The sequence below is a fragment of the Frankia sp. CcI49 genome, from assembly GCF_001983215.1.
Classification (GTDB): domain Bacteria; phylum Actinomycetota; class Actinomycetes; order Frankiales; family Frankiaceae; genus Parafrankia; species Parafrankia irregularis.
On the sequence record NZ_MOWP01000001.1, the window covers coordinates 57,672 to 115,342 of the forward strand.

Sequence of the window (57,671 nt, forward strand, 5' to 3'; positions counted from 1 at the left end):
GCCGTGGCCGCGGCTGCGGCTGCGGCTGCGGCCTCGGCTCGCCGTGCGCGGCTGGCCGCGAACCTCTGGTCGAGGACGGCCAGGCCGCCGGCGAGCAGCACCGACAGTCCCAGCACCACCATGGGGACCGCGCGGGGCAGCGAACGCAGCGCCAGCCCGGCGGTGGACCCCTCGGCGAAGTCGCGGAACAGCCGGCCCAGCGGCGACGGGTCGTCGTACGGGTACACGCCGACCGAGATCGTCGTGCCGAGCGTGATCAGGGCGACGAAGTAGGCGCGATGGCCCCAGCGCACGCAGGCGGCGGCGGCCAGCGCCAGGATGGGCACCGCGAAGCTGATCGCGATGATCACCAGGTTGCCGGTGTACTCGGTCGCCGGGCTGATCCAGGGCCCGAGGGCGTCCTCGCCGTAGAAGAACCAGTTGCCGAGGCCCCGCAGCACCTCGGACGCCTGCGAGCTGCTCGCGACGGTCTTCACCGTCTCGGTGAACGCGAGCACGTTCAGGCCGTAGCCGGCCTGCGTGTACAGACCGGCCATCCACCACGCGGACGTGACGATGATCAGCGCCACCGCCCGCGTGCACAGGCCGAGCGCGGTCGCGAACCGGACCTCGCGGGTGCCCCACACCGCGAACGGCACCCACAGCAGCGGCGCGAACAGAATGAAGATCAGGCTGGACGCGTTGATGCTGCCGATCAGGGTCACCATCAGCGCGAACGCCGCTGGCCACCGCCAGCCGGAGCGCAGGCGGTCCCACCGGGCGCGGCCCGTGGCAGCAGCGGCACCGGAGGCACCGGAGGCATCGGTGACGCCCGCTCGGGCGAGCTCGTCCACGCCTGCCTCGCGCAGGCCGCGCACGGTGATGCCGATCAGCCAGCCCAGGCCCGCGTACGGCAGCAGGATCGCCGAGATCCGGGCCTCGTACTCCAGGGTGTAGGGCGTGAGCATGTAGCCCAGCGCGGCGATGAACGCGTACCGGTCGGGCCAGCGGAACGACCGCATCAGGAACAGCACGCCCGCGCCCGCGCCGAACAGGATCGAGCCGGTCCACAGCCGCTGCGCCACCCAGTCGGGCAGCCCGACGAGCTGGAGGAGCCAGTAGAACAGGCCCTGCGGGAACAGGTAGCCGATGTTCTGGTGGGTGACCGTGCCCATCCCGACGTCGGGATCCCACATCGACACCGCGCGGGAGAGCATCCGGCCCGGGTCGAGGTAGAGGTAGGCCTTCGTGTCCGCGCCGATCCGCCCGGGCGCCGTCGCCAGCAGCGGGATGTAGGCCAGTGCCGCCAGCACCAACGTGGGCCACGAGGGGATCACACGCTGGAAGCGGCGGGGGATGCGCGGTCGGCGGGTCGAGCCTGGGCCGTCGGAGCCCAGCGTGGCATCCGGCCCCGGCTCCGGCCCGTCGGGCGCCGCGGAGCCGGATGCCTGAGCGGTCAACGTCACTGGGGCGTGCCCGGGTGGCTGCTCGGGGCGGGGCGGCGCAGCAGCTTGCGACGAGCGGCCTCGTTCACCAGCGCGAGATAGGTCGCGCGGGCGGTCTGCTCCCAGGTGAACGTCGCCGCGTGGGCCAGTGCGCCGGCGGTCAGCCGGGTCCGCAGCTCGGTGTCGGTCAGCACGCTCGCGAGCGTCTTGCCCAGGTCATGCGGATCCTCCACGAGCAGACCGGACGCGCCGTCCACGACCGCATCGGTGTGGCCGGCGATCCTGGTCGCGACGGCGGGTGTCCCGCAGGCGGCGGCCTCGGTGATCGTCATGCCCCAACCTTCCCTGGCGGAGGCGGAGGTCAGCACCCAGGCGCGCCGATAGAGGTCGAGAAGCTCCGCGTCGTCCACCCTGCCGACCAGCCGCAGCCAGCGGCCGGCGCCGGCGGCCGCGATGCGTGCCTCCAGCGCCGGGCGCTCGTACCCCTCGCCGACGATCACGGCCTCCATCGCCGGATGCTCGTCATGCGCACGGATGAGCGCGTCGATCAGCACGTCGAACCGCTTGACCGGGACCAGCCGGCCGACCGCCAGCACCAGCGGATGCGGCGAACGCTCCCCGGCCGGTCTGAAGGACGGGTCGATGCCCGGCGGGATCACCGAGATGTTGCCGGCCGGCAGGCCGAGCAGCTCGATGATCTCGTCACGGGAGGACTGGGACAGCGTGAGGATGCGGGTCCGCCGGTACATCGGCGGCGCCATCCTGAACTCGATGGTCTCGCCGACCTGGGCCAGCTTGGGGGAGAGCACCATCCGCCACATCTCGGCGTGCACATGGTGCAGGAACACCACCCGCGGGCAGCGGGCCCAGAGCGGGGAGAAGAACGGCATGCCGTTCCAGATCTCGACCAGCCCGTCCCACGGGCCGCCCCGCCCGAACGCGCCGGACATCGCCGTGCGCGGGAAGACGGAGTAGCGCCCGGCCTTGCGCACGACCTGGTAGCCGTGCCGCCGTGCGGTCTCCGGATGGCCGGGCGCGAGCGCGGTGCGCAGGCTGACGTCGACACCGGCCGCGGCCCACCGCTCGGCGACCTTGTCCGCGTGCAGCTCCGAACCGCCCGACTCGGGGTCGTCGAGATCACGCCAGGCCAACATGTGGATGCGGCGCAGGCCCGACAGCTCGACCAGCTCGGCCAGGGTCGGGGTGGGGGCGGACAGCGCGGTCAGGTCGATTCCGGAGAGCGCGGCCAGCGCGGCTTCCTCCTGCGGGAGCGCGCTCATGCGCGGGCCGTCCGGCGCGCGGCGGCGAGAACCATCAGCCCGGTCACGACCGCGAGGACCGCCTGGCAGCCGAGATTCGCGCGCGCGGTCGACACGGGGGAGCCCTGGGCCCAGACCATCAGGGACACGGCGGCACCGGTCGCGACGGCGAGCACGGCGAGCACGGCTCGCTCGCCGAGGGCGAGCAGGTAGTGGGAGAACAACACGGTCGCTCCGAGACAGGTCATTGCTCCGGCGAGTGGAAGGAGGGCACCGGAGGCATTGGTGAAACGCGGCCCGAAAGCCAGAGACAGCAGTGTGTCGGGTGCGATGGCGGCCACGGTGAGCAGCCCCACGGCAGGCACGGCGAGTATCGCCAGGGTTGCGCCGAGCTGATGCAGTGCGTGCTGCCCCAGATGATTGCGGTCCGCGGCCTCAGGCAGGAGAAAGCCGGCGAGGACGACCGCTGCCAGCACAATCACCTTCGCCGCGACCGACACAGCCGCGTAGGGGCCGGACTCGTCCGGAGAGAGCCTGCCCTGCAGCAGAACATCGATGTTCTGCAGGACGCCCAGGAACGCCAGTGTCACCAGGGCCGAACCGACCTCGACGGCGAGGCGCCGAGGCTCCGCGGTGGCCGCCGGGCCGGCGACGGGCAACGGCAGCGTCGTCGCCGCCGTGTCCGTGCCTGCCGGGGGGCCTGCCGGGGTTGCCGGAGGCGGCTGCCAGCCTACCGGCTCCAGGTTGCTGAGCGCGGACGGATGGCGCCGCAGGCACAGACGAGTGTGCGCCAGCGCGGCGAGCACCCCGAACAGGACGGCGATCGCCGCGCCGGCCTCGTCCAGGCCGGCGAGCACCAGCGCGATCGTGGAGCCGCTCTTCACCGCGGCGTCGACGAGCAGGTTCGCGGACAACGCGGGGTACAGCCGTCCGCACTGCATCAGCCCGCGGTCGACACACAGCAGGCACCAGGCGGCACCGGCGATGATGATCTCCGCGACGCCGCCGGCACCGGGCAGCGAGAGCTCGTCGGCGATGAAGCCACGGGCCAGGGCCGCGACCACGGCGACGGAGAGGACCACCACGACGCCGACCCGACGAACCCGGCTGATCCAGGCGTCGATCAACTCGGCCTGGCCGGTGTGCTGCCAGTTGCTGATCCGCCGGACGACTCCGACAAGCAGGGCGCTGCCGGGCATGGAGACGACGAAGAAGATCGCGAAGAGCTGGGCGACGGCGCCGTAGGACCGGGTGCTCATCTCCCGCGCGATCACCAGGGTCACCCCCAGGTTCGCCGCGTTCGCGACCAGGCCGGCGAGTGCGAGCGGGATGGCGCCGCGCATCGCGGCCCGAATGCGGTCGCTCTGGCCGCGCAGGCGCGCGGGCGCCAGCCCGGCGAGCCCGGGAAACGCCGCCAGGCTCGGATGCGTCCGCCGTGCCGCGCCCGCCCCGCCCGCGTCACGCGGGTCCGGCAGGCCGGTCGCCCGGCCTGAGATCGGCGTCCCGGCCGTGGTGCCGGCGGTGGCGCCGACCGGCCCCGTGCCGCCGTCGTAGGCGGTGCCTCCGGGCGCCGTGCCCGTGGGTGACGCCGTGCCCGTGGGTGACGCCGTGCCCGTGGGTGACGCCGTGCCCGTGGGTGAGGAGGAGGCCGGCGTCCGACCCGCCGCCGGGTCGGACGCGCGGAACGACATGGGTGCCCGTCGGCCCGAACGGTGTCGTCCGCGGGACTGAGGGGGGAGGGAACCGGCGGCCGGACCAGTGTTCATCGGCTGTCCCCCGGAGTCACGCACGCGCGTACCCTCCCCGTCACAGGGCGTGACATGCATCCGGACGTGAACTCACCCGCGCCGAGTCGTGGCGCGGGCCGCAGGGCGTGGGATGCGGGCCTTTCGCACGCGTCCCGACATGAGTGTCCGGGCAGCATCAGTCACCTGTTCGTCAGCGTCTGTCCCGCGGCTGCGGCCTCGGCGGCGAGGTCGGCGTCGACCATCATCTCAACCAGCTCGTGGAAGCCCACCCGCGGCTTCCACCCCAGGACCTCACGCGCCTTGGACGCGTCACCGACCAGCACGTCGACCTCCGCCGGCCGGAAGAACCGCGGATCGACCCGCACGTACTCCGACCAGTCCTCGATCCCCACCCGCGCGAACGCCACATCCAACAGCTCCCGGATGCTGTGCGTCTCACCCGTCGCGACCACGAAGTCGTCCGGGACGTCCTGCTGCAGCATCCGCCACATCGCGTCCACATAATCCCCGGCGAAACCCCAGTCCCGCCGCGACTCGAGATTTCCCAGTGACACCGAGTCCTGCAACCCCAGCGAAATCCGCGCCACCGCCCGCGAGATCTTCCGCGTCACGAACTCGATCCCGCGCCGCGGCGACTCGTGGTTGAACAGCAACCCCGAACACGCGAACAACCCGTATGACTCGCGATAGTTCACCGTCAGATAGTGCCCGAATGTCTTGGCCACCCCGTACGGCGATCTCGGGTGAAATGGTGTCGTCTCCCGCTGCGGGGTCTCCCGCACCTTCCCGAACATCTCCGACGAGGACGCCTGGTAGAAGCGCACGCGCGACAGATCGTTACCCGCCGCGATCCGCAATGCCTCCAGAACCCGCAAAACTCCCATTCCGGTGGTCTCGCCGGTCAGCTCCGCCTGCTTCCAGGAGAGACCCACAAAGGAGATCGCACCCAGGTTGTACACCTCGTCCGGCTGCGAGATCTCCACGGCACCGATCAACGACGGCAGATCGGTGAGATCCCCCTCCAGGAGCACCACCCCGGGCACCACCCGCTCCACCGTCGCGACCTTCGGGTTCGACTGCCCGCGCACCAGGCCGAACACCTCATAACCGCGCCCGACCAGCAGCTCACCCAGGTACAAGCCGTCCTGGCCGGTGATTCCCGTAATCAGTGCGCGAGGCACGATCATCCTCCTGTGGACCGTGGAGTACTGCTGCGGAAGGTTAGCGCCAGGTAAAGCGACGAGGTCACTCGGGTACCGGGCTCGGCGTGCCCGCGCCGCCAGTCGTTGCCGGGCGGAGCATCCGTACAAGCTGAGGCACAATGACATCACCTGCCCGTGCGCCACCACCGTTGCTGATGTGCACGCCGTCGTCGTCGCGTACCTGTACGCCGTCGATCTCGTCGCGGTACTGGTTGTCCGGGCTGAGGATCGCCGCGAGATCGATCACGGTTGTCACCGCGGAGTGCCGGGCGGCTGCCTGGCGTAGCAGGGCATTGAACGCGATCACCCGGTCCGGCCTGGTCTCCGGGTAGATACTGCCGTCAGCCGCCTCGTCCTTCCTGAACATGGGGGTGGTGAGAAGGACCACCCTCGCCCCGCCGGCCGAGAGCGTGGTGATCGCCAGATCGAGCTCCCGCCCCAGGTAGGCGTCGAAGGCGGGATCGCCGATGTGCGTCCGGCGACCGTTGTACACCTGGTCGGTGACCTCCCACCGGCCGACCAGCAGCAGTGCGACGTCGGGGTGGACCTCGTCGACCTTCTGCCGCAACCGGTTGGGCCAGTTGACGCAGCTCGCCTGCGGATAGTCCCGCTCGCCCATGAGGTACCTCGGCTGTGCCCGGGAGACGCCGCAGCCGAGCTCGGAGGCGTCGCGGACCTCCATCCCCTGGTCCGCCGCGGTGACGGTGAACTGGCTGAAACCCAGCGTGAGCGCGAGCGAGTCGCCGGCCATGATCGCGCGCAGGGTCCGGCCACCGGAGGCGGGCTCGGCGCGCGGCGTCGGTGGCGCCGCGACCGCGGCCTGCTGTGCCAGGCGTTCCAGATCGGCCGCGCCACGTCCGGCGGCGGGATCCGCGATCGTCGCCACCATGACGACGGCGACGACGGCGCCGATCGAGGCGGGAACGGTGAGCCGCGGCCGGGGGAAGCGGATCTTCCCACGCCGGATCGGGTTCTCGACCAGGTGGAACGACGCGATGGTGATCGCCGCCGTGACAGCGACCCGGGCGGCGAGCAGCGCCGGGCCGCTCAGCCCGGTGCGGCCGGCGGTGACGGTCAGAAAGACTGGCCAGTGCCACAGGTAGAGCCCGTAGGAGACCCGACCGATGGCAGGCAGCGGGGCGCAGGAGAGCACTTTCGCGGCCGGCCCGGTCGGCACCTCGATGATCGAGGCGATCAGCAGCATCACGACGACCGCCACGCCGAGGAAGCCGCCGGTGTACAGCACCCGGCTCTCCCCGTCGACGGTCGCCCAGATCGCGAGCATCGCCAGGCCCGCCAGGCACCCGACGACCGCCAGGCCCTTCTTCGTCCGCGCGGTGAGCGGAGTCCGCCGCTGGATCCGCCAGACGGCGAGGGCCGCGCCGGCGAGCAGTGCCTGGGCACGGGTGTCCGTGCCGTAGTAGATCCGGGACTCGTCGCTGTCGAGCAGGACCAGCAACAGCCCGAGCAGCGCCGAGGCCTCCGCCCCGAGAACCGCCACGGTGAGGATCAGGGTCTGGGCCCGGCGGCGCTGGTTGCGCCAGCGGGTCACCGTCCGTCCGGTCTGCCACATCAGCAGGTAGACGCACAGCGGCCACAGCACGTAGAACTGCTCCTCCACCGCCAGCGACCAGGTGTGCAGCAGCGGCGACGGGGTGGAGAGATGATCGAAGTAGCTCTGGTCCGACAGCGCGAAGCGCCAGTTGGCGACGTAGCCGAGGGTCGCCAGCGCGTCCATGCGCAACGTCGCGACCTCGCTGGGAGCCGCTACCCAGCGGGCATAGGCCGCCACCCCGAGCATCATGGTCAGCAGCGCCGGCATCAGCCGGCGGGTGCGCCGGATCCAGAACGACCTGAGGTCGATGCGCCTGGTCGCGCGGTACTCGGTGACCAGCAGGCCGGTGATCAGGAATCCGGAGAGCACGAAGAAGGCGTCGACGCCGAGCAGCCCGCCCGGCATCCAGCTCAGACCGGCGTGGTAAGCCATGACGCTCATGACCGCCAGTGCCCGCAGGCCGTCCAGCGCGGGGGAGTGGCCGAGCGGCGCGAGGACCGGAGCCGTGAGTGGGCCCGTCTCCATCGGGCCGGTGTCGGTCGGGCCGGTCTCTGGAGAGCTGCTGGGCCGCGGCACGCCGGTCTCCCGCGGGCCGGAGTCCGTCGGAGCGGCCTTCCGTGGGCCGCTCTTGCGCAGGCTGGGACGCACCGGGCCGGTCTCCATCGGGCCGGTCTCGGGCGGGCCCGGCTGCGTCGGTGGCCGGGTGCGTGCCGATGGCCGGGGGGGTCCCGGTATCCGGGTCCGGGCGGAGGTGCGCTCGATCCGCTCGGTGTCCTCGCCCCGGTAGCCGGTCGCCGTGCGCAGCCGACCATCAGGGTCGGGGACGGCGTCCCGCTGGTACGCGGCGTCGAGGCGACCGCGGTCGAGGCGGTTCTGGTCGGGTGAAAGGCCGGTGGTCAGCTGGTCGGAGCCCACGGCGCGGTCACGCTCCCGGCGCGAGCCAGTCCTGGTGGTGGCCCGGCCTTCCCGCGAACTGCCGCGTCGGGGGCGGGCCAGCGGGTGGGTGTCGATCTCTCGGCGGCTCAGCCCAGTCCCCTTTCCGAGTCGTTGTTACCTGGCCCGTCGATCCGGTGACCCGCGGATCCCGGGCTCGGCACGCGGCTGACCAGGAACGATCTCCCGGCCTGGGTGCAATGTCCGTTACGACCACGATGCCCGATGTGAGGCAGGCGCCTGCTCGCGGGTCCGCCTTTGACGCGGATCGAGGGCTGGCCGGGTCGACCGACGTCGGCCCGGCCCGACTGCCCGGTCCGCCGGATTTCGCCGTGTCGTCGCGGGAAACGAGTTTGTCGCCCGGCCGCGTGGTCACGGTTGCGCCGGCGATGTGCCCCGGCCGGCATCCACATTGCCATTGCCTGTCCTGGATGGGCTCGACGTCACCTCGCTGTGGTCGGGGGAGAAAACTCGGAATCATCCTTGCCCGTCGGATTCACCCAGTTGTCGTCCCGGCGGTACCACGGCGTCGAGGCTACGACGAAGGGATCGTCCGACGACACTGATGGGTGGCAAGGCTCGAGCTGTCCAGTGTGTTGATCGGCACGACGGAAGCCCATTGCGCATGGGCGGATGGGCTGCCTGGCCGGGCTGACCGGAGGGCCTGTGGCGGGACTGCTGGCACCGTCGGCGCAGTTCAGCGTAGTGGCCCGTTCGGCTGGCGAGGCTGGGGTCAGGCGCGCCGCTCGTCGTCCGCCAGCCGGACGGCGCGGCATCCACGTTAGCCGGTCGGCTGGTCGCACAGCTCAACCCGTTGATTAATTGACCACCACTTCCGATGTATACGTCCTCCGTTGAGCATTCGCGATCGTTGGTGCTGGTCGTTGTATGTCGGTATATGGGTGTTAGTGCGTGCCGGGTGTAGCCGCTCCGCGTCGCTGGCGCCACCGCGGTGGCGCTTCGTGCGATCCGCACTAAACGCACTGCGATCAGTTGCGGCGCAATCTTGCCAAGTCACTACTGTCCGTGCTGGTCCTCTGTATGGTCGCGTGCCGCCCCGGAGAAAGGCGCAGGCCGCGCCGGCTGGCCGTGGCGGGCTTCACCAGGCGCCGTCCGGTCAGGATTTTCGCTGGATGCCGGGGGAAACGGGCGCTCGCGGCGAGGTCGGTAGCGGTCCCCGTCACGCTTGCGCGGGGCCCGCGCGTGGTACCTCCTGGTACCTTGCGTGCGTGCCTGACATCACCGACAGTGGCGGTCGGGATAGATGACCGCCGGCTTCCGAGGCAAGCTCGGCGTTGCCACGAAAAGCGTGGCCTTCGCCGGTGCTGGCGCTGGTGCCGGTGCTGTCACCGATGGTGCGGGGCCCGCCGTGGAGTCCCGGCGTGGGCCGGCCGGCGCCGAACCGACTGAAACATCTGGATCATCCGGATCGGCGGAGGTGACGGGGCGGTCGGAGGCCCGGTCAGGCCCGCCCGTGGTGTTCCCCGGCTTCGACGGGCTGCGTGGGATCGCCGCGCTGCTGGTGCTGGTCGTCCACGTGGCCTTCTACAGCGGGCTGACCACGGGCGACAACGCGATCGGGACCTACGTGGCCCGGGGCGAGATCGGCGTGGAGATCTTCTTCCTGATCTCGGGTTTCCTGCTCTACCGGCCGTTCGCCGCCGCGCACCTCAGTGGTCGCCGGGCTCCCGACGCCCCGGCCTTCTTCGTCCGTCGCCTGCTGCGGATCATCCCGCTCTACTGGCTGGCGCTCGCGGTCGCGCTGAACGTCGTGCCGGACGAGCGGATGGGCGTCCACGGTCTCAAGGGGCTGGTGCAGACCGCCCTGTTCGCGCAGGGCTACCGCAAGGAGACCGCGATCCAGGGCCTGACCCAGGCCTGGACCCTCAACATCGAGTTCGCGTTCTACCTCTCGATCCCGCTCTACGCCTGGCTGCTCGTCCGCCGGCGGCGCTCCCCCCGCGCCCAGCTGAGGGTCGAGCTCGCCGCGCTCGCGGTGATTTTCGTCATCAGCCGGGTGCTGCACTACAAGTTGATCGGGTCCGACATCTGGTGGGCGGACGGCTGGACGGTTTGGCTGCCGGTCTGGTGGGACCTGTTCGCCATGGGCATGCTGCTCGCGGTCCTGTCCGCCTGGTACACGCAGAACGGGCGCTCGCCGCGTTGGGCGCAGTGGCGTTGGTTCGGGGCCGCCTGCGTACTGGCAGCGGCGTTCTTCTACTGGTTCTCGAGCACGCAGCTCGGGCTGCCCCGCAGCCCGCTGTTCATCCCGGACCGCGGCCAGGACATGGGGCGCCACCTCTTCTACGGCCTGACCGGATTCTTCCTGCTCCTGCCCGCGGTGTTCGGGCCGAGCGACCGCGGCCTGGTGCGCAGGTTCCTCGCCTGCCGCCCGATGGCCTGGCTCGGGATGATCTCGTACGGCATCTACCTGTGGCACACCACCGTCATCGACGTCGTCGTCGAGCACATCAGCCCGGCCGACGGCGCGCGCCCCTTCTGGCCGTTCTTCCTCATGGTCCTGGGGTTGACCTGCGCCGTCTCCGCGGTGACCTACCTGCTGGTCGAGCGCCCGTTCATCGCGCTGGGGCGGTGGCTGGTGGGCCGGCTGCGGGCCCGTTCGAGGCCGGGCGGGCGGGTCGGCCAGGCAGCCGGGCCAGGCACCACGGCGCCATTGGCGACCGGCCTGACGCGCGGCGTCGCGGTGTCGGATGGCGGACACCTCGGTGTGGGCGGCGTCGCCGCCGGTGCGGTGGACGGTGACCCGGCACGGACGATGCCGCTGCGGATCGGCGGGGCGGGACAGGTTCGATCCGGCGACGTGCCCGCCACCCGGGTGCCTCCCGAGGACACCCCGGGCGCACCTGCTCCCCGGGCCGCCCACCGGGGATTCGGCCGCCGGGATCGGCGTGACGCGCGGTCGCGCCAGCCGTCCCCGGGCGGAACGCCCGAGGGTCGACGTGGACACTTTCACAGTCAACTCGAGGACGAGACCAGGTGACTTTTCGTACTATGTGAGCGTCAAAGGGTGAGCGGGATGGCCGCTGGGTGGCCACGAGATGGCCGGCTGAGCCGGCGATCCGGCCGATCGACTTCGAGTCGGTGGCTGCTCCCGTTGACCTCCAGGGACACCGCTCCCTAGACTTGGGAGTTGCACGAGGGTTCGTGGGTCTCAGACCGAGCGGATCCACTCGAGCAGTCGCTTTCGGTTCTGACAGTGTCGTTCTTGCGGTGCCTGTCCCTCCGTCCCGGCGGTTCGATCCGGCCCTCGCGCGAAGAGACGATTCCCAGTCGGAGCCGACCCCTTGACGAGCACCACCGACGTACGACCCGTGGAGACCGTGACCACCTCGCACAGCCCGACCACACCACAGGTTGCGGTCAACGACATCGGCTCGGCCGAGGACTTCCTCGCCGCGGTCGACAAGACGATCAAGTTTTTCAACGACGGCGACATCGTCGACGGCGTCATCGTCAAGGTGGACCGCGACGAGGTGCTCCTCGACATCGGCTACAAGACCGAGGGCGTCATCCCGTCGCGGGAGCTCTCGATCAAGCACGACGTCGATCCGCACGAGGTCGTCTCGGTCGGCGACCACGTCGAGGCCCTTGTTCTCCAGAAGGAGGACAAGGAAGGTCGTCTGATCCTGTCCAAGAAGCGCGCCCAGTACGAGCGCGCCTGGGGCACGATCGAGAAACTCAAGGAGGAGGACGGCGTCGTCACCGGCACCGTCATCGAGGTCGTCAAGGGTGGTCTCATCCTCGACATCGGCCTGCGTGGCTTCCTCCCCGCCTCGCTCGTGGAGATGCGTCGCGTCCGCGACCTTCAGCCCTACGTGGGCCGTGAGCTCGAAGCCAAGATCATCGAGCTGGACAAGAACCGCAACAACGTGGTTCTCTCCCGCCGCGCCTGGCTGGAGCAGACCCAGAGCGAGGTGCGCTCGGAGTTCCTGGCGCAGCTTGCCAAGGGCCAGATCCGCAAGGGCGTGGTCAGCTCCATCGTCAACTTCGGTGCCTTCGTGGACCTGGGTGGCGTGGATGGTCTCGTGCACGTCTCCGAGCTGTCCTGGAAGCACATCGATCACCCGTCCGAGGTGGTCGAGGTCGGCCAGGAGGTCACGGTCGAGGTCCTCGACGTCGACCTGGACCGCGAGCGGGTCTCCCTGTCGCTGAAGGCGACGCAGGAGGACCCGTGGCGTCAGTTCGCCCGGACCCACGCGATCGGCCAGGTCGTGCCCGGCCGCGTTACCAAGCTCGTGCCGTTCGGTGCGTTCGTCCGGGTGGACGAGGGCATCGAGGGCCTGGTGCACATCTCGGAGCTGGCCGAGYGCCACGTCGAGATCCCCGAGCAGGTTGTGAACGTCGGCGACGAGATCCTCGTCAAGGTCATCGACATCGACCTCGACCGCCGTCGGATCAGCCTTTCGCTCAAGCAGGCCAACGAGGCCTCCGCGCTGGCCGGTGAGGGCGACACGTTCGACCCGAGCCAGTACGGCATGGAAGCCAAGTACGACGAGCAGGGCAACTACGTCTACCCCGAGGGCTTCGACCCCGAGACCGGCGAATGGCTGCCGGGCTTCGAGGAGCAGCAGGCCGAGTGGGAGCGGCAGTACGCCGAGGCCCAGACCCGGTACGAGGCCCACCAGGCCCAGATCCGGGCGGCGCAGGAGGCGGACGCGGCAGCTGCGGCGCCGTCCTCCTACACCTCGCAGTCGGAGCAGCCCGCTTCGGCGATCGACGAGGAGGCGCTGCGGCGGCTTCGGGAGCAGTTCGGCAGGGAGTAGTCCGGCGAGGGAGCACCTGGTGCTCCCGGCGCTGGTGACCAGCACCAAACCTCAGGGCCCGTGGGTTTCCCCACGGGCCCTGAGGTTTGTCCGGGCTTCGGATCAGTCACGCGGACCGGTACCGGTCAGGGCGATGTGAACCGGACCGGCAGGGTGGCGAGGCCACGCACCCAGACCGAGGGGCGCCACAGCAGCGCCGTGGGCTCCACCGCGAGCTCCAGGTCGGGGAGGCGATCGAGCAGGACCTCGACGGCCGTGGTCGCGATCGTCTCGGCTGCCATCTGCGCGGGGAAGGGGCAGCGGTGCTCGCCGTGGCCGAATGCCAGGTGGGCGTTGTTGCCGGCGGCCCGGCCGGACTCGCGCGGACGCGCCCGCGGATCGGTGTTCGCCGCTGAGAGGCCGAAAATGAGGAGATCGCCGGAGCGGATCCACCGCCCGCCGAGCCGGAGGTCACGACGAGCCCACCGCGCGACCAGGTTCTGGATCGGCGGGTCCGCCCAGAGGATCTCGGCCATGGCGCCGCCGACGCTGAGCCGGCCGCCCGCCAGATCCACGGCGAACCGGTCGTCGGTGAGCATCAGGCGAAGGGTGTTCCCGATCCAGTCGGCGGTCGGTGCCTGGGCCACGGTCAGGGTCGCCATGACGTCCTCGACGATCTCCTCGTCCGTGAGCTCCGCCGGGTGCGCGATCAGCGCCGAGACGGCGTCGTCGCAGGGCTGGTCACGGCGGCGGCGCACGACCCGCACGAGCATCGCGTGGACCCGGCGGCGCGCGTCGCGGGCTCCGGTGCCACCGCTGACGAGCAGGGTCAGATCCCGGGCCAGGGCGGTCAGGTCGCCGGCGGGCAGCCCCCACATCTCGGCGTTGACCATCGCGGGCAGCGGGCCGGCGTACTGGCTCATCAGCTCCGCCCGGCCGTTGCCCGCCACCGCGTCGATCAGGGTGTCCGCGCCACGGGTCACCCGGGCGCGCAGGTCGTGCGACTCGAACCTGCCGACCACGTCACCGATCGCCGCCAGCCGCCGGGTGTGGGCGGGCCCGTCGAGGCTGCGCAGGGAGGGCCGCTGGCCGACGATCGGCTGCAGGGGCCAGCCCGACGGGACCAGATCCCAGGCGTTCCAGATCCGGGCATCCCGCCCGAACAGGGCGGGCGTCCCCGCGACGTAGACGACCTCCCGGTAGCCCAGGACGAGCCAGGCCGGGATGTCACCTTCGAGTAGGACCGGCGCGACCGGCCCGTGCTCGTCCCTGATCTGGTGGTAGAAGGCGGCGCGCCGGTTGCCGGGTCCCTCGGCGGGCAGCCGGGCGGCGCCGTGGTGCGCGGGCCAGCGGGCCTCGAACGTCGACCGGTCGGCGGGCTGGCGCGCCGGTTCCTGGCCGCGGTCCCGCTCACCGGGTGGCGCGATGGGCGGCACCGGTGGTGAGCCGGGACGTCGGGGCTCCGGTGGACCGGCCGCGGTGGCGCCGGGCGTGCCGGGGAACCCGAGCGCGGTGGTGGGCGCATCGGCCGTTCCCGGCGGAGCGGACGATGCGGGCATCGCGGACGCGGTGGACGCGGCTGGTGTGGCCGGTGCGGCCGGCACGGCCGGGGAGCTGGACGAGCCCGGCCCGGCCGACCCGCGGGTCCTGCCGGTTCCGGGAGCCTCGCCGCGCCGGGTGGTGCTCGGCGCCGGGCAGGACGTGCCGTACTGGCGCAGTGGGCTGTACTGGCGCGCGCCGCTCAGCGGCCGGGGCATGCCGCTCGGGCAGGCGCCGGGCTGGCGTGAGTGGGGATCGGTCATCGGTGGTCTCCGGGCTCGGTTTCAGCGTGATGCCGTGCGGCGCGGCCAGTCGCGGACGTCAAACTGGGCTGAACCGGACCGGCAGGGCGGTCAGTGCCCTGTTCCACGCGGTGCGTCGCCAGGCCAGCGCGCCCGCGGGGACGGCGAGCCGGACGTTGGGCAGCCGGTCGAGGAGCACCTCGACGGCGGTCCGTGTGATGACCTCGGCGATCTCCTGCGCGGGGAACGGGCAGCGGTGCGCACCGTGCCCGAAGGACAGGTGCGCGCTGTTGGGCCCGGACGTCGTGACAGTGCCGTCGGCGTCGGCGTCGGCGTCGGCGGCGTTGCCGGCGTGGTGTCCGGCGCCCTGCTGGATGGGGCCGGGGCGGTGGTTGTGGGCGGACGCGGCGCCGCACCCGGCCGGCGGGCCCGAGGCGTGGTCGCGGCGGACCCGGGGATCGGAGTTCGCGGCCGCGAGGCCGAGCGCGACCATCTCCCCGGCCCTGATCCGCTGGCCACCGAGCTGGATGTCGCGGGTCGCCCAGCGGCCGGCGGTGATCTGCAGGGGGGTGTCCTCCCACAGGACCCGGGTGAGGGCCTGCATGACGCTGCGCCGCCCGCCGGACAGCTCCAGCGCGAAGGACCCGTCGGTGAGCAGCAGCCGCAGCGAGTTGCCGATCCAGCCGGCCACCGTCCGCATCCCGAAGCCGAGGGTGACCGCGAGATCCTCGACGATCTCGTCGTCCGTCAGCTCGGCCGGATGGTCGATCAGGCCGGAGATGATGTCCTCGGTGGGGGGCTCGTCCAGCCGGATGTCGAGCAGGTCGCGCAGCCGGGCGACGAGCTGGCGGTGGCCGCGGGCGGCGTCCGCGCCGATGTCGACCAGGTCGACGAGGTCCTCGGCGATCTGGGTGGCGTCGAGGTCGTCCGGTCCGCACAGCGAGGCCAGGACCAGGGCGGGCACCTGGTGCGCGAACGACGCGACCAGATCGGCCGAGCCGAGCCCGGCGAAGTCGTCGATCACGCTGTCGGTGATGGCCTCGGCCCGCGCGCGCAGGAGGAATACGTCCACCTCGCCCAGGACGTCGTTGACCGCCTGGTAGCGGCGCTGATGGTCCTCGCTGTCGGTGTGGAGCAGCGAGGGGCGCCGGCCCAGCCCGGGGAGCGGCGCCCAGTCCGCCGGGATGTTCTCCCGGCGGGCCCGGTTACGCGGATCGCTGGTGAAGATCTCCGGGCTGCTCAGGACGTAGTGCAGCTCGCGGTACCCCAGGACCAGCCAGGCGTGCCGGGTGCCGTCGAACGTCACCGGGATCACCGGGCCGGGCGCGGCGGCAGGGGTGGGAGTGGGGGTGCGGTGCGGGTTCGAGGCCGGATTGGGACGCGGGTCGCGGTGGCCCCGGGCCTGCGGGCGCCGCACCGGGGCGATGTCGGAGCGGCCGCGGCCCACGCCCGGGCGCGGAGCCGGCCCCGCGCCCGCACCCGGACCGAGCATCGTGGTCATGAGGCCTCCTTGCGGGCGGAGGCCTGCTCGTAGAGGTGCTGTACGAGCGTCATCAGCACGTCCTTGCTGGACGAGCGGTGCCGGGCGTCGCAGTCGATGACGGGCACGTCGGGGGAGAGGGACAGCGCCTCGCGCAGGTCCTCGAGCGAGTGCTCGGGCTCGCCGAAGTTGTTCCTCGCGACGATGAACGGCATCCGGTGGTGTTCCAGCCGATCGATCGCATACCAGGAGTCGGAGACCCGGCGGGTGTCGACGAGCACCACCGCGCCGATGGTGCCGGCGAACAGGCGGTCCCACAGGAACCAGAACCGTTCCTGACCGGGCGCGCCGAACAGGTACAGCACCATCTGCGCGTCCAGGCTGATGCGTCCGAAGTCGAACGCGACGGTGGTGGTGTTCTTGTCCGTGACCGCGCCGGGGTCGTCGATGCCGACGCCGGCCTCGGTCATCACCTCCTCGGTGCTCAGTGGGCGGATCTCGCTGACGGAACGGACCATCGTGGTCTTGCCGACGCCGAATCCGCCGACGATCACGATCTTGACGCCGTCCTTGGCCGTGGTCTGCAGCGGCGGCCGGACGGCGACCTCAGAGCTTCTGGAGTCCAACGAGCACCTGCTTCAGGAACGCGGGATCGGGAAGTTGAAGCGGATCGGTCGGGGTGGAGGGGTGGCTTGCCGCGATCAGGCCCCTCTCCAACAGGTCGGAGAGCAGGATCTTCACGATGCTCACGGGGAGCTTCAGATCCGCCGAGAGTTCGACCACTGCGGTAGGGGCCCGGCAGACCCGCAGGATCCGAATGTGTTCGGACTGCATCCCGGGGGCGGGGTCCGCTCTGCTCGTGACGAGCGTGACGAGGTCGAAGGCGGTGCGTCCGGCCCGGCTGCGACCACCGGTGAGGGTGTACAGCCGGTCCGGGTCCTCGCTGTCGACGAGCCGTCGGATCACGGCTGTCCGGCGGGCTGGACGGGCCCGCGGGGTGCGGCGCTCAGGTATTCGCCGATCTGTTCGACCAGCTCACTCATGTTGTGGCCGATGATGCCGGCGTCCGCGTCGTCGGTCGCGATCACCGCCAGGTGGGCGCCCTGGCCGGCGTCGACGATGAACAGCAGGCCGCCGTGGAACTCGGTCATCGACTGCCGAACCCCGCCGGTGCCGTCCCCGAACTCGATGGACGCTCCGTGCGCGAGGCTCTGGATGCCCGAGGCGATCGCGGAGAGCTGGTCGGCCTGGTCGATGCTCAGGCCCGATGACCGGCACAGCTTGAGTCCGTCCCGGGACAGCACCAGGGCATGGTGCGTTCCCGGGGTACGCGCGAGGAGGTTCTCCAGCAGCCAGTCAAGATCGCTCTCAGTGGTATTCATCGGGATTGCGGGGTGCCGTGCGGTGGGCCCGCCCGGGTTGCCCCTGCCTCCAATCTGGTCGTCCAGTGCTGGTCTGGTCGTCGTGGAAAGGCCAGGTCGGGAAGGTTCTGATCGGGATGTCCCCGCTGGCTGACCGAACCGGTCCGGTCCGGTCGGCCAGCGGGCAGCCGGTGCCACTCACCGGGACGTCCTCACCGGGACGTCCTCGTCGGCCGGCTGCGTCGGGTCGGCGCGGACCCGACGCGCGTCGGAGCCAGCGGCGGCTTCGAGCCGGCCCCAGCTGAGGCCCCCGCCCCCGCTCCGGCCCCTCCATCCGGGCTGGGGCCGGCGGTCGGGCCGGGTGCGGGCGTGGCCGGTGGCCGGCTGTCCTCGATGTCGGTCACGGCCGACCCGGAGCTGTCTGTCGCCGCCGCGGGCAGCTCCCCGGTAGCGGAGCCCCGCGTGGTCTCGGAGGTCGTCGCGGTCTCGGAGGCCTGCACGGTCGCAGCAGCAGCGGCGTCGGCGTCGGCGGCGGCGACGTCGTCGGCGGCGGCGGTGTCGGCCATGGTGGCCGGGCCGACCGCGGCGGCGAAGCTCTCCGCTTGCACGGTCGTGGCCAGCTCCGGGCCCGGCTCAGGTGCGTCCGTCGGCATGGCCGGGGCCTCGTCCGAGGCGCGGGCCGCGGCCAGCTCCGCCATCTCGATCAGCTCCGCCAGCGCCGCCATCTCGAACTGCTCCGCGGAGACGGTGGTTTCCGCGTCGATGGGCGCCGGGTTCGTCGCGGACGCTGTGCCCGTTGTCGGGCCGAACGGCGCCGCAGGGCCCGGCATGCCCAGCCCCGGCATGCCCAGCCCCGGCATGCCCAGCCCCGGCATGCCCGGTCCCGGCATTGCCAGCTCCGCCGTCCCCTGGGTCGGCATCTGCGGGCTTGCCGGCGTCGGACCAGGAGCCGCCGGGCGCGTTGTGGTCGACCTGGTCGCGCTGGCGGCGCGCATGGCTCGACGGAACGCGGCGAAGTTCGCGATGGAGTTGCGACGGGCCCGGTGTGAGCGCGGGCGGGAGACGGCGGGGCCGGCCGCGCGGGTACTGGCGGTGAGGGACTGGCCGCGGGCTCGCTTGGGCAGGGTGATCCGGGTGGTGACGGCATCGATGCCGGTGGCGGCTGCGGTGTCCGCGGGGCCGCTCGGCCCGGCGTCGAGCGCGACGTGGGGGTGGGCGTGGGTCTGCTCCGTGCTCGGAGCGTTCCTGGTAGCGGCGCGGGTCGGGAAGGCGCCTGGTTCACGGGTGGGAAGCGCACCCAGGGCCGTGACGAACTCGGACGGATCCGGTCTGCGTGGCTGGTGGTTCGCCAGGTCACCGCCGCCGCCCGCCCCCTGCCGCTGCCGGTTGAAGCCGGGGTCCGACGCGGCCGTGCTTCGGCTGTGCCGGTCGTCGGCGGCCGCGGGCGGCAGGGCCCGTGGGGCTCGGGCCGCCACGGCGGTGCGCAGGCCCGTGGTCGCCGCGTCCGTCGCGTCGCTGATCGTGGGCGGTGGCTCCACCGATCTCGGCGCGGTGATGAGCTGGCGCGGAACCATCACGATGGCACCGGTTCCGCCGCGCGACGACGGGCGGAAGGACACCGTCAGACCGTGTTTGCGGGCGAGCACGCCGACGACCGCGAGGCCCAGCCGGGTGCCGGAGAGGTTGGTCAGGTCGAGCGATTCCGCCGAGACGGCGCGTTCGGCCCGTTCGAGGGCTGCCTGCCCCATGACCAGGCCGCCGTCCTCGATGGTGATGACGACGCCGGCCTGCACCTCCTCGACGTAGACGTGCACCTCTTCGGAGGGCGGCGAGAAGCTGGTGGCGTTGTCCATGAGTTCCGCGAGCGTGTGCATCACGCCCTCGGCGGCGTAGCCGACCACGGCCACGGTGCTGGTCGAGTGGAGCCGGACCCGCTGGTAGGCGCTGATCCGTCCCATCGCCCCGCGCAGCAGGCTTTCCATGACGATCGGCTTGGTCCAGCGACGACCCGAACGCCCGCCGGTGAGAACGGCGATGCTGTCGGCGAGGCGCCCCGCCTGGGCGGTGAGGTGGTCGAGCCGCAGCAGGTCGCCGAGAACCTCCTCGCTGTGCCGTTCCTCCATGGTGCGAAGGTCGGCGAGCATGGCGGTGCTCAACGCCTGCATGCGGCCGGCGGCGCTCGCGCAGGCGGCCATCGCGGCGGAGCGCATCCGTTCGCCGCGGCTGACCTCCTCTGTCACGGTGCGCAGAATGTGTAGGTGTGCGCCGTCGGTACCTCGCGGCGCCTCCCCGAGGGCGGCCTGGGCGGTGGCGCCCTCACGCAGGCGGGTGACGACGAGGGGGAGCACCTCCCGGGACAGCCGTTCCGTCTGCGCGGTGGAGGTCTTGACCTTCGTTTCGAGCGTGACGACCCGGCCGCGCAGCTCCATGGCGATCTGCCGGTTGCGGACCGCGAAGACGCTCGCCAGCCCGACGACTATGGCGGCGACGGATGCGCAGAACAGGACCGGCCCGCGGGCGTCGGTGGGTGACACCGCGGCTATGCCGAGGCCGGTGAGCATCACCACCAGCACCGCGGCGATCGGCGGTGCGATCAGGTCGCGGACCGTCGGTGGTCGCCGCACCTGATGGCGCGCGATTGCGTGTTCTGACATCGATCAGGTCCTCGTCGTCGGTGGTCGGTGGCTCAGGGCCGGCCCGCCGCGGTCAGGAACTTCCGTCGGGAATTCGGCTGAGAATCGACGGATCTTGCGTGGCGCAGCGCGTTGTCCCGTTCGCTGGCTGATGTCTCCCGAGGCCCCTCCGGGGCGCTTGTGAGTCGCCTTCGAGGGGTCGCTCGGGATGGTTCCGTAATGTTTCTCCGCGTCGCGGAAAAATGAAGTGAAGTGGCCGTTGAAATGTGGTTCCCGATGCCTATTGACACCGGCCTGGAGCCCCTCTCCGGCCGTGCTGACCGCGTCGATCTCCGCCCCCTTGCCGTCGCCCCGATGCGCCTGTCCTACCTGGGTTGATCCGGTGTCGATCCTGGGTCGAACCCGAACTATCAGTGCAGGTCATCTGCGCGTCGCACATGCTATTGACCGCCCAGGCGGGTCGTGCGGCGGGCGTTGCGGGCTATCTCCGGGCCATAGCCGAAAGTGGTATCAGAGTGTTTCTGTTGTGTTTCTGTAGTGAATCTGGATTGATCCTGTTTTGCTGGAAACCGATGCACGGCCCCCGGCTGAACGGGGGCGCCGCTGCGCGGAGTTGACAGCTTGGCATTCCCGGCGGCTGCGCTGGCCTGACCGGGCCATTTCTCGCCAGAAACGACGACGCTTTTAAGTCGGTGTCGGCCGTGGCTGTTATGTGCTAAATTCATTCTCAGTTCACGGGTTCGGTCTGCCGGTCGGTGTTCGGGTGGGTGAGAATCCGGCCTGTTCCAAGCGCATTCCGGCCGGGGCCGGGTGTGGGGCCGTGGGGCGGGCCCCCTCCGAACGGGGGTGGTGCGGCCGCCGGGTGCGGGCTGTTCCACGGCCCGGAGGGGGCGTTCCTCGGCTGGTTGTCAAGTTCGACGCCCATGGCCGGTCGCGCGTGTCGCCGTTCGGAGCGCCACCTGCGGTCGCCCCCCGGTTGGCTCGGGCGTGCGGCGGGCCGGTCCATGGGCCGGCGCAGGGCGCGGTCCACGGCGCGGTTGACGGGCCCTTCACGCGGGGGGTGCGTCCGGACCCCGCGTCACGACCGCCGACCCGCTTGAGGGGCTGTCTGACGGGCCCGGTGCGGCATTCGGCCGAGCTGGTGGCGGGTGGCCGCCGGCCCGCGACGAGGGTGGGCCGTTCACCGGGTTTCGGGCCCGGCGCATAGTCTGACCGTGGGCGCGTCCTGGGCGCCTGTCGCCGGTGGGAGGTTGGATGGGTCCGACGGGCGCAAGCCCGAGCCCGAGTGCGTTGCCGGGCGCGCGGCTGGGGTCGGTGGCAGTCACCACTCCGGAGGCGGCACTCGACAACCCGGTCTGGGCGTCGCTGACGGGCGTACACACTGCGCTGGCCATCGTGCACGGGCGCGCGGCGCGTTACCCCTCCGATATCTCACCGTTCGCCGCGGTGAGCGACGACACCGATCCGGCCGCCTGGGCCGACCTCGCCGATCTGGTGGGGCCGGGTGTCCTCCTCGGCTGCGCGGGTCTGAGGTCACTGCCGCCGCCGGGGTGGGACATCGTGATGGCGGTCCCCGCCGTTCAGCTGCTCGGCGATGACGTGGCCGGCCGTCCGGACCCCGAGGCGGTTCGCCTGGGAGCGCAGGACGTGCCGGAGATGCTCGACCTGGTCGCCCGGACCCAGCCGGGTCCGTTCGAGCGGCGCACCATCGAACTGGGTGCCTACCTGGGCATCCGACGCGGCGGGCGACTCGTCGCGATGGCCGGGGAGCGGATGCGGTTCCCGGGCCGTACCGAGATCAGTGCCGTGTGCACCGATCCGGTGCACCGCGGGGCCGGTTTCGCCACCCGCCTGATCAGGGCGACGGCCATGGGCATCCTCGCCCGTGGCGACCGGCCCTTCCTCCACGTGATGGTCTCGAACATGGACGCGATCCGGCTCTACGAGGACCTCGGCTTCCGGGTCCGCCGCGAGATGTCGTTCGTCCAGCTGCGCACCCCGACACACTGAGACTGTCCCGCTCGGTGCCCTCCACCCGCCGGGGCTGCTTCACCCGGACGCCTCGCTCGGCTGCCCCGTTCACCGGCGATTTCCGTCACCGCGGCGGTGACAGAATATTGCTGGTCCGGGTAGCGTCCGATGTGTCCGCGCCGTACACGTCGCACGCCCAGCCTCGCCCGAGGCGGTCCTCCGGCCGTCCGGGGCGTACCGGTCGTACCTGGCCCTGGTTCGGCGACGACTCGGCGTCCCGCCGCCGGGCCCGTGATCGTCGGGTCCGCCCCATCGAGAGCCAGGTCGCAGATGACTGTCCATGACTTCACCGTCGAGGCGTCGGACGGCACCCCCCGCCCGCTGAGTGAGTACGCCGGCAAGACGCTGCTGATCGTCAACGTTGCCAGCAAGTGCGGCCTCACGCCGCAGTACGAAGGTCTCGAAGCGCTCTACCGGGATCTCAAGGGCCGTGGCCTGGAGGTCCTCGGCTTCCCCTGCAACCAGTTCGGCGGCCAGGAGCCCGGCACCAACGCCGAGATCCAGGAGTTCTGCTCGACGAACTTCGACGTGACGTTCCCGGTGCTCGGCAAGATCGAGGTGAACGGGCCCGACGCGGCTCCGCTGTACACCTACCTGCGCTCGGAGGCCCCCGGCGACTTCGGGCCGGAGTCGGGCTTCCTCTACGAGCACATCAAGCGCTCGCGGCCCGAGGCCATCGGTACCGACGAGGTCAAGTGGAACTTCACGAAGTTCCTCGTGGACGGCGACGGCAAGGTCGTACGTCGCTTCGAGCCGACCGTCACGCCCGAGGAGCTGCGCGGCGAGCTCGACGGCGCCCTGGCGTAGCAGCGGCACGATCCCCTCGGTCCCACCGGCGGACGTCTGGTTCGTCCGCCCGGTGGGACCGGGCCGCCCGGCCGCCTCGGTGGGCCGGGCGAAATCGGGCTGACCCCGCCGGCTCGCGCGTTGGCCAGCCGGTTCGCGCGTCGGCCCGTCGGTTCACATGTCAGCCCGTCGGCCGCACCTCGGTGACCGGCCTCACCTCGCCGAGGCGGACGGGCGTGACGCCGTTCGCCTCCACCTGCTCGCCGCAGCTCGCGCACACGCAGCGTGGCCGCAGCTCGGCGCCGCAGGAATGCCGCCACACGGTCGGCGGCGGGCCGGCCGTGACGTACCGGTCGCCCCAGTCCATGAGACCCAGCAGCACGGGCTGCAGTGCCCGGCCGGCCTCCGTCGCCAGGTACTCGTGGCGCGGCGGATGTTCGCTGTACTGGCGCTTCTCCAGCACCCCCGCCGCGACCAGCGACCGCAGCCTCGCGGCCAGGATGTCCCGGCTCGCGCCCGTGTTCTCGACGATCTGGTCGAACCGGCGTGCGCCCAGCATGACCTCCCGCAGGGCCAGCAGGCTCCACCGCTCCCCGACGACGGCGAGGGCGTTCGCGATCGAGCACTCCCGGGCCGTCCTGCTCATCGCGGGTCCTCCTCGTCCGACGTGGCCTGACACGGTACGTCCGGAAATCAAACTTACCACCTGTTCGGTATCCGCCAAGGTTGCTGGACGCCGGCGGCTGTTGCCGCGGCCCGGCAGGATCTGAGGACTGTGGTCGCCGGCACGGCGAGAATCCTCAGATCTTCGAGCCGCTCCACGCGCTTTCGCTGTCGCTGTGGCTGCTGCCAGCCAGGGCCTGAGGCTGGTGGTCGCCAGGGCGACGAGCATCCCCAAATCTTTGGCCGGCCACTTCGAGCGCCGTCTCCCGAGTGCCGAAAAGTGCCTCCGGTCGGTTGCCGTGAAGCATTTTTCGATGGCTTCCGGGGCTGGCTGACCGCCAATCGACGACCATTGGGTTTGCTGGCAGGAAAGGCCTTCCAGAAAGTATGACGGTGATTCGTGCCACCGCGATGATCGGCACGTGCCGAAGGGGCCCAGAGTCCTTCATACTGATACCTGTCAGGCGATCCTACGGCGGTGGCTCACCGGCCAGCCTGGTCGACCCTCGGGTGGGGCGGAGCCGGCCGCGCATTTCCCCTGGGATGCGCGGCCGTGTTCGCCGCCGATTGTGTGTCGGCCCGCGGGCCCGCCGCGCCGCCGGTCGCCGAAAACCCGGAAAAATCCGGGTGGTCGTGGGAGAGAGGCCGGCCTTCGGTCTGCCGGAGATCGGTCGGTACCGCAACCAGCGTGCTGGAGGGCACACATTCCTGGTCGAGGAAGCAGTACCTGGAAGGCCCGCGGGAAATGAAGGAACCGGGCCACCATGAATGGGGGACGGGAGGGGACATGGCCCACGTCGAGGATCAGACCGAACTGATCGTCCGCATCGTCGAGGAGGTCGCCGAGCTCCTGCCGCCCCAGGCACCACTCGGGTACTTCTCCCACCACAACCCGCTGCACGCCCTGGAGGAGCTCCCGTTCCCGCAGGCGGTCGAGCGTGCCGGCGCGCTGCTGGGAACGGCGGCGTTCCAGACCGAGCGGGCCTTCTCCGACCACCTTTCGTCCGGCCGGATCCTCACCCGGGACCTGGTGGCCGTGCTGGACCAGCACGGCGGGCCGAGCGATGACGCGTCCGCTTCCGCCGGGGACACCGAGATCCTCCCCGGCGGGCCGACCTGGAACGACTTCCGGCTCGCCCGGCTCGGCCTTTTCGTCGACGTCCCCGGCGCCCCCGCGGTCTCCTGGCGGCTCGCGGACGGCGGCGAGCTCAGCCACTTCCATCCACTCGTCTCCCCGGCCCGGCGCGAGGAGCTCACCCGACAGGCAAGGCGGCGCTTCCCGGCACCCCGGCGGCGGTCCCCGCGCGGCCGCGCCGCCGAGCGCAGAGCGCTGCGGGCCGCGCTGTTGAGTGCCCTGTGGGGCGATCTGCTGCGGTGCGTGCCGCCCGCCCCACCGCGGGCCGTCCCGCTGCGTCGCCGTGACCAGCTGCTCCACCGCTTCGGCGTCGACATCGACGAGATGATCCATCCGGTACTGATCAGGTTGTGCGCGGCCTTCCTCGACCAGGGGATGGCCGCCTGGGAGCTGCCGCACCGGGAGGACGGCCTGCTCACAGCATTCCGTCACCTGTTCGGAACGCTCGGGGCAACCCGGGAGCCGCACTGGTCCGGGCTCGCCGCGCACCTGCGCCGGCAGCTGCGCCAGGGCTGGACCGCCGAACGCACGGTGACCTGGGCGCTGCGGGCGCTGCGGGTCCCCGTGCCGGTCTGGCCGGAGGCCGTCCGGGCGACGCTGATGTCGCTGCGTGGCTGGGCGGGTATGGTCCGCCAGTTCGAGGCCCATCCCGACCGGGCACCGTCGCAGCCGTCGCCCGCCCGCCTTGTGGACCTGCTCGCCGTCCAGCTCACGATGGAGGTCGTGGCCGTTCGTCACCTGCTCGGCCAGACGATCGGCCCGGACGCCACCCCGGAGGACCTCGGCCCGCTCGGTGATGCCGCCCCGGCGAGGCCGGCCGGCGAGGCCCGGTCCGACCGGTCGGACCGGCCCGACCGGGATCTGGCCGCACCCGATATGGCCGTCCCCGATCGGCCCGCTCCCGATCTGGAGCTGGTCTACGAGGCGTTCGTGCTCGCGCAGATCATGGACGTCGAGACCGAGGCGCTCGGGGACCCGCGGTGGGCCCGGGCCTGGCTGGGTGCCGTCGCGGACCTCGGCTCCCGGCGACGGCGCTGGCTGCTGCACCTGGCCTATGAACGGCGCTACCGCACCGAGATCCTCGACGCGCTCACCGCGCACGACCGCCGCTTCCCCGAGATCGACGCCGGGCTCGGCGCCGATGCCGTGCACGAGGCTGGCGGCGCGTCCGAGGCCGCCTTCCAGGYCGTGTTCTGCATGGACGAACGGGAGGAGTCGCTGCGCCGGCACCTGGAGGAGATCCACCCGTGGGTGCGCACGTACGGAGCGGCGGGGTTCTTCGGTGTCGCCATGGCCTACCAGGGACTCGACGACGTCCGCCCACGGGCGCTGTGCCCGGTGTCGGTCACGCCGCACAACCTGGTCGTCGAGCAGGCCGTGGACCAGGCGGAGCTGATCGCCTATCAGCAGACCCGGCGCCGTGACGCCCACCGCCACCACATCCTGTCGGCCGCCCGCGGCAGATCCGGTCGGCCGACCGGCCACAACGCGGTCGCCGGGCTGGCCCGGCTGGTTCCGTTGGTCGTCGGTGCGGTGGCCCCGCGGGCCGTCGGTGAACGCGCCCGGATGCTGTGCCCCCATGACCGCCCCGGCCCCTGGCCGCGGACTCGACTGGCCGTCGAGACCGTCGAGGCCGTCGAGACCGTCGAGCCCAGCGAGGGCGGAGAGATCGAATCCGGTGCCGGTGCCGGTGCGGTGGTGGGCGGCGCGGGGCTGGTGCCCGGTGTGGGCGCGGGTCCGCTGCGGCTCGGCTTCACGGTCGACGAGATGACGGAGATCGTCGACACGCTGCTCACGACGATCGGGATGACCGGGCCGACCGGTGGTGTGGTCCTCGTGATCGGGCACGGATCGTCCAGCGTCAACAACCCGCACGCGGCCGCGTACGACTGCAGCGCGACCGGTGGCGGCCGCAGCGGCCCGAACGCTCGGGCGTTCGCCGCGATGGCGAACCATCCACGGGTGCGGGCGGCGCTCGCCCGGCGCGGTCGCCTGATCGGCCCGGACACCTGGTTCGTCGCAGGCCACCACGACACCTGCGAAGGCTCCCTGACCTGCTACGACACCGACCTCGTCCCGGCCGCTTCGCAGGCGGCGCTGGCCACCGCGACCGAGGCGCTGCGCGCGGCCGTCCAACTCGACGCGCACGAGCGCTGCCGACGCTTCGAGTCGGTGGGCGCCGACGTCGCCGCCGACACCGCGCACGCCCATGTGCGGGGGCGGTCGGCCGACATCGCGCAGTCGCGGCCGGAGTACGGGCACAGCACCAACGCCACCTGTGTGATCGGCCGGCGCTCCCGCACCCGCGGGCTGTACATGGACCGCCGGTCGTTCCTCGTCTCCTACGACCCCACGACCGATCACGACGGCTCCGTGCTCAGCCGGCTGCTGCTGTCCACCGCACCGGTCGGAGCCGGCATCAGCCTCGAGTACTACTTCAGCGCGGTGGACCCGATCGGCTTCGGCGCCGGGTCCAAGCTGCCCCACAACATCAGCGGCCTGGTCGGTGTGATGGACGGGCACGCCTCCGACCTGCGTACCGGCATGCCCTGGCAGTCGGTGGAGATCCACGAGCCGATGCGGCTGCTGATGATCGTGGAGGCGGAGCCCGACCTGCTGGCGTCCATCGTGCGGGGGCACCCGCACCTGCGTCGGCTCGTCGACGGCGGCTGGATCCAGCTCGCGGCCTGGGACCCGCACTCGCCGCGGACCTGGCTCCATGTCGACGGCCGCTTCGAACCACACCGGCCGGAGAGCCTGCGCCTCCCGGTGGTCGCCCGGTCGGAGCACTACTACGCCGGACAGCGCGATCACCTGCCGCCCGCACACGTGCTCGCGGCGTGTGAACCAGCACGGGTGGACATCCCGGCGCAGGCGCCGTCGCCGCAGCTGTCGTCGGAGCGGCTGTCGTCGGAGCGGCCGTCGCCGGAGCTGCTGTCGTCGGAGCAGTGGGCGGACATCCCGGAGCAGCCGCGGCTGCCGTCACGGTGGCTTGACGCCCCCTTCCCGGACAGGCCGGACGGACCATGAGCGGCGGTTTCGGCGCCGGGCTCCTGCCCGCGACCCTGGTCCTGGCGGTTGCCGTGCCCGGGGCGGCCGTCGTCCTTCTCGGCAGCCTGATGTGGTTCGGACGGATCCGCTCCGAACGGGTGACCACCACGGTTGTCGCCACCTCGTTCAGCGTGGTGACCTTCGCCTGCCTGGTGCTCGCCGGTGCGGTGGCGGTCAGCGGCGGCGAGGCCGTGGACGCGGCCGTCGGCCCCTGGTTCGGCACAGCTGACCACAGCTTCACCTGGCATCTGAGCGCGGACCCGCTGTCCGCACCCTTCGCGCTCGTCGCGGCCGCCCTCGTCGGCCTGACCGGCGCGGTGTCCGCCCGCTACCTGCATCGGGAGCCCGGCTTCACCCGCTTCCACCTGCTGCTGCTCCTGTTCGGCGGCGCGGTGGAACTGGTGGTCCTGGCCGGTGACCCGCCGACGCTGTACTTCGGCTGGGAACTGGTCGGACTCACCTCCGCCCTGCTCATCGCCTTCTTCGCCGAACGGCCGGCGCCGGTGCGCCACGGGCTGCGGGCCTTCCTGACCTACCGGGCCTGTGACGCCGGGCTGCTCGTCGCGGTGGTCTGGCTCGGGCACCTCGCGAGCGGCACCGCGGGCGGCGCGAGCGGTGCCGGCGGTGGCGGCGGGCCGGAGCACCACACCCACGGCTGGGACGGTGTGCTGGCAGCCCCGGCGGTGCTCGCGCACGCGCCGGCCCTGGCCTTTCTGCTGCTCCTGGCCGTGCTGGGCAAGTCCGCGCTCGTGCCCGTCGGTGGCTGGCTCCCGCGCGCGATGGAAGGGCCGACGCCGTCCAGTGCGGTCTTCTACGGGGCGGTGTCGGTTCACCTGGGCCCCTACCTCCTGCTGCGCGCCGACCCGCTGCTCGATCACACCCCGCTCGCGCGGCTGGCACTGGTCGTCGTCGGCGGGCTCACCGCCCTGCACGCCGCGGTTGTCAGCCGGGCCCAGAGCGACGTCAAAAGTGYGCTGGCCTACGGGTCGATGACCCAGGTCGGGCTGATCGTCGCCGAGATCGGACTGGGCCTGCACACCCTTGCCCTGACGCACACCCTCGTCCACGCGACGCTGCGCTGTGCTCAGATCCTTCGTTCACCCAGCGCGTTGCGTGACAGCCAGCGCCTGGAGCAGGCACAGCGTGGTGCCCCGACATCCGCTTCCGGGCCGGGACGAAACATGGCGATCGTGCCCGCACGATGGCAGCCCCGGCTCTACCGGTACGCGTTCGAGAGGGGAGACGCAGACGTGGTGCTTCGCCAGGTCGGAGGTGCGGCCGCGCGTGCGCTGACAGCGATAGACCGCTGGCAGCGGCAGGCCGTGGAGGTGATCGGTGGAAGGTCCGAGGCCGTGGCGCGGCCGGGGACCGGAGCAGGGCCGGGCGCCGGCTCCGGATTCGGCCCCGCTTCCGGGTTCGTGGCTGCCGCGGCGGGCCCGCCTCGCGGCGGAGCGTCGTGGGCGCCGGCCGCGTCGACGGAGCCAGTCCACGGCGACTGGTGGCCCTGGGCGACGATGGAAACACTGCCGACTGTCGCTACAGCCGGCGTGAACGAGGCCGGGCTCGGCCCTGGGCCTGAGCCTGAGCCCGAAGGCGAGCCCGAGCCCGAAGGCGAGGCCGAGGTCGGGCTTCGTCCGGAGGCGAAGGGAGGCCCGGTTTCTGGTTCCGGCTCCGCTCCTGTCGCTGATGCGGACGCGGGTTCGGTGGACGGGGCCGACGCGGACCATCCCACGGCACCGCGGCGCACCGGCCAGCGGGCCCAGGACGGATCAGGCCCCTACGGCGCGGACACCTACGCCCCCGACCTGCCCGACCTGCCCGGCCTGACCGCGCTGCCCCGACGGATTCCCAGCCAGGCAGGTCCGGCGGCGGTCTCCCGGCCCGGGGAGCCGTTGGCCGTCCCTGAAACGACCCGGCCGTCCACACCGCCGCGGCTGCCGGTGCCGCGGCCCGCGGCCGAGGACCTCGCCCGCCAGCTTCCGAGCCCGGCCAGCGCCGCACCGGACACCACGCCGCAGGACCGCATCACCCAGGCCGGCATCACCCAGGACAGCATCACCCAGGACAGCATCGACGACGGCATCGTGGACGCGGGTACCACGGAGATGCCCATGACGTCCCTCGGCGCGGCCGGCCGGCCAACCGACGCCGGCGTCATCGAGCCCACGGGTGGCGTCGCGCCCACGGATGACATCGAGGCCGGCGGTGTCGCCGAGCCGGTGGACGTCGTCGGCGAGGACCGTCCCGCGTCGCACGGTGCGCTCGCGGAGCCTGCGCTGGCAGAGCCCGCATCGGCGCAGCCCGCATCGGCGGATCCCGCGGCGGCGGACGGTGCGGCGGCGGACCGTGCGGGTGGGCCGGCGTCCGACAGCACCGGCGGTCGTGGGCCGGGCCTGCGGCCCCGGAGGCCCGACGCCCCGTCGTCGCGTCGCCTGACGGCCCGCAACGACGGGCCCGGTGGCGGCACTCGGCCGGCGCGCCACCTGGACGAGCCGCCCCGGTTTCCCACCGACGTCCGTCCCGTCCGTCCCCGCTCCGGAGGGCCGTGGTGATCCTGGCGGTCACGCCGCTTCTGGTCGCGATCGGCCTGCTCGGTGGCTCGGTCGCGGTGCTCCGGAGCCCTGATCCGCCGGCTGCCCGGGCCACCGCGACCTGGTGCGTCGCCGTCGCGCTGGGCGTCATCGCCGTGGCGATGCTGGCCGAGCGGCTGGGTGCCTGGCCGGGCGGGGCCGGTGGGGTCGTGCTGCTCGCGCCGGGGAGCGGGCGGTGGATGCCGTTCGTCACCTGCCTCGCCGGGCTCGCCGCCACCGCCCTCGCTCCGGTGACGTCCGACTCGCCGTGGACGTCACACTCACCGCGCACCTTCGCCCGGACGCTGCTCGTCCTGGCCTGCGGCACCGCCGCGACCGCGTCCGACGGGCCCGGCGCGGCGCTGGCCTCGTGGGCGCTGTCCGCCGTGGTCGTATGGCGTGAGCTGGTCGATGAGGCCGATCCGTCCGGGGCCGGGCCGGCGCGGGTGTTCGGGCTGCACCATCTGCTCGGGGTTGGCGCGTGCGCCGTGGGGCTGCCGCTCGGGCCGCTCGGGCCGACCGCCGCGGCTGTGCTGGTCACGTTCGGCGTCGGTGTCCGGCAATGCCTGGTGCCGTTGCATCTGTGGCACGGCTGCCTCGTCGGATCCGGCTCTCCCAAAGGTTCTGGCTCAGCCGCAGGGCCTGGCTCTGCCGTCGGGCCTGGCTCAGTCGCAGGGCCTGGTTCTGTCGCAGGGCCTGGCTCTCGCGCCTGGTACGGCTCTCCGGTCGGGAACGGCGCTCCCGCGGGTTCGCTGCCGCCCGGTCTCCTCGTCGCGTTCACGGCCGGTCCGTCCGGTCTGCTGTTGCTGCCGGAGGTCGCGCGGCTGCTGCACGGGCAGGCCTGGGCCGGCTTGGTCGTCGCCGCGAGTGGGGTGACCGCCCTGCTGGGGGCGGGTCTCGGCCTGGTGGCACGCGACGTCCGCACCGCGCTCGCCCAGGTTGGGCTGGCACTGAGTGGAGTGGTCAGCTGCGGGGCACTGGCCGGTTCGGTGTTCGGGACGGCGGGGCACGGGCCGGCGGGTGATCCCGGTGTCGCCGCGGTGGGGGCGGTGCTGGCCTGGCAGGTCGGCGCGGTCGCGACCGGCGGTGCGGTCATGATCGCGGCCGCGACGGAGGCGCGGCGCGGCCCGATGGCGCTGGTCGGCCCAGGCGGCTGTTTCGCGCGGACGCCCCGGCTCGCTGTGGCCTTCCTGCTGTTCGGCCTCACCGCGGTCGGCTACCCGGCGACCATCGGATTCGTCTGGGAGGACCTGGTCCTCGACGGCGTCGGCACCTGGTTCGTGCTGCTCGCGGCGGTGCTCGTGCTCGCGGTCGCGGGCTCCGGCGCGACCGTCATGAAGTGGTATTTCGCGGGTTACACGGGGCGGCGAGACCATGTGGGTGAGCACGACCTGACCGTGCGCGAGTTCCGTGCGGTCACCGTCCTGCTGGTGCTGCTCCTGCTCGCTCAGATCCACCCGGCGGGGCTGCTGCCCGAGCTCTGAGCCGAGCCGGCGTCCAGGCCGCGAGCCTCCAGGCCGCGAGCCTCCAGGTCACGGGTGCCCGGCCAGAGTAGTTCGTGCTGGGCGCGTCGCTGGGGTGCGGGGTTCGGGCTGGGAGGGGCTGGGAACAGGGAAAAGGTGGATCTGAGCGCGGCAGTGCGGGGTGGCCGGGTTGGCCCGCGCTGACCGGCGTCGCGGGGCGCTCCGGCGTCGTGGCGCGGTCGCGGTGAGCCCGTCCTCCTCGCCCAGGGGCAACGACCGGCCCGCGGCCCGGTGGGCGATGCGGCTGGCGCCGCTGCTGATGCTCGTGGCGATCGTCGTTCTGCAGCTGGCCAGCAACGGCTGGACGATCCTGGAGCTGACCGTGCTCTCCCCGTTGCTCGCGGCGACGATTTCCGGCCCGTTCCTCACCACGGTCTACGCGGCCCTGGCCTTGGCCGCCAGCGTGCTGATCGGCATCCACGACGAGTTGTTCACCGTCAACGAGGGCGGTCTGGCCGCGCAGCTGGTGCGCCTGACCGGCATCGCGGTCGGCGGTGTGATGGCCGTCTTCGTCAGCCGGTACAACACGCAGCGCGAGGTGAAGCTGCAGAACGTGACCCGGGTGGCCGAGGTGGCTCAGCGGGCGGTGCTGCCCATGGCGCCGACCGCGGCAGGTGATCTGCAGCTCGCCGTCCGTTATGAGAGCGCCGCCGCCGAGGCGATGGTGGGGGGCGACCTGTACGAGGTCGTCGACAGCCCCTGGGGTACCCGGCTGCTGGTCGGGGACGTCCGCGGCAAGGGCCTGGACGCGGTGCGGATCGCCAGCCGCGTGCTGGGCTGCTTCCGGCTCGTCGCCAAGCACCGGCCCGACATCGAAACCGTGCTGACCGATCTGGACGAGGAGGTCGCCGACGTCAGCGGCTTCGACGACTTCGTCACCGCCGTCGTGCTGCAGATCCGCGACGGCCAGCTGGATCTGGTCAACGCCGGGCATCCCGACCCGTTCCTGGTGCGCGGTGAGACCACGACGACGCTGACCCCGGTCGGCCGGCGATCACCGCTGGGGCTGCTGGCCGGCGACGTCGCGCTGACGTCCTTCGCGCTGGAAGCAGGTGACCGCCTGCTGCTCTACACCGACGGGATCGCCGAGGCCCGCAGCGCCGAGTCGCGGGAGTTCTTCCCGCTGCCGTCGGCGGTGGGGCAGACACTGGGCCAGCACCGTCCGCTCGAGGCCTGCCTCGACGACCTGGTTCGGCAGGTCCAGAACTGGACGCGCTCCACCCTCAGCGACGACGTCGCGCTGCTCGCGGTGGAGCTGCCGGCCGCCGCGGGCCGGTCCCGGGCGGACCAGTCGACCGCGGCCTGAGCCGTGGCTCCGGGCTGCCTCTTCGGCCTGCCTGCTTGCTCTCCTGGGCCCGCCTGCTTGCTGCGGGCAGGACGTGAGGATTTCGGTCGTTCCGGCGACCACGATCCTCAGCTCCTGTCCGACAGCAAGGGCTGCAGTCCGGGGCGGGCACGCCGGGCTAGCGTGTGGTGGGCTTGCCGTCGCAGCTGTAGACGACGACCTTCGCGTCGTCGTTGTCGTCGGCGTAGGTGATCTTCATCGTGTCCGCACGGATCCAGCCCGAGGTCTCGGTCCCGTCGAGCCGTGCCCACCACCAGACCTCGTTGGACTTCGTCACGACGTTGCACCACAGCCAGAACTTCCGGCCGCGGACGAAGGTGCCGAGGCTGTCGCAGCTCCCGGCCGGGCCCTCGCGAAGGTCGCCGACCTTGGTCAGGACGCCGAATCCGTCACTGTTCACCCTGGTGACGGGCTTGGCGGGGCATCCGAGTGGCTGGACGGCGGGCGGCGACGTCCGCACCGCCCGGACCGGACCGGCGCCAGCGGCAGCGTCGGCCGAGGTCCGCGGGTCCGGTGTCTCCTCCGGGTCTGACGATCCCTCGGGGTCCGATGGCTCCTCGGCGTCCCGGGCGGCTGCGGAGCTCGCCGGGGATACCCGGGTGCCGTCGGCCGCCGCGTTCTCCCGTGACGGTGTGACCACCAGGGCCACGGGCTCACCGCCGCCCATGGGCTTCGACAGCACCCAGACGAACACCGCGCTGACGATGACGAGCACGGCCATCAGGAAGGTGATGAGCCGGCGCCGACGCCGTCGCCGGAGCCGCCGGGACGCCCCTGCGTCGGCCTCGGCCTCGGCTTCGCCCCCGCTTCCTCCGGTTCCGTGGCTCGAGACGTGCCCTGAGCCTCCGGAGCTGCCCGAGCCTCCGGAGTTGCCTGAACTGCCCGAGCCGCCGTCGTCCGAGCGGTCCGAGCGGCCCGAGCTGTCCGAGTCGCCGGTGCTGCTGGCCGGACGTACCGACCGGGCCGATGCGGTCGACGCCGCCGATGGCGGCGGGGCCGCGGATCCACTCGGCCCCGCTCCCGCCCCTGCCTCTGCTCCCGCGCCGAACGCAGCCGCCGTACTCGCGGCTGCCGCTGGCCCTGGCAGGTGGGCGGGAACCCGTGCGGTCGCCGCGGCCACGCTGGTGGCACTGTCGGGGTCCCGGGAGCTGAAGACGTCCGGCGGAGCCGGGGAGCCCGCGGTGAGAGCCGCGGGGGCGCTCGCGGCCTCCAGCGCCCTGGGCACCCGAGGCGCGCACAGGGCCCGCGGCACCGGCGCCGCGTTGAGCGCCCGCGGCGCGCCGGCCGAGCCGAGGGCGCGTGGCGAGTGATGGGGCCGCGCGGTTGCTGGCACCGGAGCCGCCGGCGCGGAGGCGGGGTGCGGTCCCGCGATCAGATCGGTGGGGGAGGGCTCACTGGGGAACGGCGTGCCCAGGGCGTCCATGGCATCCGGAGCACCGGTCGGCGCCGACTGGAACATCGACGGAGGCGTCGCGAGCATGGTCGTCGACGGCGACGGCACCGTGGAGATCCGGTAGCGGGTGACCTCGGCCGCCACCGTCGGCGGCAGCCAGCCACCCCCGGTCTGGAGGTACAGGTCGTCGGTGATCGCCGACCGGCACAGCTCGATGACCTGGGTGGACGTCGGCCGCTCCGCGGGATCCTTGGCCAGGCAGCGGGAGAGGACCTCGCGCACGTTGTCCGGGCAGTGCTCCCAGTCGGGCTGCTGGTGCTCGATGCGGTGAAAAACCGCGGCGTCGGATCCGAACGGCGGTCGTCCCGTCAGCGCGTAATAGGCGGTCGAACCAAGCGCGAACACGTCGCCGGCGGCATCGATCTGCTTTCCGCGAACCTGTTCCGGTGACATGAATGCGGGTGTTCCTATGCGTACACCCGTTTGGGTCATAGCGGCGGTCGAGGTTTCGATGGCCCGCGCGACACCAAAATCAATAACCCGTGGGCCGTCGTCGGCGAGGATGACGTTGCCGGGTTTCAGGTCACGGTGGATCACACCGGACCGGTGGATGGACTGCAGCGCCTCGGCCACGCCGGCGATCAGCATGAGCACGGTCGCCGAGGGCAGCGCGCCCTGCCGGACGACGGCGACCGCCAGCGACGGCGCGGCGACGTAGGCGGTGGCGATCCACGGGCGCAGGGCCTCGGGGTCGGCGTCGATGACGGGAACCGTGTAGGGGCCCTGCACCCGGCGCGCGATCGCGACCTCTTTCGCGAACCGGCTGCGGAAGTCGGGATCGGCCGCCAGCTCCGGGCGCGCGACCTTGAGCGCGATCGGGCGCCCCCCCGGGGTGTACGACAGGTACACCGCGCCCATGCCGCCCTCGCCGATCCTTGCCCGCAGCAGATATCGGCTCACGCTGTGCGGATCATGCGGTGTCAGCGGGGTAAACACCGCATCGCGCACGGGTTCGATCCGACTGGCGTGCCCTGCCGGCTCGCCTGGACCGATCCCGATCGCGCTTGGCGGTGTGTTGTTCATCGTCCCCCTTCCGGGGCCGCGCCCAAATCGATACATCACATCGTCGTCGGGAACGACCAGGTCATCCGGTCATCGACAACGGCATGTCATCAGAAATGGGTTTAAAGCAGTCATCCGCATCTTATGGGCGCCTACCGGGCCAACCGCCTGTTCGTGCGGGTGGCGTAGCTCCGGTTCCACCTGCACCCACCCCCCGTCGGGGCGCCGAACAGAGCTGGTGACGGCGGGCCCGGTTGGCCAGCCACAGGCCCACGACCTGCGGGGAGTGCAGGTGTCGGGCAGCGGACAGCGGGGGCCGGGGCGACCGGCCTCGGCCTGGTCAGCGGGTGGGCATCGCGACGTCCGCCACCCCGACAGGTCGCCCGGAAGGGTGGGGCGGGGAGCAACGGCCCGGCCGGGTCAGGCGATCGGCACTGGTCCTCCGATCGGCACTGGTCCTCCGGTCAGCGCTGGTCGTCTGATCGGAACCGCCCGTCTGATCGGAACCGGCCGTCGATCCTCCGGTGCCGGCACCACCCGGATTGATCAGATCCGCGCGCGGGTGCGGCGGGCATCACGCAGGGCGGTGCCCCACCAGCTGAGCTCGTCGAGCAGGACCTTCGCGGCGGCTTCCGGCTCCCGCGGGTTGATCAGTGTGCCCGAACTGTCGAAGAGCTCGTAGTACCGGGGAAACGAGACGTGGTCGCGCAGCGTGTGCGCGTGCAGTTCGCCGAGCACCTGCCGCAGATGCTCGATCGCCAGCAGCCCGCCGCTGGCACCGCTGTAGCCGACGAATCCGACCGCCTTGGCCTGCCACTGCTCGTAGTACCAGTCGATCGCCGCCTTGATCGACGCGGGGTAGCTGCGGTTGTAGTCCGGCGTCACGATGACGTAGGCGTCGGCCGCGTCGAGGCGGCGGGTCAGCTCCGCCATGGCCGGCGGGCGGGTGAGGTCCGGTTGAAGAGCCGGCGGCGTCGCGGGCAGCGCGAGTGGAAGCGGGAAGTCGGCGAGGTCGATCAGATCGACGTTGTAGCTGCCATGCCGCTCCACCTGCTCCACGAACCACCGCGCCACGACGGGGCCGAACCGCCCCTCCCGCACGCTTCCGATGATCACGGCAAGATCCAGGGTCTCTTCGGACATCTGCCCGGCTCCTTCGACGAAGGCCTGTTGATCGGACGCCGGTCACGCTGCCAGCGGCCCGCCAGCGCCGGAAGGCCGCGCCGAGGCTGGTAGTGCCCGAGACTGGTAGTGCCCGAGGTTGGCCGAGACTGGTAGTGGCAGAGCCACGATCAGCTCACCGTCTCCGGGTTACCGTTCGGATCGTGGACGGAAACGAGCTGGGCACGTTCCTGCGCGCCCGGCGGGAGGCGGTGTCCCCGGCCGAGCTCGGGCTGCCGGTCGGCCCGCGGCGCCGTACCCCGGGGCTGCGTCGTTCCGAGGTGGCCACCCTCGCCGGGGTCAGCGTCGAATACGTGACCCGGCTCGAGCAGGGGCGCGACCGGCATCCGTCCCCGGCGGTGCTGTCCACGCTGGCTGATGTCCTCGGGCTCACCCCGCGCGAGCGCGTCCATCTCTACCGGCTGAGCAAGGGCACCACGGCGGGCTTCACCTGCCGGGGCGGCGCGGCACCGACCTCCGCGCTCCGGCCGGCCCTGCGGGCGTTGCTGGAACGCCTGGACCCCACCGTCGCCGTGGTGCTGAACCGGGTGACCGACGTTGTGGCCTGCACTGTGGCGTTCGAGCGGCTGGCCCGCCCGACCGGTCTGCTGGACGGCTGGCGCAGCCCTGGCGACCGCGACGGTGCGGGTGCGGGTGCGGGTGCGGGTGCGGGTGCGGCCAGCGGTGCGGTCGCGGTCAGCGGCGTGGGTGAGGTGGGTGAGGTGCCGAACGTGGCGCGCTTCGTCTTCACCGACAGCCGGGCCCGTTCCGTGCTGCCCGACTGGAGCCGTGCCGCCGACGAGATGGTGGCGGCGCTCAAACAGGGTCCGTTCCGCGCGGACAGGTACGTGGCGGCGCTCGCCGACGAGCTCACCCTCACCGCCGGCACGGCGTTCGGTGCCCGGATCACCGCGCTGACCGGCCTTCCCACGGCCAGCGGTGTCGTCCGCCTGTCGCATCCCACGGCCGGTCCGCTGAACCTCGCCGTCGAGACGCTGGAGCTGCCCGCCGACGACGACCTGCGCATCCTCGTCGGCCTGCCGGCGGACGCCGTCACGGCCGCCGCGCTGGACGGGCGACACGAGCCGTTGCGAGTGATATCGGGCGGTGCGGCACGAAAAGTCCGTCCGGCCTGACCGGAACGATCACACGAGGATACGCGGTGATGCCTCGTGCGTCAGCCGGCCCATCTGTGGGTGACTGGAATGGCGCTGGCAGCATGCGTGGTTGAAATCTCCGCGCCGCGCGACGAACCGGCGTCCGATGTGATCGTAGGGTGGACCTATGGCAGCGCACTTTGATCTGGTTGTCCTCGGTGGCGGGCCCGGCGGCTACGTCGCCGCGATCCGGGCGGCGCAGCTCGGGATGTCGGTCGCCGTTGTCGAGGAGAAGTACTGGGGCGGCGTGTGCCTCAACGTCGGCTGCATCCCCTCCAAGGCGCTGCTGCGCAACGCCGAGCTGGCCCACCTCTTCGCCCACGAGGCCAAGACCTTCGGTATCTCCGGGGAGGTGAGCTTCGACTTCGGCGCCGCGTTCGACCGCAGCCGCCAGGTGGCGGATGGCCGGGTCAAGGGCGTGCACTTCCTGATGAAGAAGAACAAGATCACGGAGTACACCGGCCGTGGCACCTTCCGTGACCCGAACACCCTTGACGTGGCGCTCTCCGGTGGTGGCAGCGACCAGGTGACCTTCGACAGCGTGATCATCGCGACCGGCTCGCGGGTGCGCCTGCTGCCCGGCGTGGAGCTGTCCGACAACGTCGTGACCTACGAGACGCAGATTCTCACCCGCGAACTCCCGCGTTCGATGGCGATCGTCGGTGCTGGGGCGATCGGTATGGAGTTCGCCTACGTCCTGCGCAACTACGGTGTCGACGTCACCATCATCGAGTTCCTCGACCGCCCCCTGCCCAACGAGGACGCCGACGTCTCCAAGGAGATCCTGCGTCAGTACAAGAAGCTGGGCGTGCCGATCCTGACGTCGACCAAGGTCGAGACGGTCAAGGACAACGGCTCGTCGGTGACGGTGGAGTACACCGGCAAGGACGGTGCCCGGGGCTCGCTCGAGGTCGACAAGGTCCTCATGTCCATCGGGTTCGCGCCGAACGTCGAGGGCTTCGGCCTGGAGAACGCCGGCGTCGCCCTGACGGACCGCGGCGCGATCGCGATCGACGACTACATGCGCACCAACGTCGAGCACATCTACGCGATCGGTGACGTGACGGCGAAGCTGATGCTGGCCCACGTGGCCGAGGCGCAGGGTGTCGTCGCCGCGGAGGCCATCGGTGGCGCCGAGACCAAGACGCTCGGCGACTACCGGATGATGCCGCGCGCCACGTTCTGCCAGCCCCAGGTCGCGAGCTTCGGCCTGACCGAGGCGCAGRCGCGGGAGGAGGGGCACGACATCAAGGTCGCGAAGTTCCCCTTCACCGCGAACGGGAAGGCGCACGGTCTCGGCGACGCCAGCGGATTCGTCAAGCTCATCTCCGACACGAAGTACGGGGAGCTGCTCGGCGGCCACCTGATCGGCCCGGATGTCTCCGAACTGCTGCCGGAGCTCACGCTCGCACAGAAGTGGGACCTCACCGCGTTCGAGCTCGCGCGCAACGTGCACACCCACCCGACCCTCAGCGAGGCCCTGCAGGAGGCGATCCACGGCCTCGCCGGCCACATGATCAACCTCTGACGGTCGCGGGTTGAACCGCTGGCAGGCCGGCAGGCCTGCCAGCGATCCTCGGTGCTCGGTGCTGGCGACGGCGGTGCCGGGGCCGGATTCGGTGTTCCGCCGCGGTGGACTACTCCGTCGTGAGCGACATCGTGTGTTCGACGAGATCGCGCAGAACCTGCGCGGTCGAGCCGGAGTCCCTGGCGTCACAGGTGACGAGCGGGACCTCCGGCCGCAGGCCCAGTGCCTCCCGGACGTCGGGAACCTCGTGCCACAGTTTGCCGTCGAAGCGGTTGATCGCGACGATGAACGGCAGCTCGGAGTCGTTCTCGAAGTAGTTCAGCGCGGTGAAGGACTCGTCCAGGCGGCGGCTGTCGACGAGGACGATGGCGCCCAGCGCGCCGCGGGACAGGTCGTCCCACAGGAACCAGAAGCGTGGCTGCCCCGGCGTGCCGAAGAGATAGAGAATCAGATCCGGGTACAGCGAGATGCGGCCGAAGTCCATGGTCACGGTCGTGGTGCTCTTGGCCTCGCTCCACGACAGGTCGTCGATGTCCTCGCTGGCCTCGGTCAACCACGCTTCCGTGCTCAGCGGCGGAATCTGGGAGACCGAGCGGACGAGCGTGGTCTTRCCGGCTCCGAATCCACCGGCAATCACGATCTTGGCTGAAATGGCCGGCGGTTGGGACATGTCCTCCGGTGCAGGCGGCCTGGTGGTCGACGCCTCCTGGGCCGCAGCCGTCGGTGTGGTCGCGGGAGCCGGTGGACCTGCGGTGCCTAACCGGCCTACGGCCGGCGGTGGGTCAGGCGGGGAGCTCGCGCAGGCCACTGAGGATCCTCTCCAACACGGTGTGATCATGGTCGAAGGTGTCGGCGGTGGGATGGAGGAGGACCGCTCCCTGCGCGGCGAGATCACCGACCAGGACGCGCACGACCCCGAGGGGGATCGAGAGCAGCGCGGACAGCTCGGCGATCGAGAGCCGCCCCCGCGCCCGCTCGTAGAGCACCCGGGACTCGGGCATGAGGGATTCGCTGAGCGCCGGGTTGTACTGCGGAACGGAGACCATCGTCTCCATCAGCAACGGGTGCTGCGTCCGGGTACGGCCGCCGGTGAGGGCGTACGGGCGGATCCGTCGGCTCCGCGAGCCCTGCTTCTTCTCCGGTCCCGGTTCGTTCCGCGCGCCGCCAGCGGAACTGGTCGTCATGTCGGGCGTTCCCGGCTCGTGACCCGCCCGGCTCAGCTCAGGCTCGGCATCTGGGGCGCCACCAGCACCCGACGCAGATCCGCGCGCCGCTCCGGGGTGAGCGCGTGGCCGGCGTGCAGCACGAACTGGGTCATCTCGTAGGCGACCACCTTCATGTCACAGTCCGGTCCGGTCAGCACCGCGAGGCCGGCCCCGTCGTTGATGGCCATGAACAGGAAGTAGCCACCGGTCAGGCGGACGATGATCTGTTCGCAGGTGCCCTTCGAGAACAGCTGGGCGCTGTTGCGGGCAAGGCTGATCATGGCGCTGGCGATCGCCGCGAGCTGGTCGCGCTCCGCCGACGAGACGCCGTCGGAGGCGGTGAGGGACAGCCCGTCCGCGGAGAGGATCAGGGCATGGGTGACGCCATGGACCTTGCCCACGAAGTCGTTGATCAACCAGCGGAAATCAAAGTCCGCCGGGCGGTGGATCTGATCCGTCACAGGTCCTTTTCCCCTCGCTGGTGCTTGTGCGCAGTCCGTTCGCCTTCGGTGAAGGCGTCGAGATCCGCGAGCAGTCTCGCGTGGTCGGCGGCTCTGCGTTCGGTGCGAGCCGCCGGTGAGTCAGAGTCGGAAGCGTTGGGCTCGTGGCCACGGGGTCCGCTGCCGTTGAGCTTCGTTCCATCGAGCTTGGTGCCGTTGAGCTTGGAGCTGTTCAGCCTGGTGCCGTTGACGCGGGTGTCGCCGGGTTCGTTGCCGTCCAGCTTGTTCCTGTCCGGATCGGATTCGTTCGAACCGTGCTCGTGCACGCCAGGTGCGTCTGTGTCGATCGGTAATCCGGTCGTTGTCGGGTCGGTCGTTGTCAGGTCCGTCGTCGCTGTGCCCGCATCCGCATCCGTGGGCTCGGCAGCAGTGGACTCGGCAGCTGTGGACTTCGCCGCCGTCTGCGGTGCTGGTGCGTCCGCTGCCGGCACGTCGGCCGCGGCAGGGTGCGCCGCGGCACCGGCCGGGGGGCTCGCCGGGTTTCGCAGGCTGCGGGATACGCGGCGAGGCAGACCGGTCGCGGTCGTCCCGTCCGTCAGAGCATGCGGGGGTGGCGGGCCGGCGGGCAGGCCTGCGCCGTCACCCGCGCTCGGGACGGGCCCGGTAGCCGTGGTGGCGTCCGAAGACGTCGGTTTCGCCGCCCCACCGAACAGCGTCGATGGCGGTTGCCGTTGCTCCGTGCCCTGACTTGTGTTTCCCATCCCGGCTGCGCGGCGCAGGGCCGACAGTCGGAACGCGTTGCTGTGCGGTGCGGGCAGCGTGGCGCCGGGAGGTTCGGGGCGCCCGCGATCGGAATCGGCCTCCTCACGGCTGCGCACCGTCTGAGTGCCTGACCAGTTGCCCTCGGGGAGCTCACAGACCAGCCCGGACGGAATCAGCACTGAGGCGGTCGTACCGTGGGGCTGGCGGGAGTCCAGCCAGATCCGCAGGCCGTGCCGAATCGCCAGTCGGTGGACCACGGCCAGACCCATGTGCCRCACGGCGTCGTCATCCAGGACGGGCTCCTCGGCCAGCCGCGTGTTGAACTGTTCGAGCCGTTCCGGGGGCAGGCCGATGCCTTCGTCCTCGACCCGCAGCAGGGCGCTGCCGGTCTCGGTGAGATGGACCCCGACGCGCACCGGCGTGGTGGGCGGGGACGATTTGGTCGCGTTGTCCAACAGTTCGGCGAGGACCCGCCCAAGGTCCTCAGCGGCGAACCCGATGATGCCGAGCGAGACCACCTTGCCGATCGTGACCCTGGAGAAATGGTCGATGGAGGACATCGCCGCGCGCACGACATCGACGAAAGCGGTGCTGTCGGCGGCGTCCTCGCTGGCATCGTGGCCGGCGAGCACGCGCAGGTTCTCGGCATTGCGGCGCAGCCGGGCGGCGAGGTGGTCGAGTCGGTACAGCTCCGCCAGCCGGTCGGCGTCCTCCTCCGCACTCTCCATCTCCTCGAGCTGGGAGAGCAGAAGATCGACGAGGTTGAGGTCACGAAGCGCGATGTCCGCRCAGATCGCGGAGAGCACCTCGGCGGTGGTGGACGGCTCGGACGCTGTGGGCGGCCGGGATGTCGCGGGTGGCTCGGGCGCCGTCGCGGCGAGTCCGGGGGAGACCGTTGTACTCGGGAGCGCGCGCCGCTCGAGCCCGACAGCCCGGATGCCGGGCCGGGTCGGGGCCACCGCTGAGACGATGGTGGGCTCGCTGCGAGCCGCCTCGCGCGTGGGCGGGCTCGGCGCGTCCTCGAGGGCGGGCCGATCGGTGGTGCTGTCGCGGGATGCTCCCAGGAGCGCGCGTGATCGGTTGAGCAGATCTCGTGCCCGCGTCGTCATCGCGTCCCACAACTCTCGTCGGGTCTGGGAACCAGCCGCCTCCGGTGGCCCCGTTGGGAGGCTATGCAACCAGAAAGTCTCGTTTATGTTCAACTGCGACTTTTGGCGATCATCTCCCTGATGCTCCGGTGTGTTTCCGATGTTTTCGGTTTGATTCGTCCGGGTACTCCGAAGGGTCGCGGTGCGTAAAGACGGACTCCGCCGACCCGTGTGTGCAGGTGCACGTGCAAAAGCCGCCCAGGATGGTGGGGTCCGAACGAACGGGCAGGCGAACGAGCAGGCGAACCGGTAGACGGCCAGGTAGTGGCTGCATCCGACGGCCTCGCATCCGACATCTCGCCTCCCGAGGTGTCCGGCCCGCCGCGTGGCCCGCACGTCGCGGCACCGCGTCCGCGCCCGTCACCGTCGTTGGGTGTGGTGTGGGTGTCAGGTCCGACGGCCTCCTGGATACTCCGGGTGCGGATCAGGCAGGCTGACCATCTTCGCTATATCAACCCTCGAAGACGTCGAAATGCAACGGGACGATGCCGGCTAGTCCGACCGGGCGGCGGACCCCAGGGATATGAACTGTGACCACCGCGTCAACCTGGTATCGGCCGGCCGGGCGCCCCGAGTCCGCCAGGTGGATCGACGTCGCGGCTCCGGACACGGTGCCGCGGGCGCGAAGCGGCGACGGCATCTCCTGGCCGACGCCGATCTGGGCGCTGGAACACGCCGCACCAGAATGCGGCATGGATCTGGTCAGCGGGCTCACCCGGGCGACGGCCCGGAATTCGAGCTGGTCTGACCGGTGTGGCGACGGCCTTTCTCCAACGTGTAGAAAGAGCCGGACATCAAAGGGAGATCCAGCCGTCGGCGAGCTCGGCCTGACCTCGGCAAGGAGATCCAGGTGGGTCGGTGCGATCTGGGGGATATCGACCGCGGCGCTCGTCCGATCTCCGCTCCTGGGCGGACGGATGAGACCTGTCAGCTGGGATTCGACAAAGGTAACCAGCTCGGCGGGCCGCCAGGACGGCCAGCGTGCTTCGTCCTGCCCCCGCACCGCGCGGATGCTGGTGCTGCGGACCCCGTCCGCATCGACCAGGAGTCGAAGCACGAAACTTTCCTCACGCTGTCCCTCCCCGGTCGGTTCCCCGCCGCTTTCGGCCTGCGGGTGGGACGTCTGCGGACCCTCGGCGTGCTGTTCTCCTGCCGGGTCGTCCGTTGCGGGAAACCCGGTCTGAAGGGGGGTCTCGCCTGTCCGGGTCCCCGTCGGATCGCGCTGTTCACCGGAATATCTCATGTCATTCTCGCTGACGTGTTCGGTGGCGGTTGTGGGCAAAGACTCGACGCGCATTCAGGCGGGCCCTGTGGTGATATCGGAGATCGTCGGGGCCGGCAGGTGCCCGGCGTTCTCACCGCCAGGCCCGTGATTTCGCGCCATCGGGGCCCTCGCGGGTTCACACCTGCGTTCGTGCGGCGCTTCGTCCCTTGTTCCGGTGTTCGCGCGCCGGTGGGGGCTGCCGGGAGGCCGGCCGCGCAGGGGCGTGCTGTGGCGCGTCCCGGCCGCCAAGGTGCGGCGGCGGCCGGGACGCGTGGTCTCCAGGCAGGTCACCGTCGCTACGGGTCGGCTACGGCTCGTAGATGTGGAGGTAGCGCGGCTCGGTGTCAGCCGCCAGCGGGAATCGACGCTCGGCGGCGACCGGGCTGACCAGGGTGAACTTGACGAACGCGCCGATCTGGTAGATGCCGGGCGGCAGGCTGCCGGCGGGTATCTCCCGCTCGGTCTCCGCCTGCGAATAGACGTGCCTCCCGAAGACCGTGGACTCCTTACGGGGCGCGATCACATACGGCGGGCGCGGTGCGTCGACTGCGTTCGCCCAGTATCGGACCTCGTAGCTGAGGAAATCCTCGAGCAGATGGAGGTCGGGGGTCAACAACGAGAACTCGACCCACAGCTTGAACGGGTCCCCCAGCTCGATGATGCTGGGCGGGTTGATTCCACTGTCATCGGCGATCTGGACGACATCGCTGATCTCGATCTTTCCCTGTGGTTCTCCGGATCGTGGCACCGCTCGGTGTCCCCTCATGTCGGTGTTGTCGCTCGCCGCCGGGCGAGCCGGGTATGCACTCTGTCTAAACGGACCCGATTAATGATCTTGCTGGTCGGGCTTAAGGCTCGGCGCGTTCTGGTTAAGGGGCCGGGTCGGGGGTGCCGTCGGTCGATCACCGCTGGTCAGTGAGCTGGAATCACCCGTGCTACTGGGTGGCGAGTTCTTCGTCGTCGCCGATGGCGAGGTGCGCCAGGAACCCGGCAGCCTGGTCGCCGCAGGAAACAAACGGTCATCCCCGTGGCGCACCATGGCCGGCACAGGCGTCTGGACGGTTGCTCTCGTCGCCAGGCCGGCGGAAAGACGGAGTATTTCTGATCCGCGGGTGATAAAGATGTTGCCTGCTGCTCGACAGCGCTTCCGGGGGATGGGCAGCTGGGGGACGTATGCTTGCGAGCAAGATGCTGGAGCCCGTCGCGGGCCAGGCCGTGGCCACGCATTCGGTATTCACGGAGGCGGCGCGCGGCGGCGTTACCGTCCTTGTGGCCGCACCGGGAAGCCTGCTTACCGAGGGTTTGGCGACAGCCCTGACGGAAGTGGGGCGGCGGCCGGTCTGGCTGCGCCTCGGTGTTGAGGACCGCGACCCCGCGACCCTGCTCATGACGATGGTGGCCGCGGTGCGGCGCCAGCTACCCGGCTTCGGCGCCGCGCTGCTGGCACGGTCCGGTGCGTGGCCGGGGTCGATCTTCGGCTGGGACGGGCTCTACCAGGCCCTCGGAGCGGTGCTGGCCGACCAGCTCCCGTCGGACGCGGCGCTGGTCCTGGAGAACGCGGACCGCGTGGACCCGCACGGTCCGTCCCTGGAGCTGGCCTGCAGACATGTCCTCCCGGCACTGCCGGCGGCGACGCCGCGGGTCGTGATCGGGCACGCGACGCTGCCGGGCGTCGGTGTGCTGAAAGCCGACCGGGTGCCCACCGCTGCGCAGTTGGAGGCGCCTGATCCCGCGGTCGCCCTGCCTGCCGGTCTCGGCCGGTGGCGGTGGCGTGCCGCCACTCTGCTGCGCCGGTCCGCCGCCGTCCGCGCCGTGCTCGCCTTCGCCCGATCGTCGCTCACGGACAGCGAGATCGTCCGCGTCTTCCGTGCCTCCTCGCTGCCCGAGGTACTGACAGCGGTGGCTCAGACAGCCCTGTCCCGCGTTGACGCGGGCTCGCGCCGCGCCCTGGCCCGGATCCTGCGGGTGGGCTATGCGGCGGTGGACGACCACGATCACGAACACGACCGCGTGTACGGAAAGATCCAGGGGCCCTGGTTCCAGCCACTCGTCGGCGGCTGGTCGCGCATCCGGACCGTCTGGCAGGCGCCGCTGGCCGCCGCCCTCGCCGGCGATGTCCACCTGGACCGTGACACGGAGCGCGGGATCGCGCTCGGCCTGCTGCGGCGCGGTGCCGTCGAACGCGCGATTCCGCTGCTTGCCGGCCTTGACGATCAACCGACCCTGGTGTGGGCACTGCGCCAGGTGGCTGACGACATGATCGCCAGTGGTCAGTGGGGCACCCTCGGGCGTTGGCTGGACGGGCTTTCCGCCGATGTCCTGGAGGCCGAACCGGTCCTGCTGGACGCGGCCGCCCACGTCGCGTTCTCCCGAGGCCGGACAGATCTCGCCCGATGCTGGCTCGACATGACGGCAACGGCCGGGCAGCGCCGGCAGGATGCACCGCGCCGGCAGGAGGGGATACCCGGGCTGCCCGGGCTGCCCGGGCCGTCCGGGCTGCCCGGGCCGTCCGGAGCGTCGGGGCAGCACGGTCGTCACGGCCATCGCGGGGAGCACGGGCCGCCCGAGGCGGCCTCCCGGCGGCTCCTCGCCGCCAGCCGGCTCACCGCGATCACCGGTGATCTGGCTGGCGCGACCAGCCGGGCCGAACAGGCCGAGGCGCTCGCCCGGGTGTCCGGCGACGCGACGGTGGAGGCCGCCGCGGCCTGGCATCTGGGCGGGCTCCATGTGCTGGGCGGCGATCCGGAGACCGCGGCGGGTTTCTTCCAGGCCGCTGTGAAGGCGGTGCCGACGGGACCGGCCAGCGGATCGCCCATGGTGGCCGAGGCGGACCGGCTGGTTCGGCGGGTCGTCGACCTCCGCCGGGACAGGCGTGAGCATGCCGCGGCCGCGGCGGAGCTCGCCCGTTCGGAGGAGGCGACCATGGCGTTGCTGCGCGCCCACCTGTCCACGGCGTTCAGCGCGCCGAGGTTCGCGGAGGAACCGGGCCCGGCGGCCGGTGCCGCCGCGGCTGGCGAGGCAGGTGGCGATCCGGCCGGTGCGGGCGGTCGGACAGCGACCGGGTTGTCGGTGGACCTGAGTTCGGTGGACCTGAGTGTCGTCACGCAGCGCCGTCCGGCCGACGCCGCGATGGACGGCTGCGCCCGGCCGGAGATGGTCGTCCATGTCCTGGGCCCGCTGTCGGTCGCGGTGAACGGGCGGCCGGTGGCGGGCTGGGGCTCACGGCAGCGTGCGCTGCTGGCCTACCTGGTGTTGCACCGTGCGGACACGCCTGTGCGCGAGGTCGTCATGGAGGCGTTCTGGCCGGGCGTGGATCCCGCCGCGGCGCGTAACAGCCTCCAGGTCGCGGTCTCCGGCCTGCGCCGGGTGCTGCGGGAGACGACCCGAGGCCCGGTCGTGGTGTTCGAACGCGGCATCTACCGCCTTGCCCCCGACGTGGCGGTCTCCGTCGACGCGGACGTGTTCGAACATCATGTGCGGGCGGGACGGCGGCTCACCGACCTGGGACGCCACGACGACGCGGTGGCCGAGTGGGAGGCGGCGGTCGCGCTCTACCGCGGCGACTTCCTGGCCGGCACGCGAACCGACGACTGGATGGTGCTGCCGCGGGAGCAGTTCCGCCTGACCCATCTTGAGGCCCTCGACCAGCTCAGCTCGCTGTACTTCGGCACCCGGCGTTACGCGATGTGCGCGTTGCTGTGCCGGCAGATCCTCGACCGCGACCCGTGCCGGGAGGACGCGCACCGCCGCCTGATGCGCTGCCACAGCCGGCAGGGCCAGCCCCATCTGGCGCTGCTGCAGTTCCGTACCTGCGCCGAGGTGCTGGCCCGCGAACTGCGGGTGGCCCCGGGCCCGGCGACGATCCGCCTGCAGGAGAAGATCCGCCGACACGAGCCGATCTGAGTTGATCTGAGCCGCGCCCGGCGGCGAGGTCAGGCCGGCTCCGGCTCGGTCACCTCCGGTTCGGTCGGTTCCGGTTCGGCAGGGTCCGTCCCGCTGGGCTTCTCGGCCTCGGTGAGGGTGTCGAGGATCTGCTGCCCGAACTTGGCGAGCTTGTTCTCGCCGACACCGCTGATGGCCGCGAGCTCCGGGAGCGACGTCGGTGTTCGGGTGGCGATCTCGCGCAGGGTGGCGTCATGGAAGATCATGTAGGCGGGGATGCCCAGTTCCTTGGCGGTCGCCCCCCGCCAGGACCGCAGCCGTTCGAACACCGGCTGCGCCTGCGCGGAAAGCTCGACCGGCTCGGCGCGACGGGCCTTGGGCGCCGCGCCGCCTCCGCCGGCCGTACGGGGCGCACGCTCGGGTTCGCGCCGCATCGACACGACCCGCTCCTTGCGCAGGACCTCCGCGCTCGTGTCGGTGAGCAGCAGCGTGCCGTGCTCGCCCTCCACCGCCAGCAGCCCCTGCGCCAACAGCTGGCGGACGACTCCGCGCCAGGCGGCCTCGCTGAGTTCGGTGCCGATACCGAACACGGTGAGTGTGTCGTGACTGTGCTGGCTGACCTTGGGGGTACGCCGGCCCAGCAGGATGTCGATGAGGTGGCCGGCGCCGAACTTCTGCCGGCGTTCCCGCTGCAGCCGCAGTACCGCCGAGAGCAGCTTCTGCGCGGGCACGGTCGCGTCCCAGGACTGCTGCGGGTGCAGGCAGGTGTCACAGTTTCCGCACGGGGCCGACAGCTGCTGCCCGAAGTACGACAGCAGCCCGATGCGGCGGCATTCGACCGTCTCGCACAGCGCGAGCATCGCGTCGAGGTGGTGGCTGAGGCGTCGGCGGTGCGCGGCGTCACCCTCCGAGGACTCGATGAGCCGCCGGAGCTGGACGACGTCCTGCAGGCCGTAGGCGAGCCACGCGGTGGCGCGCTGACCGTCCCGACCCGCGCGGCCGGTCTCCTGGTAGTAGCCCTCGATCGACTTGGGCAGGTCGAGATGGGCGACGAACCGCACGTCCGGCTTGTCGATACCCATCCCGAAGGCGATGGTCGCGACCATCACCAGGCCGTCCTCGCGCAGGAACCGGGCCTGGTGCTCGGCACGGATCCGCGCGTCGAGACCGGCGTGGTAGGGCAGTGCCGTGATGCCGTTGGCGACCAGATAGTCCGCCGTCTTCTCGACCGAGGAGCGGGACAGGCAGTAGACGATGCCCGCGTCCGCCGCGTGTTCGGTGCGCAGGAACTCCAGCAGCTGCGCCTTCGGCTCCCGCTTCGCCACCATGCGGTACTGGATGTTGGGGCGGTCGAAGTCCGCGACGAAGTGCTGGGCGTTCTCCAGCCCGAGCCGGGTGGTGATCTCCTTGTGAGTCGCCGGCGTGGCGGTGGCGGTCAGCGCGATGCGCGGCACCTCGGGCCAGTGCTGGCGCAGCTCGGACAGCAGCAGGTAGTCGGGACGGAAGTCGTGCCCCCACTGCGCGACGCAGTGCGCCTCGTCGATCGCGAACAACGCGATCTCGCCCCGGTCGAGCAGCTCCGCGGTGGAACGCAGCCGTAGCCGCTCGGGGGCCAGGTAGAGCAGGTCGAGCTCCCCGGCGACGAACGCGGCCTCCACCTTGCGGCGTGCGGCGTCGTCCTGGGTGGAGTTGAGGAAGCCCGCCTGGACGCCCAGCGCGCGCAACGCGTCCACCTGGTCCTGCATGAGCGCGATCAGCGGTGAGACGACCACGCCGGTGCCCGGGCGCACCAGCGCCGGAATCTGGTAGCACAGTGACTTGCCGCCCCCCGTCGGCATCAGCACCAGCGCGTCACCACCGCCGACGACATGCTCGATGATCTGGCGCTGACCGTCGCGGAAGGACTCGTAGCCGAAGACCCGGCGCAGCACATCGGTGGCGTCACGCGGGGTCCGAACGGATGGCAGGGTCACCGGGCCACTGTAGAAGGGGCGCCCGCGGCGGCGATGACGGGCGGGGCGTCTGTGGACAACGTGAAACGGTCTGGTCGCCCTGGTCGCCGCACCGGTCGGCCCAGCAGGTCAGGCGGGGCAGTCAGGGGATGCGCGCGCCGGGCACGGTTCCGTCCGGCACGGGATCCGCGCTGGCGCGCCGCGGCGGGCAGACCGCGTCGATGAGGTGGCGGGTGCGGGCGGCCGGCGGCGCACCTCGTACGGCCAGCTCGAAGACGCCCAGGCAGAAGACCGAGAGCACCACCAGGTCGACCCAGAACGGGATCACGCCCCGGCCGCCGAACTGACCGAGCCAGGAGATCAGGACCACTCCGCCGAGCCAGGGCGCGATCCACAGCGCGGCCCGCCACTCCAGCGCGGGCCACCGGTCGGCCGGCTGGGTCGCGCGGTACAGGGCGAAGACCACGAAACCGACGACGATCGCCGCCGCGAGCTTCCGGTCGTTCTCCCACCCCGACCAGTAGACGATCATGTTGGAGGCGACGAACGCCGCACGGGCCAGCACGTTCGCGGCCGGCAGCCGGTACGGCCGCGGCCGGTCCGGGTCGGTCCGGCGTAGCACGATCAGCGCGATGGGCACGAATCCGTACATGACGAACGTGGCCGAACTGATCAGCCTGACCAGCTGCTGCCAGCTCGGGAACGGCAGGAACATCAACAGGCCCACGACACAGGCGATCGCGATGGCGACGACGGGCGTCCCGTGGCGGTTCAGCCGGCGCAGGGCGCTGGGCAGTGAGCCGGTCTCGCCGAGCGAATAGGCCAGCCGGGACGACGTGCCGACGTAGATGAGCGCCGTGCCGCCCGGGGAGACCACCGCGTCGATGTAGAGGAGCGCGGCCAGCCAGGTCAGGGTGAGCCCCTGCGCGAGGGTCGCGTACGGCCCGTAGTCCCCGGAACCGACCGGATGGGACCAGCCGTGGAGGAGCTGCGCCGGGTCGAGCGCCCCGAGGAACGCGATCTGCAGTGCCAGGTACAGGCCGGTGCCGAGCAGGGTAGCGATGATGATGGCCCGCGGGATGTCCCGGGCGGGGTTGCGGGCCTCGCCGCCCATCTGCACGGCCTGCTCGAAGCCCTGCAACGCGAACACGACACCGGCGGGCAGCGCCGCGAAGATCCCGTGCGCCCCGAACGGCGCGAAGCCCCCGCCGGCGTGGAAGTTTCCCGGCTGGAACGAGACCACGCACAGGGTCACCACGGTGAGCAGCGGAACCAGGAACTTCCAGACCACGGTGACCGCGTTCGTCGCGGCGAGGCGTCGCACCCCCAGGACGTTGATCGTGGTGAACACCAGCATGGATGCGGCGCCGATCGCGAGCCCGGTTCCGGTAAGGGTGCCGTCCTGCCTGATCAGGCCGGGAAACTCGTTGTTCAGGTACGACAGGGCGGCCTCGACCTCGATCGGAGCGAGCGCCACCGCCTGGATCCAGGCCAGCCAGCCGGCGGTGAACCCGGCGAGCGGGCCGAGGGCGAGATGGGTGTAGCGGGCGCTGCCGCCGGCCACCGGGTAGGTCGCCCCCAGCTCCGCGTGCACCAGCGCCAGGATCATCACCAGGACGCCGGCCATCATCCACGCGACGATCGCCGCGGGGCCGGCGGCCTGGGCGGCCGTGAGCGCGCCGAGCAGCCAGCCGGAGCCGATGATCGATCCGAGCGAGACGAAGGTCAGCGCGCTCAGACCCATGTGCGGGCGCAGCGCGGACGGTCCCGTGCTGCCGGATGCGGTGTTGGTCGGCGCGGTGCCGCCGGCTGGCGTGCCGGGTGCGCTGGTCCGGCCACCCGGGCTGGTCGGACGGCTCTCGTGAATGGACACCCGTCCTCCCGCCCGACGACGCCGCCGAATCGACCCGGCCTGGCTCAGACCGTGCGGTCTGGCCCGGGCCTCTTACGGCTGCCCGCCGAGCGGCCCGGACCGCCAGTGTCAGCCGGATCCCGGCGGCGCGCCCGCCGAGCCTGGCTCGTTCAGGGGTCCGGCCGTGCCCCCTCCGCAGGCACGCCAGCTCCGACGAACGGTCACAGCGAGTGCGGGGGACGGCTCCGGAGCGCTGTCAGGACGCTGGTTCCGGATGGGCGTCCAGCCAGGCCGCGGCCGCGGGGGAGAGCTCGGGGCGGCTGCTGCCGGGCGGGTGCCAGATCAGCCCGCGGCGGGCCAGCGGCCGGGCGGCCACCGTGACATTCTCCTCACCGAGGGTGTAGCGATCCGAGTAGGGCCCGCGCCGCCAGCGGTACTCCACCCGGCGGGCGGCCACCGCCCGCAGAATGACGGCCTCCTCCGGAGTGACCCTGACGGCCATCGCTGCCTCCTCACACTCGGCCTGCCCTGACTATGCCCCCAGGCGCCGTGTTGTCCGGCCGGCCTCGTCGGGTCGGTGTCGCCTTCATCCGCTTCGTGCCACGACCTGGTCCTCCGACCTGCACCTATTCGGTCGGCGAGCCGTCTGACCTGCGATTTTCGCTTTCAGGCAAGGGTGGCGCGGCCAGTCCGAAGAACCGCCCAACGGGTGCCCTTGACGCGGGCGGTGTCTGCCAGATCATTTGGCGCCCAGCGGGGGAAGGGCATCCGCCAGGAGTGGCCGGGCCAACCCCGCCCCGCTGGCAGCTGCCGATGGTCCTCGACATGCGCAAGGGCGCGGCTCAACCTATTGAGCCGTAGCCTCGGCGCACTGTTTACGGGCGTCCACCGACGTCCATCGGTGCAGGCAGCAGGCTCGGTGATGTCCACCCACGTCCATGGCCGTGTGCCCGGGTTGCAGTGCAACCGCAGTACGGGGCTCGGCTGGTCACGGCCACAGGGCGTTCGCCCATCTCATCGATGTCCTTTCCGCGGGCTGAGGGACTTCGGAAGTCGTACTGCCTCGGCAGACGCCGCACGACGAGCGATCACGACGCCGGCGCCGCCGGCGAAGCCCTGGAGCAGCCGAAAGCCGGTCAGCGTGCCCATTCCCGGTGCCAGCGCGCACAGCGCGGACATCACGGCGAAGGCTCCCACGCCGATGATCAGGGGCTGGCGCCGTCCGAACCGGTCGCTGACCGGTCCCACGACGAGCTGGCCGAGGGCCAGCCCCACCAGGCAGGCCGTCACCGTGAGCTGGGCCGCCGAGTCGGTCGCGCCGAGGTCGTCGGCGAGCTCGGGCAGCGCCGGCAGATACAGGTCCGTGGCCAGCGGGCCGAACGCCGACAGCGCGCCGAGGACGATCAGGACACGGCCCGAGACCGAGCTCTGCACCACAGGGAACCCTTCAGCACGAACAGCTGGATGTGCGGTGGGTGACTCCCCGTGGTCAGCGGTCAGGCGCCGTCAGACCGAACCGTGGGAACCGATCCACCTCCTGCGCGGTGCGGAATGCCGCTGACCATGCAATCACGCGACTGAGGCGGCGTTTCGGTTGTTCTGCTCTCCGGAACGGTGACGTGCGTTTCGTTACTCTTCGCGACGAAGCGCGGGGGGCGGTCGCAGGGCCAGGCCGAGAAGGCCAGGCCGCGGAGGTCAGGCCGAGGAACGGATGACCAGCTCGGTCGGGAGCACGACCGCGGACGGATCCGCGTCGGCCCCGGAACCGGAACCGGCCCCGGCGCTGTCGTTGATGCGCCGCAGCAGCAGGTGCACCATCTCCTCGCCGAGCCGCTCCACCGGCTGGCGGATCGTCGTCAGCGGCGGGTCGGCGTACGGCGCGAGGGCGGTGTCGTCGAAGCCGACCACGGCGACGTCGGTGGGAATCCGTCGCCCGGCGGCCCGCAGCGCCTGCAGCGCGCCTAACGCCATCAGGTCGGAGGCCGCGAACACGGCGTCCAGCGTCGGATGCTCGGCGAGCAGCCGTTCCATGGCGGCCCGGCCACCCGCCTCGGTGAAGTCGCCGGTCGCGATCCAGTCGGTCGACCCGGGCAGGCCGGCCGCCTGCATCTCCTCGGTGTAGCCGCGCAGGCGGTCGACACCGACGCTCATGTCCTGCGGGCCGGCGATGGTCGCGATCCGGCGCCGCCCGGCCGTGACCAGGTAGCGCACCGCCAGCCGTGCGCCGCCGACGTTGTCGGCGTCGACCGAGTCGACCCGGTCGTCGGTCAGCAACCGGCCGGCCATGACCAGCGGCACGCCGGCTTTCGAGACCGAGGTGGCCAGCTCGTCGTCGCCGTGCAGCGAGATCAGCAGCACCCCGTCGACATGCCCGTTGCCGACGTAGCGCAGGGCCCGGTCACGCTGCGGGTCGCCCTGGATCTGGATCAGCACCAGCTGGAGGTCGGTGCTGGTCAGCGCGTGGTTCACGCCCCGCAGCATGCTGGCGAAGAACGGGTCGGCGAAGACGGTGTCCGACCGTTCGTGCATGATCAGCGCGATGGTGTCCGTCCGGCGGGTGACGAGGCTGCGGGCGGCCCGGTTGGGCACGTAGCCGAGCTCGGCGATGGCGGCGTTGACGGCGTCGCGGGCCTCGGGGGAGACCCGCTCCGAATCGTTGACCACCCGGGACACCGTCGCCCGGGACACCCCGGCGAGCTCGGCGACTGCCTCCAGGGTCGGCGCCCGCCGCTGCTGCTGTACGGCGGCGGCGGGCGCGTCCGGGGCGGCGTGTTCAGGCGTCACGGATTCCCGTTCGTCTTTTCGTCGGCGGAAGCGTTCATCCCGCGGTGCTCCCGGATGAGCCGCGAGTACCACAGGCCGCTGGACTTCGGCGTACGTGTCAGCGTTTCGAAGTCGACGTGCACGACGCCGAACCGCATCCGGTACCCCTCCGCCCATTCGTAGTTGTCGAGCAGTGACCAGACGAAGTATCCCCGAACATCAACACCGTCCTGGGTCGCCTGCCGGACCACATCGAGATGACTCGCGATGTACCGCAGGCGTTCCGGGTCGTGCACGGTGCCGTCCGCCGCCACGGTGTCGGCGTACGCGGCGCCGTTCTCGTGGATGTAGAACGGAACCCCGGGATAGTCCCCGCCGAGCCGGTGCAGCAGCGCCAGGAAGCTGCCCGGACGGACCGGCCAGCCCAGCTCGGTCACGTCGTCCGTGGTGACGACCCTGGTCACGTTGTCGGCACCGGCGAACGGTGTCGGCTTCGGCGACGGATCCGGTCCCGGCGTCACGATGTGCGGCGCGTAGTAGTTGACGCCGATCCAGTCCACCGGCGTGGAGATGCGGTCCAGGTCGCCGTCCTGGATGGGCAGCTCCGCGCCGGCGCGGGAGAAGTCCTCGATCACGTCGGTGGGGTAGGTGCCGTGCAGGATCGGGTCGAGCCAGAGGCGGATCTGCTGCCCGTCCACCAGCCGGACGGGTTCGTCCGCGCCGGGGATGTCCTCGAGGCCGGGCGGCGGCTCGGCCGGGATCAGGTTGAGGGTCACGCCGACGTCACCGGCACCGCGCTCGCGCACCACGGCCGCACCCAGCCCGTGGGCGAGCAGCAGATGGTGCACCGAGCGGACGGCGGCGGTGGCGTCCTGGACGCCGGGCGCGTGCCGGCCGGTCAGATGGCCCTCGAACGCCGAGCACCACGGCTCGTTGAGCGTCGACCAGTGCCGGACCCGGTCCCCGAGCGCGCCGACGACATGCTCGGCGTAGTCGACGAAGCGCAGGGCCGTGTCCCGGTTCGGCCAGCCGCCGGCGTCCTGCAACGGCTGCGGCAGATCCCAGTGGTAGAGCGTCACCCATGGGTCGATGCCGGCACCGAGCAGCTCGTCGACGAGCCGGTCGTAGAAGGCCAGCCCACGCGGGTTGACCGGGCCCGAACCGGTCGGGACGACCCGCGGCCACGCGACGGAGAACCGGTAGGCGCTCAGGCCCAGCCGGGCCATCAGCGCGACATCCTCGGGATACCGGTGGAAGTGGTCGGTGGCGACGTCCCCGTTCTCGCCGCCCTGGACCTTGCCGGGGGTGCGGGCGAAGACGTCCCAGATCGACGGCCCCCGCCCGTCCACGTCGTAGGCGCCCTCGATCTGGTAGGAGGCCGTGGCGGCGCCCCAGACGAAATCCGCCGGCAGGCCGGCGGCGATCCGCGTCGCCAGCTGGTCTGCGGTCGCCAGTTGGTTCGCCGTCGCCGGGTCTGCTGTCCGAACAGGGGTGTGGGTCATCGGATTTGCGCCGTGGATACTCCGGCCCTCAGGCCGGAGAGGAAACGGTGCCCCACGCTGGAACGCATGAGCGAATCCCTTCTGTAGAATAGGATCATGTCCCGCTATCGGCTTGTTCCGGCACCCGAACAGGTCGCCGGACTCGAAGAGCACTGCGGGCATGCACGGTTCGTGTGGAATCTGTGCGTGGAACAGCAGTCGTGGTGGACCCGCTACCGGGGTAAGGCGCCATCCCATCTGGAACGGTGCCGGCAATTGACCGACGCGCGCGCCGCGTTCGACTGGCTCCGCGCCGGATCGCAAACCGTCCAACAGCAGGCCCTGCGGGACTACGATCAAGCTCTGCGGAACTTTTTCGGTGGCTCCCATCAGCGGCCGACCTTTCGGAAACGCGGCCAGTCCGAAGGTTTCCAGATCGTGGGGAAGAACGCCCGGGTCGAAAAGCTGAACCGGCGCTGGTCCCGATGCTGGATACCGAAAGTCGGCTGGGTGAAGTTTCGGCTGTCCCGGCCTGTTCCCGACTTCAAGTCGTACCGGATCACCCGTGACCGGGCTGGCCGCTGGCATGTCGCGTTCACTGTGGTCCCGGAGTCGATCCCGGCGCCGGGCACTGGTGAGGCGGTCGGGGTCGACCGGGGCGTAACGGTGTCCGCGGCGCTCAGTACCGGTGAGCTGCTGTCCTGCCCCGGGCTGCGGCCAGCAGAGGCCGCGCGGCTGGCGCGGCTGCAACGCCGCCTCGCCAAGGCGAAACGGGGCTCGAACCGGCGCCGCCGTCTCAAGGCCAGGATAGCCCGGCTGAAAGCCCGGGAAACCGACCGACGGAAAAACTGGGCCGAGGAAACCTCCACCGATCTCGCCCGACGCTTCGACCTGATCCGCGTCGAGGACCTGCGGATCGGGAACATGACCCGGTCGGCCCGGGGCTCGGTCGACCAGCCTGGCCGGAACGTGCGACAGAAAGCCGGGTTGAACCGAGGCATCCTTGCCAACGGCTGGGGCCTGCTCGTGCAGCGTCTGGAACAGAAAGCCCCCGGCCGAGTCGAACGCGTTCCGGCCGCTTATACCAGTCAGCGTTGCTCGGCCTGCGGGCATGTGGCGGCGGAATCGCGTGAGAGCCAAGCGCGGTTCCGCTGTGTCGCCTGCGGGCATACGGCGAACGCTGATGTGAACGCAGCAGTGAATATCGCGGCGGGACGCGCGGTGGCTGCGCGGGGAGGCACGCCGTTGGGCGTGCCCGTGAACCGCGAACCTCAACAACTCGCACCCCCTTCCCTGGTGGGTGTGTAGGAGTTGGAATCCCCCGCCTTCAGGCGGGGGAGGACGTCAACCTTTCACCGCGCCTTCCATGATTCCGCCG

37 protein-coding genes and 1 pseudogene (2 of these 38 cut by a window edge) are annotated in these 57,671 nt (G+C 71.4%); 12 read left to right on the plus strand and 26 right to left on the minus strand.

Going from position 1 to position 57,671, the window contains the following annotated elements:
- From CcI49_RS00235 to CcI49_RS00255, 5 genes are all read right to left on the minus strand, one after another.
- Positions 1-1,445: the 5' portion of an alpha-(1->3)-arabinofuranosyltransferase family protein gene (locus CcI49_RS00235; protein WP_076823603.1), read on the minus strand. The gene continues 3,598 nt to the left of window position 1, outside the view; only the first 1,445 of its 5,043 coding nucleotides appear in the window; it begins with the start codon at positions 1,443-1,445; its stop codon lies off the left edge, out of view.
- Positions 1,442-2,704, minus strand: a complete 1,263-nt coding sequence (locus CcI49_RS00240; RefSeq protein WP_054564379.1) for a glycosyltransferase family 4 protein — start codon at positions 2,702-2,704, stop codon at positions 1,442-1,444. Before CcI49_RS00240 ends, CcI49_RS00235 begins: the two co-directional genes overlap by 4 nt.
- Entirely contained in the window at positions 2,701-4,374 is a 1,674-nt protein-coding gene (locus CcI49_RS00245; protein ID WP_235497515.1) for a hypothetical protein, read from the minus strand. The genes CcI49_RS00240 and CcI49_RS00245 overlap by 4 nt, the downstream gene beginning before the upstream one ends.
- A 236-nt stretch (positions 4,375-4,610) precedes the next feature.
- Positions 4,611-5,612, minus strand: a complete 1,002-nt coding sequence (gene gmd, locus CcI49_RS00250) for a GDP-mannose 4,6-dehydratase (RefSeq protein ID WP_006542607.1) — start codon at positions 5,610-5,612, stop codon at positions 4,611-4,613.
- A 64-nt stretch (positions 5,613-5,676) separates the two neighbouring features.
- The gene (locus tag CcI49_RS00255; RefSeq protein ID WP_054565344.1) at positions 5,677-7,851 is read right to left on the minus strand and encodes an acyltransferase family protein; all 2,175 of its coding nucleotides are present in this window, start codon (positions 7,849-7,851) and stop codon (positions 5,677-5,679) included.
- 1,708 nt (positions 7,852-9,559) lie between these two features.
- On the opposite strand from CcI49_RS00255, the gene CcI49_RS00260 reads away from it, so the two are divergent.
- Positions 9,560-11,122: an acyltransferase gene (locus CcI49_RS00260; RefSeq protein WP_347280096.1), complete on the plus strand. Its 1,563-nt coding sequence runs from the start codon at positions 9,560-9,562 to the stop codon at positions 11,120-11,122.
- A 304-nt stretch (positions 11,123-11,426) separates the two neighbouring features.
- On the plus strand, positions 11,427-12,905 hold the full coding sequence (gene rpsA / locus CcI49_RS00265; protein WP_076823604.1) for a 30S ribosomal protein S1: 1,479 nt from the start codon (positions 11,427-11,429) through the stop codon (positions 12,903-12,905).
- Between the two features lie 125 nt (positions 12,906-13,030).
- On the opposite strand, the gene CcI49_RS00270 is transcribed toward rpsA, so the two are convergent.
- The 6 genes from CcI49_RS00270 to CcI49_RS00295 all read right to left on the minus strand — a co-directional run bounded on the left by CcI49_RS00270 (position 13,031) and on the right by CcI49_RS00295 (position 20,160).
- On the minus strand, positions 13,031-14,686 hold the full coding sequence (locus tag CcI49_RS00270) for a cytochrome P450 (protein WP_083749223.1): 1,656 nt from the start codon (positions 14,684-14,686) through the stop codon (positions 13,031-13,033).
- Between the two features lie 58 nt (positions 14,687-14,744).
- Positions 14,745-16,166: a cytochrome P450 gene (locus CcI49_RS00275; RefSeq protein ID WP_076823605.1), complete on the minus strand. Its 1,422-nt coding sequence runs from the start codon at positions 16,164-16,166 to the stop codon at positions 14,745-14,747.
- Positions 16,163-16,771 carry an ATP/GTP-binding protein gene (locus tag CcI49_RS00280; protein WP_054564373.1) on the minus strand — a complete coding sequence of 203 codons (609 nt, stop codon included), beginning with the start codon at positions 16,769-16,771 and terminating at the stop codon, positions 16,163-16,165. The genes CcI49_RS00275 and CcI49_RS00280 overlap by 4 nt, the downstream gene beginning before the upstream one ends.
- Complete coding sequence (locus CcI49_RS00285) at positions 16,752-17,111, minus strand: DUF742 domain-containing protein (protein WP_054564372.1); 360 nt, start codon at positions 17,109-17,111, stop codon at positions 16,752-16,754. The genes CcI49_RS00280 and CcI49_RS00285 overlap by 20 nt, the downstream gene beginning before the upstream one ends.
- A complete protein-coding gene (locus CcI49_RS00290) occupies positions 17,108-17,527 on the minus strand; it encodes a roadblock/LC7 domain-containing protein (RefSeq protein ID WP_006542598.1) in 420 nt (139 codons plus the stop codon). The genes CcI49_RS00285 and CcI49_RS00290 overlap by 4 nt, the downstream gene beginning before the upstream one ends.
- Positions 17,528-17,718: 191 nt before the next feature.
- The gene (locus CcI49_RS00295; protein ID WP_076823606.1) at positions 17,719-20,160 is read right to left on the minus strand and encodes an ATP-binding protein; all 2,442 of its coding nucleotides are present in this window, start codon (positions 20,158-20,160) and stop codon (positions 17,719-17,721) included.
- A 1,233-nt stretch (positions 20,161-21,393) separates the two neighbouring features.
- On the opposite strand from CcI49_RS00295, the gene CcI49_RS00300 reads away from it, so the two are divergent.
- The gene (locus CcI49_RS00300) at positions 21,394-22,149 is read left to right on the plus strand and encodes a GNAT family N-acetyltransferase (protein ID WP_054564370.1); all 756 of its coding nucleotides are present in this window, start codon (positions 21,394-21,396) and stop codon (positions 22,147-22,149) included.
- A gap of 291 nt (positions 22,150-22,440) precedes the next feature.
- The gene (locus tag CcI49_RS00305; protein ID WP_054564369.1) at positions 22,441-22,977 is read left to right on the plus strand and encodes a glutathione peroxidase; all 537 of its coding nucleotides are present in this window, start codon (positions 22,441-22,443) and stop codon (positions 22,975-22,977) included.
- Positions 22,978-23,137: 160 nt separating this feature from the next.
- Here CcI49_RS00305 and CcI49_RS00310 read toward each other — a convergent pair whose 3' ends face one another.
- Positions 23,138-23,602, minus strand: a complete 465-nt coding sequence (locus CcI49_RS00310) for a helix-turn-helix domain-containing protein (RefSeq protein WP_054564368.1) — start codon at positions 23,600-23,602, stop codon at positions 23,138-23,140.
- A gap of 804 nt (positions 23,603-24,406) precedes the next feature.
- On the opposite strand from CcI49_RS00310, the gene CcI49_RS00315 reads away from it, so the two are divergent.
- The 4 genes from CcI49_RS00315 to CcI49_RS00330 all read left to right on the plus strand — a co-directional run bounded on the left by CcI49_RS00315 (position 24,407) and on the right by CcI49_RS00330 (position 33,204).
- A complete protein-coding gene (locus CcI49_RS00315) occupies positions 24,407-27,784 on the plus strand; it encodes a DUF2309 domain-containing protein (protein WP_076823607.1) in 3,378 nt (1,125 codons plus the stop codon).
- On the plus strand, positions 27,781-30,357 hold the full coding sequence (locus tag CcI49_RS00320) for a proton-conducting transporter membrane subunit (RefSeq protein ID WP_076823608.1): 2,577 nt from the start codon (positions 27,781-27,783) through the stop codon (positions 30,355-30,357). The genes CcI49_RS00315 and CcI49_RS00320 overlap by 4 nt, the downstream gene beginning before the upstream one ends.
- Entirely contained in the window at positions 30,351-31,859 is a 1,509-nt protein-coding gene (locus tag CcI49_RS00325; protein WP_241839831.1) for a proton-conducting transporter membrane subunit, read from the plus strand. Before CcI49_RS00320 ends, CcI49_RS00325 begins: the two co-directional genes overlap by 7 nt.
- Positions 31,860-32,028: 169 nt before the next feature.
- A complete protein-coding gene (locus CcI49_RS00330) occupies positions 32,029-33,204 on the plus strand; it encodes a PP2C family protein-serine/threonine phosphatase (protein ID WP_347280097.1) in 1,176 nt (391 codons plus the stop codon).
- A gap of 157 nt (positions 33,205-33,361) precedes the next feature.
- Here CcI49_RS00330 and CcI49_RS00335 read toward each other — a convergent pair whose 3' ends face one another.
- Entirely contained in the window at positions 33,362-35,719 is a 2,358-nt protein-coding gene (locus CcI49_RS00335; protein ID WP_054564364.1) for a serine/threonine-protein kinase, read from the minus strand.
- A gap of 525 nt (positions 35,720-36,244) precedes the next feature.
- On the minus strand, positions 36,245-36,841 hold the full coding sequence (locus tag CcI49_RS00340) for an NAD(P)H-dependent oxidoreductase (protein WP_054564363.1): 597 nt from the start codon (positions 36,839-36,841) through the stop codon (positions 36,245-36,247).
- Positions 36,842-37,023: 182 nt separating this feature from the next.
- On the opposite strand from CcI49_RS00340, the gene CcI49_RS00345 reads away from it, so the two are divergent.
- Positions 37,024-37,995 (plus strand): helix-turn-helix transcriptional regulator, encoded by a 972-nt coding sequence (locus CcI49_RS00345; protein WP_076823609.1) that lies wholly within the window; start codon positions 37,024-37,026, stop codon positions 37,993-37,995.
- Between the two features lie 148 nt (positions 37,996-38,143).
- Positions 38,144-39,544: a dihydrolipoyl dehydrogenase gene (gene lpdA, locus CcI49_RS00350; protein WP_076823610.1), complete on the plus strand. Its 1,401-nt coding sequence runs from the start codon at positions 38,144-38,146 to the stop codon at positions 39,542-39,544.
- 109 nt (positions 39,545-39,653) lie between these two features.
- On the opposite strand, the gene CcI49_RS00355 is transcribed toward lpdA, so the two are convergent.
- The 5 genes from CcI49_RS00355 to CcI49_RS00380 all read right to left on the minus strand — a co-directional run bounded on the left by CcI49_RS00355 (position 39,654) and on the right by CcI49_RS00380 (position 45,111).
- On the minus strand, positions 39,654-40,214 hold the full coding sequence (locus CcI49_RS00355) for an ATP/GTP-binding protein (protein ID WP_054564360.1): 561 nt from the start codon (positions 40,212-40,214) through the stop codon (positions 39,654-39,656).
- Between the two features lie 112 nt (positions 40,215-40,326).
- Positions 40,327-40,728, minus strand: a complete 402-nt coding sequence (locus CcI49_RS00360; RefSeq protein WP_076823611.1) for a DUF742 domain-containing protein — start codon at positions 40,726-40,728, stop codon at positions 40,327-40,329.
- Positions 40,729-40,760: 32 nt separating this feature from the next.
- Positions 40,761-41,210, minus strand: coding sequence for a roadblock/LC7 domain-containing protein (locus CcI49_RS00365; protein WP_006544034.1), 450 nt, complete (start codon positions 41,208-41,210; stop codon positions 40,761-40,763).
- Complete coding sequence (locus CcI49_RS39445; protein ID WP_083749224.1) at positions 41,207-43,060, minus strand: ATP-binding protein; 1,854 nt, start codon at positions 43,058-43,060, stop codon at positions 41,207-41,209. Before CcI49_RS39445 ends, CcI49_RS00365 begins: the two co-directional genes overlap by 4 nt.
- A gap of 1,610 nt (positions 43,061-44,670) precedes the next feature.
- Entirely contained in the window at positions 44,671-45,111 is a 441-nt protein-coding gene (locus tag CcI49_RS00380) for a hypothetical protein (RefSeq protein WP_076823613.1), read from the minus strand.
- Positions 45,112-45,536: 425 nt separating this feature from the next.
- Between CcI49_RS00380 and CcI49_RS00385 the strand changes: the two genes are divergently transcribed.
- Complete coding sequence (locus CcI49_RS00385; protein WP_076823614.1) at positions 45,537-48,266, plus strand: BTAD domain-containing putative transcriptional regulator; 2,730 nt, start codon at positions 45,537-45,539, stop codon at positions 48,264-48,266.
- Between the two features lie 29 nt (positions 48,267-48,295).
- Here the strand turns inward: CcI49_RS00385 and recQ are convergent, their stop codons facing one another.
- From recQ to CcI49_RS00415, 6 genes and pseudogenes are all read right to left on the minus strand, one after another.
- The gene (recQ, locus tag CcI49_RS00390; RefSeq protein ID WP_241839832.1) at positions 48,296-50,218 is read right to left on the minus strand and encodes a DNA helicase RecQ; all 1,923 of its coding nucleotides are present in this window, start codon (positions 50,216-50,218) and stop codon (positions 48,296-48,298) included.
- A gap of 121 nt (positions 50,219-50,339) precedes the next feature.
- Positions 50,340-52,070 (minus strand): APC family permease, encoded by a 1,731-nt coding sequence (locus CcI49_RS00395; RefSeq protein ID WP_076823615.1) that lies wholly within the window; start codon positions 52,068-52,070, stop codon positions 50,340-50,342.
- Positions 52,071-52,305: 235 nt separating this feature from the next.
- Positions 52,306-52,551, minus strand: coding sequence for a hypothetical protein (locus CcI49_RS00400; protein ID WP_076823616.1), 246 nt, complete (start codon positions 52,549-52,551; stop codon positions 52,306-52,308).
- 578 nt (positions 52,552-53,129) lie between these two features.
- Positions 53,130-53,486 (minus strand): annotated as a pseudogene (locus CcI49_RS00405) (MFS transporter); the annotation flags it as partial.
- A 258-nt stretch (positions 53,487-53,744) separates the two neighbouring features.
- The gene (locus CcI49_RS00410; protein WP_076823617.1) at positions 53,745-54,833 is read right to left on the minus strand and encodes a LacI family DNA-binding transcriptional regulator; all 1,089 of its coding nucleotides are present in this window, start codon (positions 54,831-54,833) and stop codon (positions 53,745-53,747) included.
- Positions 54,830-56,314 (minus strand): GH1 family beta-glucosidase, encoded by a 1,485-nt coding sequence (locus tag CcI49_RS00415; protein ID WP_083749225.1) that lies wholly within the window; start codon positions 56,312-56,314, stop codon positions 54,830-54,832. Before CcI49_RS00415 ends, CcI49_RS00410 begins: the two co-directional genes overlap by 4 nt.
- Before the next feature lie 96 nt (positions 56,315-56,410).
- On the opposite strand from CcI49_RS00415, the gene CcI49_RS00420 reads away from it, so the two are divergent.
- Positions 56,411-57,601 (plus strand): RNA-guided endonuclease TnpB family protein, encoded by a 1,191-nt coding sequence (locus tag CcI49_RS00420; RefSeq protein ID WP_076823618.1) that lies wholly within the window; start codon positions 56,411-56,413, stop codon positions 57,599-57,601.
- Between the two features lie 36 nt (positions 57,602-57,637).
- Here CcI49_RS00420 and CcI49_RS00425 read toward each other — a convergent pair whose 3' ends face one another.
- A protein-coding gene (locus CcI49_RS00425) for a carbohydrate ABC transporter permease (protein WP_054564349.1) crosses the window boundary here: on the minus strand, positions 57,638-57,671 show its 3' end. 830 nt of this gene lie beyond the right edge of the window; 34 of the gene's 864 nt are visible here — the last part of the coding sequence; its start codon lies beyond the right edge, outside the window; the stop codon is at positions 57,638-57,640.

Excerpts from the sequence above, each read along its gene's own strand:
- CcI49_RS00240 (WP_054564379.1), bottom strand. The coding sequence starts at position 2,704 with ATGAGCGCGCTCCCGCAGGAGGAAGCCGCGCTGGCCGCGCTCTCCGGA.
- CcI49_RS00245 (WP_235497515.1), bottom strand. The coding sequence starts at position 4,374 with ATGTCGTTCCGCGCGTCCGACCCGGCGGCGGGTCGGACGCCGGCCTCC.
- CcI49_RS00255 (WP_054565344.1), bottom strand. The coding sequence starts at position 7,851 with ATGGAGACCGGCCCGGTGCGTCCCAGCCTGCGCAAGAGCGGCCCACGG.
- CcI49_RS00270 (WP_083749223.1), bottom strand. The coding sequence starts at position 14,686 with ATGACCGATCCCCACTCACGCCAGCCCGGCGCCTGCCCGAGCGGCATG.
- CcI49_RS00275 (WP_076823605.1), bottom strand. The coding sequence starts at position 16,166 with ATGACCACGATGCTCGGTCCGGGTGCGGGCGCGGGGCCGGCTCCGCGC.
- CcI49_RS00290 (WP_006542598.1), bottom strand. The coding sequence starts at position 17,527 with ATGAATACCACTGAGAGCGATCTTGACTGGCTGCTGGAGAACCTCCTC.
- CcI49_RS00295 (WP_076823606.1), bottom strand. The coding sequence starts at position 20,160 with ATGTCAGAACACGCAATCGCGCGCCATCAGGTGCGGCGACCACCGACG.
- CcI49_RS00300 (WP_054564370.1), top strand. The coding sequence starts at position 21,394 with ATGGGTCCGACGGGCGCAAGCCCGAGCCCGAGTGCGTTGCCGGGCGCG.
- CcI49_RS00305 (WP_054564369.1), top strand. The coding sequence starts at position 22,441 with ATGACTGTCCATGACTTCACCGTCGAGGCGTCGGACGGCACCCCCCGC.
- CcI49_RS00310 (WP_054564368.1), bottom strand. The coding sequence starts at position 23,602 with ATGAGCAGGACGGCCCGGGAGTGCTCGATCGCGAACGCCCTCGCCGTC.
- CcI49_RS00335 (WP_054564364.1), bottom strand. The coding sequence starts at position 35,719 with ATGAACAACACACCGCCAAGCGCGATCGGGATCGGTCCAGGCGAGCCG.
- CcI49_RS00340 (WP_054564363.1), bottom strand. The coding sequence starts at position 36,841 with ATGTCCGAAGAGACCCTGGATCTTGCCGTGATCATCGGAAGCGTGCGG.
- CcI49_RS00360 (WP_076823611.1), bottom strand. The coding sequence starts at position 40,728 with ATGACGACCAGTTCCGCTGGCGGCGCGCGGAACGAACCGGGACCGGAG.
- CcI49_RS00385 (WP_076823614.1), top strand. The coding sequence starts at position 45,537 with ATGCTTGCGAGCAAGATGCTGGAGCCCGTCGCGGGCCAGGCCGTGGCC.
- CcI49_RS00400 (WP_076823616.1), bottom strand. The coding sequence starts at position 52,551 with ATGGCCGTCAGGGTCACTCCGGAGGAGGCCGTCATTCTGCGGGCGGTG.
- CcI49_RS00415 (WP_083749225.1), bottom strand. The coding sequence starts at position 56,314 with ATGACCCACACCCCTGTTCGGACAGCAGACCCGGCGACGGCGAACCAA.
- CcI49_RS00420 (WP_076823618.1), top strand. The coding sequence starts at position 56,411 with ATGTCCCGCTATCGGCTTGTTCCGGCACCCGAACAGGTCGCCGGACTC.